Genomic DNA, 55,876 nt, shown 5'->3' with positions numbered 1-55,876 from the left:
AACGGTGCTCGTGCGGGCCGGAGCCGGAGGCGCCGGGTCAGATGCGCTCCGCCGCGGCCACGCGGTGAGCCTGCAGGTAGCGAAGGTGCGTCACCATGGCGTTCTGGGCCGCGTCCTCGTCGCCCGCCTCGATCGCCTTCACGATCTGCAGGTGCTGGAGCACGGTCTCGGCGCCGACCTGCTCGGAGAGATCGAGGAACCGCACGGGCATCGTCTGCTCGTGCAGGGCCTGGACGAAGGAGCCCAGCACTCGGTTGCCGGAAGCGCGGGCGACAGCGGAATGGAAGTCGACGTCGAGCTGGGGCACGGACGGGTCCGTCACGCGGACCGACTTCTGACGCTCGATGATCTTGTGCATCTGGGCGAGGTCCTCCGCGTTGCGGTGGCCGGCGGCGAGCCGGACCGCGGGGACCTCAAGGTATTCGCGCACCGACTGCACCTCGTCGGCCCCGATGCTGCCGAGGCTGAGCAGGTTCTTCATGGACTCCGACAGCATCTCGCTGAGTGCCTCGTGGTCCACGGCCCGGACGAAGCTGCCGCCCCCCGCTCCGGGGACCTTCTCGATGAAGTTCTGCGTCGACAGCGAGCGCAGCGCCTCGCGCACCGTCGTCCTGCTCACCTCGAACTGACGTGCGAGCTCGGTCTCGGAGGGGAGACGCTCGCCGCGCTTGAGCTCGCCGTCGAGGATCGCCCGACGGATGCGGTCCTCCACCTGCTGGCGCGGGCGCACGACCGCCTGCCCAAGAGCACGGGGCTCACCAAAGGTCTCCAATGTGGGCCTCTCGTTTCCGGGGGGTTGACAAGTGTCCTACATCAGTCAACCGCCGAACCAGAAGTCTACTGGCTTCCCAGGGCGGCAGTATGTCGTAGCTACTACCGGATGGTACTTGCCTATGTGATGAATGTTCGACATTATGCGTACTCGGCACCGCTTCGCGGACATGGTCGACTCGTTCCCGAGAGAGGGCGGCAAAGACGCCCCCGCGCGATGAGGAGCAACAGCATGTCGGGTTTCCCGGATCTGGCCGGACGAAGGGCCGTCGTCACGGGTGCCAGCAGGGGGATAGGCCGGGCGATCGCGCGAGCGCTGGCAGCGGCCGGCGCGACGGTCGCGATCGGCGGCCGGGACTCCGCGGCACTGAGCGCGGTGGCCGACGAGATCGCCGCCCAGGGGGGCAACGCCCACCCACGCGTCGTCGACGTCTCCGATCACGACTCCATTGAACGCTTCGTCGCGGAGGCGGTGGACGGCCTCGGCGGGCTGGATCTCCTGGTCAACTGCGCGGGGGTGCTCGCCTCGGGCTCTCTCCTGGACGCCGGTGACGAGCCGTGGGACGCGGTGTGGAAAACGAACGTCCTCGGCACGGTGCGGGTGACACGCGCCGCGGGGGCCTTCCTCACCGCCCAGGGCTCAGGGCGGGTCGTGAACGTCGCCTCGAACTACGCGTTCAAAGGGGTGAGCGGGCACGCCGCCTACTGCGCGTCGAAGGCGGCCGTCGTCTCGTTCACACGTAGCATGGCGGTCGAGTGGGCGCGCCACGGCGTCCAGGTCAACGCCATCGCCCCCGGGTTCATCGCGACAGACCTCAACGCGAGCATCCGCGCGGACCCCGAACAGAGCGCCCGTGTGACGAGGGCCGTGCCCGCGCGCCGGTTCGGGACGGTCGACGACGTCGTGGCCGCGATGGGACCACTGTGCGACCCCCGCAGCACGTTTCTCACCGGAGCCGTGCTGACCGTCGACGGAGGAGAGACCGCGCGCTGAGCGGTCGAGCAACACCAACCAATGAGGAGCGCATCGTGAGTTCGCAGAACACACCCGCCGCGGGCGAGCACCCGGGCATCCGCCCGGACAGCAGGCTGACCCGGGATCTCGCGACCACCTACGAGTCCAGCGGCCAGTGGACCTCACAGACGCTGACCTCCCTGCTCGCCGACGCGGCCGTCGCACACCCGGAGCTGACCGCGGCGGTCGACTCCGCAGGCCCGGGGGGAAGCCGCCGCGCGATGACCTACGCCGAGCTCGACGCCTACGTCACCGATCTCGCCGTGGGCCTGCGGGCCCGGGGAGTCTCCGAGGGTGACTCCGTCGTGGTCATGCTGCCGAACTGCATCGAGTTCGCCGCACTCATCTTCGCCATCAACCGCGCCGGCGCCGTCTACACCGGTATCCCGGTCGCCTACGGCACCAAGGAGGTCAGCCACATCCTCGCCTCGACCGGCGCGAAGGTGGTGGTGACGCAGGAACGGGTCGCGAGCGCCACCCCGCTGGAGGTCGTGCGAGCCTCGTACGGAGAGGTGGCGCCGCTGGTCGTCGTGCGTGGCGACTCGGGCAGGGGCGAGGGCGAGATCGCGCTCGGGGATCTGGCCGCCCCGTCCGCCGCCGGCGCGCGACTCCCCGCCGTGGACCCTCGTGCCCTGTGCCACATCGGTTTCACCTCCGGTACGACGGGCGCTCCCAAGGGGGTGATGAACACCAACCAGACCCTGATCGCGGTGCTCAGGAACTGGCTGGCCTACTTCGGGGCGGAGAACCTCGGCGCCCCGGTGGTGAACGCCGTGGTCTCACCCGTCGGCCACCACAGCGGCTTCCTGTGGGGAGTCCTGATGACCGCCTACCTCAGGGGGACGGCCGTCTACCTGGAGAAGTGGAGCCCGGCGACGGCCGCGACCTTCCTGCGCGAGGAAGGGGCCACGGTGTTCTTCGGTGCCCCGACGTTCCTCCAGGACCTGCTCACCACAGATCTCGTCGGTGACCCGCGCTGCGCGCTGCGCGCCGTCATCACGACGGGATCGCCGGTCCCGCGTGCGCTCCCCGGTGCCGGGCGCAGTGCCTTCGGCTGCTGGGTGGGCTCCGCATGGGGAATGACCGAGATCGGGATCGGGGTTTCCTGCCGACCCGGTATGTCCGACCCTGAGCTCGCGAGCGACGGCCGGGCGGTGCCCGGCGTCGGAGTCCGCATCGTCGGGACGGACGGCGAGCCCGTGGCCGCCAACACGCCGGGACGGATGCAGGTTCGCAGCGCGGGACTCTTCCTGGGTTACCAGGGCCTGCCCGACAGGACCCGCGAGGAGATCGACGCGGAGGGCTGGTTCGACACCGGCGACACCGCCCGCATCGACGAGAACCAGCTGGTCTACCTCGAAGGGCGCAGCAAGGACATCGTCATCCGCGGTGGGGAGAACATCCCCGTGGTCGCGGTGGAAAGCGTGCTCTACACCCACCCCGATGTCGTCGACGTGGCCGTCGTCGGCGTTCCCGACGAGCGTCTCGGCGAGCGGGCCTGCGCCGTGGTGCACTCCCGCACCGATGATCTGACCCTCGACGAGCTCAACCGGCACCTGCTCGACAACGGCGTGTCCAGGCACTTCCTGCCGGAGCGCCTGGTGCTGGTGCCGAGCCTGCCCAAGACGCCCAGCGGGAAGATCCGCAAGGTCGAGCTCCGTCAGCGGCTGGCACTGGTGGAGACGGCGCCCCAATGACAGGGACCTGGGATCCCGCTCCGGTGCTCGCCCGGCTCACCGCGCTGCGTGAGCGCCAGGAGTCGTGGCGGACCCGCGAGATCATCGAGCCCGCCGACGCGCTCGGCCACGCCCGCCTCTGCGACGTTCCGGCCGGCCGATCCGTTTTCGGTGACCGCGAAAAGGAAGCGGTGGCCGGCGGCACCCCGCCGCCGGACGGCCCCGACGTCGGCGACCACGGCGGGGAAGGCCTCGCCGATGTCGGCGACCACGACGGGGAGGACCGCGCCGATGTCGGTGACCGTGGCAGGGAAGATCTCACCGGCGGCATTCGGGAGGTGCCGCCCGGCCTGTCCGTCGCTCTCACGATGCGCGCCGTACTCGGCGTACTGCACGATCACCGCCTCGACCTGCCGTTCGACCACAACGTCCACGCGGCGCAGGCCCTGACGTGGCACGCGCCCATCACGGTGGGCGCCTCGATCGAGACCCGAGCCTGGATCGGCCGTATCAAGGAGGGCGCGCGTGCCGTCTTCTTCGATGTGGAGACCGAGTCCTTCACCGAAGACGGCCGGATGTGCCTGCGCGGCACCAGCACCCAGGCTCTGCGTCATGGGTGAGGCCTCCGTGCCCGTGGGTGAGGTCCCCGTACCCGCCCCTCTCGTGTGGGAGCCGGCCGCCGACGTACCTCGCGACTACGCGCGGGTCTCCAGGGACCACAGTGCCGTGCACCTCGACGAGGCGGTGGCGAGCCGCGTCGGCCTGCCCGGTGTGATCCTGCACGGCATGTACGTCTACGGATACGTGGCCACCTATCTCGGGCGCCACGCGGACGGTCACGGAGGCCGCCTCGCCTCGTTCGAGTGCCGGTTCCAGGCGCCGATGCTGCCCGGAGCGCCCATCCGGGTGCGGTTCGAGCGTGGCGACACCCGGGAGTCCGTACGCGTCGAGGCCCGCCAGTCGGACCGTCCGGTCCTGTCCGGGGTCGCCGTCCTGGCGTCGGCTCTGGTGTCGGACCTGGTGTCGGCCGGACCGTCCGACACCTCCTGAGCTCGATGAGGACAAAGCAGACGGTGTTGACCAATCGGTAAATGTCCAACATTATTAGTAGGTGATTTCATTGGACACCAGCAGTGGGCCTGTGGACGAGCCGTCGGGGCCTCTCGACGGCGTGCGCGTGGTCGACATGACCACCTCCTACGCCGGCCCCACCGCCGCGATGTACCTCGCCGACCTCGGCGCGACAGTGATCAAGGTGGAACGCCCCGGCAGCGGGGACGACGCCAGGTCCTGGGGCCCGCCGTTCGTCGACGGGGTCTCGGCGTGGTTCGCCTCCGCCAATCGCAACAAGCGGTCGGTCGTCCTCAACCTCAGCGCGCCCGAGGGCCGCGAGGTGCTCCTGCGGCTGCTCGACACCGCGGACGTCTTCCTGCAGAACATGAACCCCGCGAAGCTCAGCCGCATCGGGATCGACGGTGAGACCCTCCGGCGCCGCAACCCCCGGTTGGTGTACTGCGCCATGTCCGGGTTCGGCCTCACTGGTCCCGACAGCGACCTGCCCGGATACGACCTCGTCGCCCAGGCGCGGTCCGGGCTGATGTCGGTCACCGGGGAGAAGGGCGGGGCACCCCAGCGCGTCTCGACCGCGCTCTCCGACGTGGCGACGGGGATGGCCGCGGCGATCGCCGTCAACGCGGCACTGGTCCGTCAGTGCCGTACCGGACAGGGCGATGCCATCGACGTGTCCCTGCTCGACACCGACCTCGCCCTGATGGCGCCGCGTGTCGCCGCGTTCCTCGCCGGCGAGCCGGAGCCGGCGCCCAGCGGCGGCACCGATTCGGTCCTCGCCATGTACCAGCCCTTCGAGGCCGCCGACCGGACCATCGTGATCGCGATCGGCAACGACTCCATGTGGCAGCGGTTCTGCGGTGCCATCGAGCTTCCCGAGCTGGGTGCCGATCCGGGGCTGTCGGACAACGCGAGCCGTCGTGCCGACCGCTCACGAATCACCGAACTGGTCGCGCGACGACTCGCCACGCGGCCCGCCGCGGAGTGGCTCCGGCTCCTCGCCGACGTCGAGGTGCCGGCCGCGCTGGTGCAGACCCTCTCCGAGGTCACGAAGGACCCCCAGGTCGTGGCGCGTGGCGCGATCCTTCCCGTCCCGGGGGGCCACGACGACCTCGTCAGCGTTCGCAGCCCGTTCCGCCTCGCCTCGCAGGAGAAACCGCGCAACGAGCGGTTCCCCGCGCTGGGGGCGGACACCCGGACGACCCTGCTGGATCTGGGATACACACAGGAGCAGATCGACGAGCTCGCGGCAGCGCGCGTCATCGGTCTGGAGACAGCGGAGGTCGCGTCATGACCCCGTCCGAGACCGTCCTCGTCGAGCGGACCGGCCCGGTCACGATCGTGACCATCAACCGGCCGGAGGCGTACAACGCGCTCAACGCCGAGGTCCTGTCCCGGCTGCGTGCCGCGGTCCTCGACGCCGACGCCGACCCTGCGGTCCGCGCCGTCGTCGTCACCGGGAGCGGAGATAAGGCGTTCTGCGCCGGCGCCGACCTCAAGGAACTCGCCGGGATGAGCGCGGACCGCGCCCACGAGACGCTCCGCACCGGACAGCGGGTCCTGCGGGACATCGAACGGGCGACCGTACCCGTGATCGCGGCGGTCAACGGCGTCGCGCTCGGCGGCGGCTTCGAGTTCGTGCTCGCCTCGACGTTCCCGGTCCTGTCGACCGGGGCCTCCCTCGGGCTGCCCGAGTCCGGGCTCGGTCTGACCCCCGGTTACGGCGGCACACAGCGGCTGCCCCGCGTGATCGGCGCCCCCGCGGCCGCGCATCTCATGCTCACCGGGGCGCGGCTGGACGCGCAACGCGCCCACCAGCTGGGGCTCACCCCGATCCCTCCCGTCGCCCCCGCCGACCTCATGGCCACCGCGACGGCACTCGCGGAGAAGATCGCCGCCCAGGGGCCGATCGCGGTCCGCTCCATCCTCACCGCCCTCGAATGCGGCCGGGACGCCGGGCTCGACGCCGGACTCCAGATGGAGACCGGTTTGGCGGCACTCGCCGTCGCCGGCGCCGAGTCCGACGAGGGGATCACCGCCTTCCTGGAGCGGCGCCCGCCCCGGTTCACCGGCCCCGCGTCCCCACCAGGGGAGTCCGCGTGAGCCCGGAACGACTGGAACGACTCGACCTCGACACCGACCCGAAGGCGTACCTGGCCCTTCACGAGCGGCTCGACGAACCCGTCGTCGACGCCGCGCTGAGCGGCAGGGAGCTGGAGGTGCGCGCCCTCACCCGAGACGTCGTCTCCCGCGAGGTGGCGCCGCGAGCCCACGACGTCGACCGCACCCACGCCTTCGCCCACGACAGCGTCCAGGCGCTCGCCCGGGCGGGCCTGATGGGTCTGATCTTCCCGGAGAGCCTGGGGGGAACCGGAGACACCAACGTCGCCTACGCCGTCGCGATGGAGGAGATCACCGCGGGCTGCGCCGCCACGTCCCTGGTGTTCATGACGCAGACCCACGCGGCGTACCCCATCATGATCGCCGGAAGCGACGACCTGGCACGGCGTTACGTTCCCGGCCTGCTCGACGGATCGGCGTACGGGGCGCTCGGCATCACCGAGCCGAACGCCGGCAGCGACGTGTCCGGCCTGCGCACCACCGCTCAGCCCGTCGGGGACGGCTACCGGCTCAACGGTTCCAAGACCTTCATCACCACCGGTGACAGGGCCGGCGTGATCGTCTGCTTCGCGACCACCGACAAGTCCCTCGGCCGCGACGGCGTCAGCGCCTTCGTCGTCGACGGCGGCTGGGACGGCGTCCGTCCCGGCCGGCCGTTCGACAAGATGGGCATGCACGGCTCAAGCACCGCCGAACTCTTCTTCGACGACGTGCGCGTCCCGGCCGACCACCGCCTGGGCGCGGAAGGCGAAGGCTGGCGGGTGGTCATGAACTCGGTCGTGAAGTCACGGATCAGCGCGGCGGCGCAGGGCGTCGGGCTGGCCCGAGCCGCCTACGCGCGCACGCTCGCCATCCTGACCAGGACGCACGGGACGCGCCTGCCGGACGAGCACGTCTTCGCGCTGGCCGACCTGCGCGGACGTATCCTGCAGGGCAGGCTGCTCCTGCACGCGGTGGCCCGCCAAGCGGACGCCGCCGGCGACATCTCGACCGGGCAGATCGGGATGATGAAGCAGTCGTGCACCGACCTGGGCTTCGCCGCGGCGGTCGAGGCCACCCGGATCCTGGGTCCCTACGGCGACCTCGCGGTCCTGGGCGTCGAACGCTGCCTGCGCGACGCCAAGGTGACCCAGATCTACGACGGCACGAACGAGATCCAGCGGATCCTGATCGGCCGCGAGATCACCCGCTCGATGAAGGGAGTGACATGAGCGACCTGCAGGGCAAGGTCGCGATCGTCACGGGAGCCGGTCGCGGGCTCGGCCGCTCGATGGCGGCGGCGCTCGTCGACGCCGGAGCCTCGGTGACGGTCGCGGCACGCACCGCCGCGGAGCTCGACACGTTCGTCGAGGAGGCCGGTGACGCCGGAGGCCGGGCGCTCGCCTGCCCGACCGACATCACCGACGAGGCGGCGGTGGAACGCATGGTCGCGGCGACCGTGGAGACCTTCGGGCGCGTCGACGTGCTCGTCAACAACTCCGGGATCGTCGCGTCCACGCCGTTGCTCGACCAGTCGGCCGCCGAGTGGGACCGCGTCGTGGCGACCAACCTGCGCGGCACCTTCCTCGCCACCCGGGCGGCCGGCCGGCACATGGTGGCCCAGGGGGCGGGCAAGGTCATCAACATCGCCTCCAACTTCGCGCTCCAGGGCGTCGCCGACCACGCCGCCTACTCGGCCTCCAAGGCGGCCGTGATCGGGTTCACCCGCTCGATGGCGATCGAGTGGGCGCGCTCGGGAGTGCAGGTCAACGCGATCGCGCCGGGATACTTCGCCACCCCGCTCAACGCGGGGATGCGCGAGGACGCCGACGTCCTGGCGAAGGTCGTGCGAACCATCCCGGCACGTCGCATCGGCGAGCCGGACGAGCTCAGGCCGTGGCTGCTGCTGCTCGCCGGTAGCGCCTCGGACTTCATGACCGGAGAGGTCATCGTCATCGACGGCGGCCAGAGTGTCCGATGACCGGCCACAGCCACAGCCACAGCGAGGAGGAGACCCCGTGAGGAACGAGAGCAAGACCGTCGCCGTGCTCGGCGCCGGCACCATGGGCTCCGGCATAGCCATCGTGATGGCGCGAGCCGGGCACCGGACCATCCTCTTCGACGTCGACGAGAACAACCTCAAACGCGGCATCGAGACCGTGCACGGCTTCTTCGACAAGGGCGTCCGGCTCGGCAAGATGGACGCCGGAGCGGCGCAGAAGGCGAAGGACGCCCTCGTGGGCAGCACCGACCTCACCGACCTGGCGCCCTGCGACGTGGTGGTCGAGGCGGTCTTCGAGGACCTGCGGGTGAAGAAGGAGATGTTCGGCCGCCTCGACGAGATCGTGTCGGACTCGACGCTGTTCCACACCAACACCTCGACGCTCTCGGTCACCGGCATCGCGTCCGGGTCGCGCCTGCCGGAACGGGTCGTCGGCACCCACTACTGCAACCCCGCGCCGCTGATGAAACTCGTCGAGGTGGCCGACGGACGGCACACCGCCGGCTGGGCGCACAAGGCGACCGAGGAGTTCCTCGGCTCCCTCGGCAAGGTGAGCGTCGTCACCAAGGACAGCCCCGGGTTCATCGTGAACAGGTTCCTCATCCCGTGGGAGAACTCGTGCATCCGGGCGCTTGAGGCGGGCGTGGCCACCAAGGAGGACATCGACGCCGCGGTGCTCGGTGCCGTCGGCCACCCCATGGGCCCCTTCCGGCTGCTCGACATCGTCGGCCTCGACATCCACCAGCAGGTCGCGACGCGGCTGTACGAGCAACTGCGCGACCCGCGCTTCTTCCCGCCGCCGATGGTCGAGCGGATGGTCGCGGCCGGCGACCTCGGCCGCAAGACCGGTCGCGGCTTCTACGAGTACGACGACACCCGGCTCTTCGGATCCTGAAGGAGGCAGACGATGAACCAGTTCCACAGAATCGGAGTGGTCGGCCTGGGAACCATGGGCGGCGGCATCGCCCAGGTGTTCGCCATGTCCGGCCGCGACGTCGTCGCCGTGGAGGCCGACCGGACACGAGCCGAAGCGGGCGTCGCCGCGATCGGCGCCTTCCTCGACGGTGGCGTGGCCCGCGGCAAGGTGAGCGACGAGGAGAAACGGGCCACGCTCGCCCGCATCACCACCGTCACGTCACCGGGCGACCTGACCGGCGTGGACCTCGTCATCGAGTCGGTGACCGAGAACCTTGAGGTCAAGCGCGAGGTCCTCGCCGCCGCCGCCCTCGCCGTCGGCGACGAGACCCCGATCCTGACCAACACCTCGGCGCTGTCGGTGACCGAGCTCGCGGCCCTGCTGCCCAACCCCGCGCGGGTCGCCGGGCTGCACTTCTTCAACCCGGCACCGGTGATGCGCACCGTCGAGGTGGTTCGCGCCCTGCAGACCGACCAGGGCCTCATCGACCGGCTCGTCACGCTCGTGAACAGCCTGGAGGGCAAGCAGCCCGTCGTCGTGAAGGACCGCCCCGGGTTCCTGATCAACGCGCTGCTCCTTCCGTACCTCAACGACGTCATCCAGGAGTACGACGAGGGGCTCGCCACCGCCGAGGACATCGACCTGGCGCTCAAGCTGGGGCTGGGCTACAGGTCGGGCCCGCTGGAGATGCTCGACATGATCGGCCTCGACGTGCACCTGCACGCCACGGAGAACGCGTACGCCGCCACCTCCGACGACCGCTACGCGCCGCCTCCGCTGCTGCGGCAGATGGTCGCCGCCGGCCGTCTCGGCACCAAGAACGGCAAGGGTTTCCGCGCCGGAGAGAAGAGGACCCGATGAAACCGTCGCACTACGAGGACATCCTCATCGACCTCGAAGGCCCGGTCGTCACGATCACGATCAACCGGCCTGAGGCGGGGAACAAGTTCCGCCACCGGACCTGCCTGGAGCTGTTCGACGCGCTCCAGCGCTTCCGCCTCGACCCCGCCCTGCGCGCCGCGGTCCTCACCGGGGCGGGAGAGAAGTTCTTCTGCATCGGAGGCGAGCACGACCCGGTCACCTCGCTGGACCAGTCGCAGGTCCTGCCGATCGTCGACGTCTACCAGGCGCTCGACACCGTCCCCAAGCCCGTGGTCGCCGCCGTGAACGGGTTCGCCGTCGGCGGCGGCAACGTGCTCCACACGGTGTGCGACCTCACGATCGCCTCGGAGAACGCGGTCTTCCGGCAGGTCGGACCCATGGTGGGCAGCTTCGACGCCGGTTACGGATCCTGGTATCTGGAGGACACCATCGGCCGCAAGCGCGCCAAGGAGATGTGGTACCTCAACCAGAAGTACTCCGCCGAGGAAGCGCTGGCGATGGGGCTGGTCAACGAGGTCGTGCCCGCCGACCGGCTGCGTGAGCGGGTCACCGAGGTGACCCGCGCACTCACCTCCCGCGGTCCGATGGCGATCGCCGGGATGAAGGCCGCGTTCTCGGCTCGCCACAACGGCGTTTCCGGCCAGGCGCGGATGGCCCACGACCAGCAGCTGTCCTTCTACCTGCAGACCCGTGAGGCCCACGAGCTGAGCGACTCGTTCGGCGAGCGTCGCGCGCCCAACCCGGAAAGCTTCTGGTCGTGATGTCGTCTCCGCACCTCACGGCGGGGATCTCCACGCGGAAAGGAACACGATGAGCCGGCTCGGCCCTGCCCTCGACGAGGAGCAGCGCGACCTGGTGGCGATGCTGGACGCCTTCGTCGCCGATCACGACGTGGTGTTGTCCGACGACGCGGACGTCGTCGGCGGGCTCGCGGCCGAGCTCGCCGAACTGGGCGTCTGGACCATCGGTACCGACGAGCGGCACGGCGGCGGCGGAGCCGGCCGTCTCACCACCGCCGTGGCGATGGAGCGGCTGGGACGTGCCTGGCCGGCCCTCGGCTGGGCGGCCACCCAGGCGCACGCGGCGGTCGACGTCCTCGGCGGCGACGACCGGTTCTCCGACGTGGTCGCCGCCGTGCACACGGCCGCCGCGGCGATCGCCGTCGTGGACGCGATGTCGCCGCAGGTACGGCTGGACTGGTCCGCGGAGACGCTCAGCGGTTCCGTGGACCGGATCGATCCGGCCGCCGAGGCCCCCTACCTGCTGCTGCTCGGCGACGACGACACCGCGGTGCTGGTCGGGCCGGAGGCGATGACCGCCCGGCCGCTGGAGCGGACCGGGCTGGGCGGCGCCCTGACACGATCGGTGCGGCTCAAGGACAACGTTCCCGTGGGCGCGGTTCACCGGATGGGGAACGTCGACGTCGCCGCGGCACGGACACGACTGCGCCAGGGCGCCGCGGCGGTCGCCGCGGGGATCGCCGGGGCCGCCGCCGACGCCGCGGCCGCCTACGCCGCGGAGCGTCACCAGTTCGGCGGACCCCTCACCGATCTGCCGACCGTGCGGCAGTCGCTGCTCGACCAGGCGATGCGGACCTCGGTGGCGCTGGCGGTGGCGTTCGCCGCGGACGAGGGCGTCGGGGGCGACCGAGGAGGCAAGGGCGGCGGGGACGTCGAGGGCTCGGTGCGGACACTCGCCGCCGTGCGCCACGCCTGCGACGCCGCGATCGAGGTGGCCGCCGCGGCCCTGCAGTCCCACGGCGGCTACGGCTACCTGACCGAGTACCCCGTCGAACGCCACCTGCGCGACGCGGTCTCGCTGCGCGCGGCGACGGACACCCAGGCCGCCACCGCTCTCACCGCCCGTACCCTCGTCGGTCTGGGGCCGCTCCGTGAGGCCGAGGCGTCATGACATCCCCCGTACCGACCTCGCGGCCTCGGCTCCCCCTGCACGGAGTGAAGGTCCTGGACCTCTCCACCCTGCTGCCAGGACCCCTCGCGACCCTGATGCTGGCCGACGCGGGCGCCGATGTCGTCAAGCTCGAACGGCCGGGCCGCGGGGACGAGATGCGCACCTACCAGCCGCGCTTCGGCGAGGCGAGTGCGAACTACGCGGTACTCAACCGTGGGAAACGGGCATACGCCGCGGACTTCAAGGACCCCGTCCAGCGGGACCGCGTGCTCGAACTCGCCGCCGAGGCCGACGTCGTGGTCGAGCAGTTTCGGCCGGGCGTCGCCGACCGGCTCGGCCTGGGGTACGAGCACGTGCGCGCCGTCAACCCCGACGTCGTCTACTGCTCCATCAGCGGGTACGGCCCGACGGGTCCACGAGCCACCCGCGCGGGCCACGACCTGAACTATCTCGCCGAGTCCGCCCTGCTCGGGGTGAGCGTCGACGGCGCCGGATCACCCGGCCTGCCCGTGACCGTGCTCGCCGACATCGCCGGCGGCACCTACCCCGCTGTCGTCAACATCCTGCTCGCCCTGCGACAGCGGGACGTCACCGGCGACCCGGTCCACCTGCAGATCTCGATCACCCACAACCTGCAGGTCCTCGCGTACGGCTACCTCGCCACCCACCAGGCGGGCGGAGGCTGGCCTCGCCCCGGCGCCGAACTCCTCACCGGCGGCAGCCCGCGCTACCAGGTGTACGAGACCGCGGACGGCCGTCACGTCGCCTGCGCGGCGTTGGAGCAGAAGTTCTGGGACCGGCTGGTCGAGCTGGTGGGACTCGACCCGAGGTTCCACGACGACCACGGGCAGGAGCAGGCCGTGATCGACGCGCTGGCCGGACGGTTCGCCTCCGAGCCCGCCGACCACTGGCGGTCCGTACTCGACGGTGAGGACGTGTGCACCGTCGTCGTCGCGACGTGGGACGAGGCGGTCCTGGCGAACCTCGTCGACATCGACGCGCCCGAGCGGGTGTCCGCACCCGGGACGCGGGACTCGTTCGCGACCCTCCCCAGCCCCATCTCGCCGACGCTACGTCAAGGACCCGGCACCGTGCCCTACCCCGCACTCGCCGATCTGGGCGAAGAGTCGCCCTGGTCCTGACGCCCGACCAACCGAAGGAGACATCCATGCGCGCTGCACTCGTCAAGGAGTTCGGCCCCCCGACCAGCCTCGTCGTCGAAGACGTGCCCGACCCGGTGCCCGGTCCGGGCGAGGTCGTGATCGAGGTCGGTGCGGTCAGCGTCAACTTCCCCGACATTCTCGTCGTCGAGGGCAAATACCAGAACCTGCCGGAACGACCCTTCAGCCCCGGCAAGGAGGCGGCGGGGCGCGTCAAGGCGGTCGGTGAGGGCGTCGAACGGCTCCGGGTCGGCCAGCGTGTCCTGGCGCTGGTCGAGTTCGGTGGCTACGCCGAGCAGCTGCGCGTCCCCGAGGAACTGGTCATGGAGTTGCCCGACGCGATGTCCTACGAGTCGGCGGCCGCCTCCGGCCTCGTCTACTCCACCGCCTACTTCGGGCTGCTGCGCCGAGGCCGGATGAAGGCGGGGGAGACCGTTCTGGTCACCGGTGCGGGCGGAGGCGTCGGTTCCGCCGGCGTCCAGCTCGCCAAGGCGTACGGCGCGCGGGTGATCGCGCTGGCTCAGGACGACGCGAAGGCGGAGCTGGCCCGCCGGCAGGGCGCGGACGTCGTGCTCACCTCCACCCCGGAGACGCTGCGCGACGACCTGCTCGCGGCCACCGACGGCAGGGGCGTCGACGTGGTCCTTGAGATGCTCGGCGGTGACTTCCTCACCCAGATCATCCGGGCGACCGCCTGGGAGGGGCGCATCGTGATCGTCGGATTCGCCTCGGGCGGCCAGAACCCCATCAAGCCGGGACACATCCTGGTGAAGAGCATCAGCATCGTGGGACTCCAGAGCAGCGACTACCGCGACCGGATGCCGGAGCTGATGCGCTCGACCATGGCCGAGGTGTTCCGGTTGTTCGTCGACGGGAAGGTCGACGCGGCGGTCGACACGACGTTCCCGCTCCAGAAGGCCGGCGACGCCCTGCAGTACGTCAAGGAGGGCCGGGTCAAGGGCAAGGTCGTGTTGACGACGGGCCTGGGCTGAGCCTCCCCACGATCAGGCCGCCACGATCAGGCCGCCACGATCAGGCCGCGCCGATCCGCGTGCCCGGCGCCGCGCACCGGGCCGGTGACCAGGCCCGCATCGGGCCCGCCACAGGCCCGCACCGGGCTCGCACCGGGCCCGCCGCAGGCCCGCACCGGGCCGGAAACCGGGCCGGAACCGAGCCCGCACCACGTTCGCACCATGAAGGAAGGACTCCACGGGTGACCGCCTCGTTTCTCTACGCCGCCGTCCGTACGCCGTTCGGCCGTTTCGGCGGCGCCCTCGCCGAGGTACGTCCCGACGACCTGGCCGCGGCCGCGCTCACGGGGGTGCTCGACACGGTGCCGGCGCTGGACCCCGCACTCATCGACGATGTGATCTACGGCAACGCCAACGGCGCCGGCGAGGACAACCGCAACGTCGCGCGCATGGCGGTGTTGCTCGCCGGGCTGCCCACCTCGGTGCCGGGCTCGACGGTGAACCGGCTCTGCGGCTCGTCGCTGGACGCGGCGATGACGGCGTCCCGGATGATCGAGGCGCGTGACGCCGAGGTCGTCGTGGCCGGCGGTGCCGAGTCGATGACGCGGGCGCCATGGGTGCTCCCCAAGCCCAGGCGCGGCTATCCCGCGGGTGACCTCAGCGCGGTCTCCACGACGCTGGGCTGGCGGCTGGTCAACGCGCGTATGCCGAAGGAGTGGACGGTCTCCCTGGGCGAGTGCAACGAGCAGCTGGCCGACAGGTACGGCATCACCCGCGAGCGGCAGGACGAGTTCGCGGCGCGCTCGCACCGGCTCGCCCACGCCGCCTGGGAAGACGGGTTCTACGACGGTCTGGTCGTTCCGGTGGAGCACACCGGACTGCACAGGGACGAAGGCATCAGACCCGACTCGTCCCCCGAGACGCTGGCCGGGCTGAAGCCCTCGTTCCGGCCGGACGGGTCCATCACGGCGGGCAACGCGTCCCCGCTCAGCGACGGGGCGGCTGCCCTGGTCATCGGGTCGGAGGAAGCCGGATCGCTCATCGGTTCCGACCCGGTGGCCCGCTTCGCGGGCCGGGGAGTCCACGCGCTGGATCCTCAGGACTTCGGATTCGCACCGGTCGAGGCGGCCAGGGTCGCCCTGGCGAGGGCGGGGATCGGCTGGTCCGACGTCGGCGCGGTCGAGCTCAACGAGGCCTTCGCCGCGCAGTCACTCGCCTGCGTCGACGCCTGGAAGATCGACCCCGACATCGTCAACACCAAGGGCGGCGCGATCGCGATCGGGCACCCGCTCGGCGCCTCGGGCGCGCGCGTCCTCGGCACGCTCGCCCGGCGCCTCGCCTCGGAAGGGGAGCGCTGGGGCGTCGCGGCCATCTGTATCGGCGTGGGACAGGCCCTCGCCGTCGTACTGGAAAACGTCACCGAAGCAGGGAAGTGATCATGATGCGGTCCAACAGCGCTCCGTCGAAGGTGGGGGTGTACGGCGGCGGGCGTATGGGCGCGGGCATCGCGCACGCGTTCCTGCTGGCCGGGGCCGACGTGCGGATCGTCGAAACCTCGGACGACACCGTACGGGCCGCCCGCGAGCGCGTGGAGGGCAGCGTGGCGAACGCCGAGCGGAGGGGGAAACTCCCCGCGCCCGCGACCGAGCTCCTCTCACGGCTGGTCGTCACCACCGACCACACCCTGCTGGGGGCGTGCGCCCTGGTGATCGAGGCGGTCCCCGAGGATCCCGACCTCAAGCGGCGAGTGCTGCGCGACGTGGAGGAGGTCGCGACGGACGCCGTGCTCGCCACCAACACCTCCAGCCTGTCGATCGACGACCTGGCCCGGAACCTGGCCCGGCCGGAACGCTTCGTCGGCCTGCACTTCTTCAACCCCGTACCGGCCAGCGAACTGGTGGAGGTCGTCGTCGGCACCAAGACCTCACGGGATCTCGTCGCGGACGCGCAGACCTGGGTGACCGCCCTCGGCAAGACCGCGATCACGGTGAGGGACTCGCCGGGGTTCGCGAGCAGCCGGCTGGGGGTGGCCATCGCCCTGGAGGCGATGCGGATGCTGGAGGAGGGGGTCGCGTCGGCGGAAGACATCGACACGGCGATGACGCTCGGCTACAAGCACCCCCTGGGCCCCTTGAGAACGACCGACGTCGTCGGACTCGACGTCCGGCTCGCCATCGCCGAACATCTCGCCCGCGAACTGGGAGCGCGCTTCGAACCTCCCCGCATCCTGCGCGAGCTGGTCGCCGCAGGACACCTCGGGCGCAAGACGGGCAAGGGCTTCTACGACTGGTGAGCCCCGTCCCCGTACGGGGCTAGCCCATCCACATGCCGCCGTTGACGTCGATCACCGCCCCGGTGACCGAGGCGGCGGAGGAGGAGCACAACCACTCGACCGTGCCGGCGATCTCCTCGGGGCGGGTCACCCGGCCGAGGGGGATCTGGCGTCGCAGGGCGTCCATCTCCTCCTCGGACAGGCGGGTCAGCATCGGGGTCGCCACCGGGCCGGGGGCCACCGCGTTCACCCGGATCCCCCTCGCCGCCTGGTCCTTGGCCAGGTGGCGGGTGAGGCCGATCAGCCCGGCCTTCGCGGTGGCGTAGGCGGGTCCTGACAGGCGGTTGCCGCCGTGGCGGCCGTTGACCGAGCTGAACAGGACGACCGAGCCGCCCTCGCCCATCAGGGGGAGCGCCGCCTGGGTGACGACGAGGGCGGAGGTCAGGTTGTCGTCGAGCACCCGGCGCCACTGGGCCAGGTCGAGGTCCTCGATGCCGCCCTCGCCGACGGAGCCGGCGGCGTGGACGACGTTGTCCAGGATCGGGGTGTCACCGAGTGCCTCACGTACCGAGGAGGGGTCGCTCGCGTCGTGGCCGAGGGCTCTGTCGATGACGATCAGGTCGTGACCGAGGGCGCGCAGGCGGTCGGCGCAGGCACGGCCGATGCCACCCGCACCCCCCACCACCAGGGAAGTCTTCGCCATCCGGACATTTGTATCAGGGATGGGTGAGGCCGGACGAGTCGGGGGCGGGCTATGCTCTGAGCTTGTGCGGGCGGAGGAGAGTACGGCGAACGGGACCCCTGCCGACGACGGGCAGACCAGCAGCGGTGTCGAGAGGGCACTGCAGGTGATCTTCGCCGTCGCGGCGGCGAAGGAGCCCGACATCGGCGTCTCCGAGCTGGCCAGGTCGCTCGGGCTGAGCAAGGCGGTGGTCCACCGGGTGGTCCGCACCCTCGTGGCGGCCGACTTCTTCTCCTTCGACGAGCGCACCCGGCGTTACCGCCTGGGGCCCGGCGCGGTGAGCGTGGGCCTGGCGGCGATGGCGCAGATGGAGGTGCCGAGGATCGCCCAGCCCTACCTCGAACGGCTGGTCGCCCACACCAAGGAGACCGCGACCCTCTCGGTGCGGTACGGCACTCAGCGCATGTATCTCACCCAGGTGCTCTCACCGCAGGAGATCCGCATGTCGGTGCAGCTCGGGCGGCTCTACCCGCTCCACGCCGGCGGGTCGTCGAAGGCGATCCTGGCCGCGATGGAGGCTGAGGAGATCCGTGGTTACCTGTCCTCGCAGCAGCTTGAGGCGCTGACCGGGATCACGATCCAGGACCCGGCCAGGCTCGCCGACGAGCTGGAGACCATCCGGCAGCGCGGTTACGCCGTGAGCCTCGGTGAGCGCCAGCAGGGGGCGGCGTCGGTCGCGGCGGCCGTCCACGAGGCGACCGGCCGGGTTTACGGCTCCATCTCGGTCTGCGGACCGGTGAGCCGGCTCAGCGTCGGCAACATCGAGGAGTACGGCCGCCTCGTCCACGAGGCCGCCACCGAGGTCTCCCGCCAGCTCGGTTACCGTTCCTCCTGACTCCGGCGTCTTCCCGGTTCCGCCGTCTCCCCGGTTCCGCCGTCTCCCTGGTTCCGCCGTCTCCCTGGCTCCGCTGCCTTCCCGGCTTCGCCACCCGGTTTCCTGAGCGGAACGCGGTCGATCCTCGGGGCCGGCCGACTGCGGGGCCGGCTCGCCGTTCATGGTCGGCCGCCCCTGAGTGCCCACTGACCGAAACCCTGGACAAGCGCCCGTCGCCGACGCGACGGGCGTCTCTTTTACCTGCTGTTATCACTCTGTGTAGCGATTGATTGTGCACCGGTCACCCTCAGATATGGTGATAAAAGCGTCAAATCGCCCATGCGTGTTACAAACTCGAAAAACCGCGATGGATCCCTTGACCTGCTTTTGGTGCCGCACCTAGCATCACGGTATCCGGTACGGCGTTCCGCCCAGCGATACACCGGGAGCCTGGAGGACAGCACATGTCGACCTCAGTCCGCACTTCAGAGGAGATGCGGCCCCGCGTGCCTCGACGTAAGTGGACCGACACTTCGTTGATGCTGTGGATCACCACCCCTCTGCTGCTTCTGGTCTTCATCGGGGTGTGGAAGGCCTACACCGTGCTGTTCGGCGTCGGGGAGCTGATGCTTCCTCCGCCCGAGACGGTCGGCGCGGCCCTGGTCGAGCTGATGCAGGGCTCGCTCATCTACGAGGCAATCAAGATCACCCTCTACGAGACGCTGGTCGGGTTCGCCCTCGCCGCCGTCGTCGGGGTGGCCCTGGGCATCATCCTCGGCAAGGCCCGCAAACTGGAACGGGTCCTGTCGCCGTTCCTCATCGCCACCCAGGTCGTACCGAAGGTGGCCATCGTCCCGCTGTTCCTTCTGTGGTTCGGCTTCGGGACCACATCCAAGATCTTTATGGCGGCGATCATCGCGTTCTTCGTGATGATGCAGAACACGATCCTCGGGATCCGGTCGATCGAACCCGGTCACCGCGATCTCATGCGCGTCATCCAGGCACCCTGGTGGAAGCGTGTGATCTCCCTGGACATCCCGTCCTCGCTGCCCTACGTGCTCACCGGCGTGGAGCTGGGCATCGTCTTCGCCATCACCGGCGCCGTCGTCGGCGAATACCTCGGTGGCGACGAGGGCCTCGGCGCCCTCGCGACGATGATGCTGGCCGGTCTCCGCACCGACATGCTCTTCGCGGTCGTGATCGTGATGACGGTGCTCGGTTTCCTCCTCTATGCCGTCACCGCGGCCATCCGGAGGTTCGCGATCCCCTGGCACGAGTCGTCCGGCCGTCCCACGTCTCTCTAGAACAGGAACACTTACATGGACCGCCGCAACTTCCTCCGTGGGGCCGGGCTGCTCGTCGCCACCGCCGCCGGAAGCCAGTTTCTCATCGGGTGCTCGTCGGGTGAGTCCGGCGGGGACGCCGCTGCCACCACCGGTCCTTCGGGCGAGCAGCTGCGCAACCTCGTCTACATGACCCCGTTCCAGCACATCATCTCCCACGCCGACGTGTACGTCGCCCAGGCACAGGGGTTCTTCGCCGAGGAGGGCCTGCTGATCACGTCGATCGGCGGTACCGGCACGGCGAGCTCCGTCTCCCAGGTGGCGGGCAAGCAGGCCATGTTCGGCAAGGCCGCCTCCGTCATCACCTGCCCGCTCATCGCCGACCAGGACACCCCGATCGTCACGATCGGCCAGAAGGACCAGATCAGCCAGTACAGCGTCGCGTCCCTGCCGGACAAGCCGCTGACCAGCCCCGAGCAGTGGCAGGGCAAGACCATCGGCGTCATCTCCAAGGGCGGCACCACCGAGTTGCTGCTCGACGCGATGTCGGTCGCCGCGGGGCTCGACCCCACGAAGGTGAAGAAGGTCGTCACCGGCGCCGACGTCGGCTCGCTGGAGTTCCTCAACCGGGGAGAGGTGGATGGCTTCATCACCTTCATCGGTTCCGAGACGGCCTTGAAGCAGCGCAACATCGAGCTGAACTACCTGAACACCGACCTGTTCGCGCCGCTCCCCGGTGACTCCTACTTCGTCACCAGGGAGACCGCGAAGGCCGAGGGCGAGGCGATCACCAGCTTCCTGCGGGCCTGCCGCAAGGCCTGGAAGTTCATGGCGGAGCCCGCCAACACCGACAAGGTGCTGGAGGCCGTGGGCGTGCTCAACGAGATCGAGGTCTCCGACAAGGCGCTCGCCACCGCGAAGGTCGCCGGGGAGGTCAGGGTCAGCACCCCCCCGAACGGTGGTGACTTCCTGTCGATGGACACCGCCGTCTGGGAGAAGGGGATCGAACTGATGCGCAAGTCCGGGATGATCAAGGACACCGCGCGGCCGGTCACCGACTTCATCGACACCTCGTTCATCGACTCCGTGTGAAAGGCCGCTCCTGATGCAGTGCACCACGACCACCGACCTCGTGGTGGTCGGCGCCGGCACCGCCGGACTGCCGGCCGCGATCGAGGCCGCGGCCCACGGGCTGCGGGTCACGGTCGTCGAGAAGGGCGACCGGCCGGGCGGCACCCTGTGGCGGTCCTGGGCACAGCTCTCGGCGGGCGGCACGGCCCTCCAGCGTGCCAAGGGCATCCGTGACAGCCCCGACCTGCACTTCGACGACGTGATGCGGATCAGCAGGAACACCGCCGATCCGGAGCTGGTCCGGCTCGCGGTGAACCACGCGCCCGCGACGATCGAATGGCTGATGGCCTCGGGCTTCGACATGGATCCCGACGCCCCGGCGGTGCTGCACTTCCACGAGCCCTACCTGCTGCCGCGCACCTACTGGGGGCGCGACGCGGGGCGGTCGGTGCTGGAGGTGCTGCTCCCGGCGTTCGAGAAGGCGTGCGCGGCGGGATCGGTGACGCTGGAACTCGGTACCGAACTGGTCGCGTTCCGGACGGCGGAGCGCGGCAGGGTGGCCGGGGTGACGGTCCGGAACCCCGATGGAACGTTCCGGGAGATCGACGCGGCGAACGTGATCCTCACCAGCGGCGGCTACGCGGGCAACCCCGAGCTGTTCCCCCGGCTCACGTCGGGGGCGCCGCTCGCCGGCCCCGCCTCGCCGGGCGCCGAGGGTTCCGGCCTCCTCGCCGCCGTCGACGCCGGTGGCCGGGTGCGCGGTCAGGACCGCTTCCTTCCCACGTACGGTGGGGTGCTGCGGTCCGGCAGCACCTGGGAGACGGTGGGGCTGGACGACTATCCGGCTCTCACCCCGCAGGCGCGGGCCCCGTGGGAGATCCACGTGAACACCCGCGGCGAGCGGTTCGTCGCCGAGGACGCCCCGAGCGTCGACGACCGGGAGAACGCCCTGCTCGCCCAGCCCGAGCTGAAGTTCTGGGTGGTGTACGACGCCGCGATCCGCCGATCGGCCCCGGCGTTGTTCCCCACCTGGGACGAGGCGGAGCTCGACCGGTCCTTCGACGGTCACCCGTCGTTCGTCACCGCGCTCGACCTCACGACACTGGCGCGGGCCACCGGGATGGACCCCGGCGTCCTGGCCGACACCGTGGCCGCCTACAACACGGCCGTCGCCTCGGGCGACGACCCCTTCGGCCGGGCCCATCTGCCCGCGCCGATCGCAGAACCGCCGTACTACGCCGTCCTGAACCACGGCACCACGCTGAAGAGCCCGGCTGGGCTCGCCGTCGACAGCCGGCTGCGTGTCATCGGGCCCGACGGCCCGTTCGCGAACCTGTGGGCCGCGGGCGAGGTCATCGGCGGCAGCACCTTGTCCGGCAAGTCGTTCGTGAGCGGGATGAGCGTCACTCCCGCACTCGGGTTCGGCCGGATGCTCGGACGCCGGGCGGCCGGCGCCACCACCGATCCAGGGAGCATGTGATGTGGAACAGGCCTGATGTCGACTTCGTCCAGACCCAGGACGTGCCGTGGCAGCCCGTCCAGGACGGGGCGTTCGGCGCGGCGCAGGGCGGGCGCAAGCGGTTGCTGAGCCGCGACGCCGGCACGGGCGCGGAGACCGCGATCCACCGGCTGACCGGCCGTCACCAGGGTGTGCTGTCCGCCGGGGTGGACCTGTTCGTGGTCGCGGGGGAGGGGTTGCTCGACGGAGAGCCGCTCCGCACCGGCGACTACGTCTACGCCCGGGCGGGCAGCGCGATCGACCTGGTGGCGTCGGTGCGCGGTCTCACCGTCTACGCCGGCTTCTGGGGTGAGCCTGGCTTCGCCGCCGGCACCGGCTCGGGTGAACCGCTCCTGCGGATCACCCCCGAGCGGGAACCGTGGATCCCGGCCGGGTGGAGCGGTGAGGTGGAGCTCGAAGTCGGGGCGATGTCGAAGACGCTGCGCTCCGACGGCGAGGTCTTCGTCTACCTCGCCGCGATGATGCCGGGCTGGAAGTCGCCCATGGCCGAGGCCCACCCGGTCTACGAGGAGTCGTTCAAGATCTACGGCGACGTGCTGATGGGGCCGCTCGGTGTGATCCGCGAGGGCGGCTACTTCTTCCGCTCCCCGGGGGTCTTCCACGGCCCGCTCTACTCACGCGGCGGGACGATGTCGTTCATCCGTTCCGACGCGGCGCCGACCACCGAGTACCGCGTTCCCGAGCCCGGCAACACCTGGGACGAACTGTCGGAGCGTGCGTATGTCCGCTGACCGGATGCTTGACGGAGGCGCGGCGATCTCGATCAAGGGCGTCGGTAAGCAGTACACCACCGACGCCGGGCCGGTCCGGGCCCTCATCCCGACCGACCTGGAGATCAAGCCGCGCGAGTTCGTCGTGCTGCTCGGCCCCTCGGGGTGCGGCAAGACGACGCTCCTGCGGATGCTCGGCGGGCTCATCCCGCCGACCGAGGGCACCATCGTCATCGGCGACAAGCTCCTGTACTCGGAGGGTGACGACCGTCCTTCGCGGGAGGCGCTCGGCTCGCTCGGCTTCGTCTTCCAGCAGGCGACGCTGATGCCGTGGCGGAAGATCTGGAAGAACATCGCCCTGCCGCTGGAGGGCAAGGGCGTCAACCGCAAGGAGCGCCGCCGCAGGGCCGAGGAACTCGCCGGGATGATGGGCCTGGAGGACTTCCTCGAACACTTCCCGCGCGCTCTGTCGGGCGGTATGCAGCAGCGGGTCGCCATCGCGCGGGCGTTGATCCACCGGCCGTCGATCCTGCTCATGGACGAACCCTTCGGCGCCCTCGACGCGATGACGCGTGACCGGATGAACTCCATGCTCCAGCAACTGTGGATGGACACGGGGAAGACGACCGTGCTGGTCACCCACTCGATCTCCGAGGCGGTCTTCCTGGCCGACCGGGTGGTGCTGCTCTCGCAGCGCCCCGGACGCATCCAGGACATCGTCGAGATCGACTTCCCCCGGCCGAGGTCGCTCGACATCGTCAAGTCGCCCAAGTTCGGGGAGATCGTCCAGCGTCTCCGCTCCCAGCTCGGCGAGGTCTGATGGGCAGGCCGATCGACGGGACGACGCGTGGGGCGACCCGCGCGCTGGCCCGCTTCGCCGCGGAGCTGACCTTCGACGACCTGCCGGAACCGGTGGTCGCCAAGGCACGCCACCTGCTGCTCGACTTCTTCGGGGCGGCACTGGCGGGCGGCCGGGTCCCTGAGGCGGCCACCATCACCGAGCTGATCCGGGCCAGGGGTGGGAACCCCCAGGCGACCGTGCTCGGAGCCGGTTTCTCCACCACCCTGGCGGACGCCGCCTACGCGAACGGATGCGCGGCCGACGTACTGGAACACCAGGACGGGTACCGGTTCGGTGGATTCCACCCCTCCCACGCCCTTCCCGCGCTGCTCGCCGTGGCCGAGTCCCGCGACGCCGACCTGCGCGCACTGCTGACGGCGGTGGTGGCGGCGTACGAGGTGGCGAACAGGATCGGCCGGGTCATGCATCCCGGCGCGACCGTCGCCGGGTGGTTCCCGGTGGCCGCCGGATACGGTGCCGCCGCCGGGTGCGCGAAGCTGCTCGGCCTCGACGAGGACGGGATCGTGTCGGCCGTCGGCGCCGCCGGATTCTTCGTGCCCGCCGTCATGATCGAGGAGATCTTCGCCGGATTCACCGTGAAGCCCGCGTTCGCCGGGCAGATCGCCCGCGCGGGGGTGGAGGGCGCCCTGCACGCCCAGGCCGGTCTCACCGGCTGGGACGAGGTCGTCGAGCACCCGAGAGGGCTGGTCTCCCTGTTCCGCGGTGACCCCGGAGATTCCCGCCTCACCGACGGTCTGGGCGAGGAGTGGACGATCCTGGAGGTTCACCAGAAGCGTTTCGCCGGGTGCCGCCACACTCACGGCGCCGCCCAGGCGTGTGCCGAGCTCGCGGCCGAACACGACCTCGACGTGGCCGAGGTGACCGCCGTCGACGTCGAGACCTACGACGTCGCCAAGGTCCTGGTCGACCGTCCCGCGGGTGGCTCGGTGGTGCCGTGCACGTTGAGCCTGCCGTACGTGGCGGCCGTCGCCCTCGCCGACCGCGACGTCACCGCCGCCCAGTACGCCCCTGAGCGCACCTCGGATCCGCTCGTCCACCGGGTGGCCGCCTCGGTCCGTATCCGGGTCGCCCCCGACCTCGACGCGCGCTACCCGGAGTACACCGCGACCCGCGTCACCGTCACGACAGGAAAGGGCGTGCACACGCGCCAGGTCGACCTGCCCGTGGGCGACAGCCGCAACCCGCTGACCAGCGAGGAGCTGGTCGGCAAGTATCGAGGCTCCGCTGTCCCCGTCGCCGGGGAGAAGGCCGCCGACCGCGCCGCCGAGCTGCTCCTGACAGCGAAGGACACGCCCGTACGCACCCTGCTCACGATCACGACAGGAGGACAGTCATGCTGAGCCCGGACAGTCCGCAGCACGTCATCACCCCGCAGCCGCTCACGGCCGAGGACTTCGCCCCCTACGGCGAGGTGATGTCGCTGGAGGCCACCCCCCGGTTGCCGATCGACTTCTACTCCGGCAAGAACGCCGTGCACGGGCCGGTCCGGCTCGACTCAGACACCCCGCCGGAGTTCCTGGTGTTCCGTGTCGGCATGCGGGGCGACAACCTGCGCTTCCTGGAGCGTCACGTCGAGATGACCCAGACGATGATCCCGCTCGGCGGCAAGCCCTACGTCGCCGTCGTCGCGCCGCCGGACGTGCCGATGGAGAACGGTTTCCCCCCGCTCGACCAGGTCAAGGCGTTCGTGATCCCCGGTGACGTGTCGATCAACCTCTACCGGGGCACCTGGCACGAGCCGCCGTTCCCCTCGGTCGACGGTCAGCTCTTCCTGATCACCAGCCACGAACGGCTGACTCGGGGGCTGCAGAGCCGCCTCGACGAGAACGGTGAGCTCGACGAGTTCGACGTCGAGAAGCGCAGTCCCTTCTACCGCACCGGCCAGCGGGTCAGGGTCCGGCTGCCGTGACGGCGATCGGCACCTCGGTCCGTAAGGCGGACGGCGAGGTCCTGCTGACCGGGCGGGGCCGGTTCGTGGACGACTACGTCCTGCCCGGCATGCTGCACGCCGCGATCGTCCGCAGCGACGTCGCGCACGCGCGCATCACCGGGATCGACACCTCGGAAGCCGAGCGTGCCCCGGGTGTCGAGCTGGTGCTGACCGGGGAGGGGGCGGCTCGGCACAGCGGGCCGATCCCGCACTTCATCGACCCGGCCGCCCGGGGCGGACGCCGCGCCGAGGTGCGCTGCCTGGCCGTGGACAAGGTGGTCCACGCCGGTCAGGCCGTCGTCGCCGTGGTCGCCCGCACCCGCCGCGAGGCCGAGGCGGCGGCCGGGCTGGTCAGGGTCGGCTACGACCGCCTGCCCCACGTGCTCGACGCCGACGCCGCGCTGCGGCCCGACGCGCCCCGGTTGTACGACGACTGGCCCGACAACGTCATCCTGCACAACCACTACGGCACCGGTGACGTCGACGCCGCCCTCGAAGCGGCCGACCTCGTCGTCACCGAGACGATCCGCATCGGCCGTACCACCACCGCGCCCATCGAGCCGCGCGGCTACCTGGCCTCCTGGGACCGCTTCGACGAGTCGCTGACCGTACACGGTTCCGTCCAGAACCCCCACCAGCTTCGCTGGATGCTGGCCCGCAGCCTCGGCCTCGACGAGACCAGGATCAGGGTCGTCACCGCGAGGGTCGGCGGCAGTTTCGGGCTGAAGATGCAGGGCCACCCGGAGGAGACCCTGATCTGCCTGCTCAGCAGGCTCACCGGCGCGCCGGTGAAGTGGATCGAGGACCGCCGCGAGTGTTTCCTGTCGGGGGCCCGCGAACAGGTGCACCGTGTCACCGTCGGCGCGATGCGCGACGGGCGCATCGTCGCGGTGAGGGACCGGATCGTCGCCAACGCGGGCGCGGTGACGGCCCAGCCGGGCTGGGCGATGCCCAACATGTCGGCGACCACGCTCGCCTCCGGCTACCTCGTACCGAACGTCGAGGCCGAACTGCACGTGGTGGCGACCAACAAGCCGCCGCTGAACGCCGCGAGGGGTTTCGGCAAGGACGGCGCCCACTTCGTGATGGAACGGGTCGTCGACCTGGTGGCCCGCGGGCTCGGAGCCGATCCGGCGCGGGTGCGGCGGGTCAACTTCGTGCCGCCTGACCAGTTCCCCTTCCGTACCGCGACCGGTCTGAACATCGACAGCGGTGACTTCCCCGGCCTGCTCGACAAGGCGCTCAAAGCGCTGGACTACGACGCCCTGCGCGACCGCCAGCGTGAGCTGCGTTCCCGGGGGCGGCACCTCGGGATCGGGCTCGCCTTCGAGCTCACGCCGGAGTCGGCCGACGGTCCCGGCACCTTCGTCTCCGGGTTCGACGTGACGACGGTCCGGATGAACATGAGCGGCGGCGTCACCGTGCTGACCGGGGTGACCAGCCCCGGCGGCGGCAACGACACCGCGATCGCGCAGATCGTCTGTGACGAGCTCGGGGTGCCGCTGAGCTGGATCCAGGTCGTCCAGGGTGACACCGACCGGTGCCCGAGCGGGTTCGGCAACTTCAGCGGGCGCGGCATGGTCGTCGGCGGCGGGTCCGCCGCGCTGGCCGCCCGCGACGTACGGGCCAAGATCGCCACGGTCGGTGCCCGCATGCTGGGCGTCTCCCACGACGAGGTCGAGGTGACCGGCGGCGTGGTGCGGGTCTCCGGCGACCCTGACCGGTCGGTGCCGGTGCCCGACGTCGCCGCGGCCGTGCTCACCCGCGCGTTCGCCGTGGCCTCTGAGGTCGAGCCGGTCCTGGAGGCCACCCGCGCCTTCAAGCCGGGCAACATCAACCACGTCCCGGACGAACGCGGACGTATCCAGCCCTACCCCACCTACTCCAACTGCCTGCACGCCGCCGTCGTCGAGGTCGACGCCGACACCGGCCTCACCGAACTGGTCGACTTCGTGATGGCCCACGACTGCGGGGTCGTCATCAACCCCGCCCTCGTCGAGGGCCAGGCCCACGGCGCGATCGTGATGGGCCTCGGCGCGGCGCTCACCGAGGAACTCGTCTACGACGACGAGGGCCGCCTGCTCAGCGACCGCTTCAAGTCCTATCTGCTGCCTCGCGCCGGTGACCTGCCGAAGGTCCGCCTCGAACACCAGGTCACCCCGAGCCCTTTCACCATGTACGGCAACAAGGGCGCGGGCGAGGCCGGGGTCGGCGGCGCGCAGGCGGCGGTGGCCAACGCGATCGAGGACGCCCTCGCGCCCTTCGGCGTCACCGTGACACAGGTGCCGCTGCCGGCGCCGGTCGTGCTCGACCTCATCGAACGGGCCCGCTCGAAATGATCACCCAGAACTTCGCCTACCACGCGCCCACCGACCTCGAAGGGGTGGTGGCCGCGCTCGCCGGACACGACGCCGTGATCGTGGGCGGCGGCACGATGGTCGTCCCCGACCTCACCCACGGCCGGACCTCGGCGGACGTCGTCGTCGACCTGTCACGGGCCGGACTGTCCGGGATCACCCGGGCCGGCGACGCCGTGGTCGTGGGCGCGACGACCACGTACACCCATCTTCTGCGCGACGGCGGCGAGCAGGTGCCACCGCTGCGGCGGATCGCGGGCGGAATCACCGGCGGCCCGCAGATCCGCAACCGGGGCACCGTCGGCGGGTCGGCCTGCTACGCCAACCCGTCCTCCGAGGTCCCGGCCGTGCTGGTCGCCCTTGGGGCGGAGCTGCGGCTGGTCTCGGCCGCCGGGGTCCGCGAGGTCGCGGCGGCCGACTTCTTCACCGGCGCCTTCACCACCGCGCGGCGGCCCGACGAGGTGCTGGCGGCGCTCGTGCTGCCCGGCCCGGCCGGGCCCTTCGGCTACCACAAGCTCAAGCTCGCCGAGAGCAGCTGGCCCATCGCGACGGCGGCCTGCGTGCGTCTGCCCGGAGGAGGGCTGCGGCTCGCCCTCGGCGGGGTCGCGGCCACGCCGCTGCTGGTGCACCTCGAATCAGACGATCCCGGGCACGTGCGCGCGGAGGTCGGGCGGGTGCTCACCGAACCGTGGAGCGACGTGCTCGCGGACGGCGACTACCGCCGCCGGGTCGCGCCGGTGGCCGCACTGCGCGCCATCGGGGAACTACGGGCCATCGAGGAACCGCACTCCGTCCAGGAAGGAGAACCGCGATGACCAAGGTCAACCTGACCGTGAACGGCCGGGCGCGGGAGATCGACGTCGAGACGTCGAAGCTGCTCGTCCACGCCATCCGCGAGGACCTCGGACTGACCGGCACCCACGTCGGCTGCCTCACCGGGGACTGCGGCGCCTGCACCGTGCGCATCGACGGCGCCACCGTCAAGTCGTGCTCGGTGCTCGCGGTCGGCGCGGAGGGCGCCGACCTCACCACGATCGAGGGCCTCGCGGGCGACGACGGGTTGCACCCGGTGCAGCGGGCGTTCTGGGACGAGTTCGGCTTCCAGTGCGGCTACTGCCTGCCCGGCATGCTGCTCACCGCCTGTGAGCTGCTCGAAGACGACCCCGACCCCGACGACGACGCGATCGTCGAGGCCATCAACGGCAACCTGTGCCGCTGCACCGGCTACGCCGCCATCACGCGCTCGATCCGCTGCGCCGCCGACCGGATGAAGGACACCCCATGAGCACCACCGACGCGGCCATCGCGATCGTCGAGGATTTCCTGGCCGCGGTCGGCCGGGGAGATCTGGAGTCGGCAGGGACCCACCTCGCCCCCGACGCCGTGATGATCTTCCCGGGCGACCGCCTTTACACCACCCTGCGCGACCTGGCCGACGCCTCCGCCACCCGCTACCGGCACGTCGACAAGCACCGCACCGAGTACGAGGCGTTCACCGAATCCTCGGGGGACGTCGTCGTCTGGTCGATGGGCACCCTGTACGGCGAGAACAACCAGGGCGTCAAATACGACGGCGTGCGCTACGTGGACCGGTTCCGGTTGAGCGCGGGCCGGATCGTCGAACAGCGGGTCTGGAACGACCTGGAGATCAGCGGTGTGCTCCGGGCGCGTACCGCGGAGGAGCTCGACCCGCGCTGGCGCACGGCCGCGGCGACGGCGACGGCGACCGCGCCGACGACGACCGCGACGGTACGCCGCGTCGCCACCGCCGCCTGGGACGGCGCGCTGCGCGGGGGAGCGGGTCGCCTCGCCCTCGCCTCCGGCGCCACCGATCCGCTGCCGATCTCCCTGGAGAGCAGGAAGAACAGCGCCGCGCCCGCGACCTCGCCCGAGGAACTGCTCGCCGCCGCGCACGCCGCCTGCTTCGCGATGGCCCTGCGAGGCGTCCTCGACACCGTCGCCCCCGGCACCCCCGAGCAGGCCGTCGAGGTCACCGGCACGTGCGTGCTGCGCATCGACGCGGCGGGTTGGACCATCGACGCCATCCGTCTCGACGTGACCACCCGGGGCGTGCCGCGAGACGCGCTGGAGACCGCGATCCCCGTCGCCGAACGCCGTTGCGCGATCTCCAACGTCGTGAAGGGCAACGCCGCCGTCACGGTCACCGTGCAGGAGCAGCGGGATGACTGAGCGTTACCCGCACGTCTTCTCACCCCTGCGCCTGGGCGGCCTGACCCTGCGCAACCGGGTCTTCGTGTCGGCCCACACCACCAACTTCGGCGTGGACTTCCTGCCGACCGCCCGCCACGTCGCCTACCACAGGGAACGGGCGAGAGGCGGGGCCGGGCTGATCATCACCGAGCCGCTGCGCGTGCACGACACGAGCCTGGGCCGCGTGGGCGGGCTGAGCGCCTCCCGGGCCTCCCTCCCGGGCCTGGCCGACATCGTCACCGCCGTACGCGACGAGGGCGCCGCGGTCTTCACCCAGATCACCCACACCGGGCGCCACAGCGACAACGTGTTCCGGCGGACCGCGTCGTGGGGGCCGAGCGCCGTGCCCTGGCACACCACCGGCCAGGTCCCGCACGTGATGACCGCCGCCGACATGAAAGAGGTGCGGCGGGCCTACGTCGAGGCGGCGCTGCTCGCGGTGGAGGCGGGATTCCAGGGGGTCGAGGTGCACTTCGGGCACGGGCACCTGTTGCACCAGTTCATCTCACCGGCCGTGAACGTGCGGACCGACGCCTACGGCGGCACCGAGGAGAACCGGCTGCGGTTCCCGCTGGAGGTGCTCGACGACGTGCTGGACGCGGTCGGGTCGTCGGCGCTGGTGGGGGTGCGGATGAGCGCCGACGAGCTGCTGCCCGGCGGGCAGGACCTCGCCGCGGGGCGGCGCATCGCGGAACTCCTGGCCCGGACCCGGCCGATCGCTTTCCTCAACGTGTCGGTCGCCTCCTACACGGTGCCGTCCATCGGCCACCACGTCGCCGACATGAGCGAGGGCCGGGCGCCCTACCTGCCGGAGGCGCTCGCGATCGCCGAGGTCGCGGGTGACGTGCCGGTCTTCGCGGCCTGCCGGTTCGTCAGCGTCGACGACGCCGAACGGGCCCTCGCAGGAGGCGAGATCGCGGCCGTCGCGATGACCCGCGCTCACATCGCCGACCCCCATCTGCTCGCCAAGACGGCCGAGGGCCGCGAGGGCGAGGTACGGCCCTGCGTGTCGTGCAACTTCTGCATCGGCGAGATCGCCGGGCACCGCGCCATCACCTGCATGATGAACCCCGCCGTGGGACGCGAGGCCGAGTGGCCGGTTCTCCCCGCACCCGCGACCCCGGCCAGGACGGTGCTCGTCATCGGCGGCGGCCCGGCGGGAATGGAGACCGCGAGGGTCGCCGCCGAACGCGGCCACCGGGTGCGTCTGTGGGAGCAGGGCGACGAGCTCGGCGGCCAGGTGCGGGTCGGACGGCGGGGGATCGGGCGGCACGAACTCGACCTGCTGCGGACCTACGAGGAACACGAACTGGAAAGGCTCGGGGTGACCGTCAGGACCGGGGCGGGGGTGGTGACCGCCGAGGAGGTGGTCGCGGCGGCTCCCGACGTCGTGGTGATCGCCACCGGATCGGCCCGCCGCCGCCCCCTCGCCGCCTTCGAACGTCGTTCCTGGGAAGGGCGGACCGTTGTCGTGGTCGACCGGGAGGGCGCCTGGACCTGCGCGTCCGTCGCGGAGACCATCGCCGGGGCCGGCGGGACGGTGCACGTGGTCACCCCGGCGACGTCCCCGCTGTGGGGGGTGACCGAGTACAGCCGGATGACCGCGCTCGAACGGCTCAGAAACCGCGGCGTCGACATCTGGACCGGCGCCGTCGCCGAGTTCGGTGAGGGACGGGCCGTGGTGCGTTCCTCCCTCGTCTCGGCCGAGACCGTGATCGACGGGGTCACCGACGTGATCGAACTCGACTCTCCCGACGCCCTCGACACCCTTGCCACCGACCTCGCGGGAAACGGGCTGACCGTGCACGTCATCGGCGACGCGGTGGCGCCCCGATCCCTGCTCGAAGCCATGTACGAGGGCCACGCCCTCGCCCGTGCCCTGTGAACCCGTGAACCCGCGCCCCTGTGGGAACGACGCCTCGCGGCTCGGTGCACCCGACAACCCATACCTCGTAAAACCGACAAAGAACAAAGGAGACGCCGCCATGGCGCGCAAACTGGTACTGCTCACCTACGACATCCGGCCCGGATCGGACCTGAACGAGTACATCGAGTTCACCCGCTCGGTGGACTACCCCGCATTCCGCCAGAACCCCCGCATCCAGGACTACGCGAACTACGTGGTGAAGAGGAACGTCCGGGGCGAGGAGAGCTTCCGGCACTTCGACCTCATGTTCGTCGACGACCTCGACGCCTTCCACGCCGACGGGAAACTGCACTTCGGCGACCCGGTCATCCTCGACCACGCCGCTCGCTGGCGAGCCAAGTGGGGGCAGGACGAGGCCACCGGCTGGCGTGCGAACGTGAACATCAGCTACGCGGACGAAATCTAGGGGTGAGCGACTCCCCGACGTCGCGTCGGGCGGTCGTCCTGGCCGTGCTGCTCGGCATGACCTATATGTATCCCGCCTACCTGGTGGGCACCCTGGGCGTGGCGATCCGGCACGACATCGGCCTCGACAGTGCGGGCCTCGGCCTCACCGTCAGCGTCTTCTACGTGGTCGGTGCGGTCGCCATGTCCCCGGGCGGCCGGATCGCCGACCGCGTGGGCCCGCGCAGGGCCCTGCGGTTGTCGGCGATCATGACCGGCCTCTGCCTCGTCGGGGTGGCCGTGTTCGGCGGGTCATGGGCCGGTCTGCTCGCCGCACTCGCCGTGGGCGGGATCGGCTCGGCGGTCGGCGCCTCGATCGGCACCGTGCTGATCGTCGAAAACGTGCGGGCGTCGCGGCGGCCGATGGCGTTCGGCCTCGAACGTTCGTCGATCCCGGCCTCGACGCTGGTCGCCGGGCTGTCGCTGCCGCTGCTCGCCACCGTGATGCACTGGCGGCTGGTCTTCCTCGTGGGTGGTGTCGCGGTCGCCGCGCTGCTGCTGATGCGGGTGCCCGGCACGGTGGCTCCGGCCTCGGCGGGACGCCCCGCGCGGGTGAAGCTGAAGCCGCTGATGCCCCTGCTGCTGGTCACCGGCGCGTTCCTGCTGGGTTCGGCCGCCGCGACCGCGCTGAGCAGTTTCTTCGTGGACTACAGCGTCACGCTCGGCCTGTCCCCGTCCTTCGCGGGCATCGCGCTCGCCGTGAGCAGCGCGGTCATCATCGCCGTGCGGCTGACCCTGGGCCGTACCAGGTACGGCCGTCTCACGGTCGCCGCGATGATGGCGCTCGGCGGGGTCGGGTTCCTGCTGTTCATTCCCGGCGAACGGGGGCTGTTCCTGGTCGGCACGCTGGTGGCCTGCGGCGCCGGCTGGGGCTGGACCGGCCTGGTCGCCCTTACCGTCGCAGAGACCTACGCCACCATGCCGGGCGCCGCGTCCGGCGTCGTGCAGTCGGGCGGCGCGGCCGGGGGCATTCTCGGGCCGCTGCTCGTGGGAGCAGTGGCGCAATATCACTCGTACGCCGCCGGCTGGTTGCTGGCGGCGGCGTTCTGCGGGCTGGCCGCACTCCTCGTGCTGGTCAACCGGGCCGCATGGGAGGCGACCTGATGAACTTCACCACCCTCGATCATCCGCCGGCGTCGTGTGACGTGCTGGTCGTCGGCAGCGGCGCGGCCGGGCTGACCGCCGCCTGCAGGGCCGCCGACGCCGGACACCACGTCGTCGTCGTCGAACGGGCCTCCGTGCTCGGTGGCACCACCGCCGTGTCGGGCGGTGTGATCTGGGCGCCGGGCAACCACCTCGCCGACGCCGACGGTGTCGACGGCGCCCTGCGCCACCTCGTCGCGGTCACCCGGAATACCGTGCCGCGCGCCCGCCTTGAGTGGTTCCTGCGCCAGATCGGGGAGGCCGTACGCTATCTGTGCGACGAGACCCACGTGGACCTGTTCGCGCTGGAACGCCCTGATTACCGGGCCGACCTGCCCGGTGCCAGGCTCGGGGGCCGGGCCCTCGACAACCGGCCGTTCGACGTCACCGCGTACCCGGGACTGGAGAGTCTGCTCCGGCCACCCACCTATCTGCCCTGGCTCACCATGGCGGAACGGGAGCAGGACACCGGCGCCGACCTCGCCGCGCTCGACCGCGAGCGCCGTGAACGGGGGGTGCGCACGGTGGGCGGGGCGCTCGCCGGTTCGCTCGCCGTCTCGGCCCGCGCTCGTGGCGTGGAGTTCCTGCTCGGCGCCCGTGCCGTCGGCCTGGAGCGGTCGGGCCGGTCGTGGGACCTCACCTTCGAAGACTCCGGTCACATCACCGCACGCCGGGCGGTCGTGCTGGCCGGTGGCGGCTTCGAATGGGATCCGGCGCTCCAGCAGGCGTTCCTGCCCGCCCGGCTCACCCCGATCGGGGCGCCGGGCAACGAGGGGGACGGCCTGCTCATGGCGCTGCGCGCCGGGGCGGCGGTCGCCGACATGACCGCCTCGTGGGGGGTGCCCATATTCCGTGACCCCGAGGTCAGCTACGACGGGCTGCCCACCGGACGGCTCGCCACCGCGGAACTGACCCGGCCTGGCTCGATCATGGTCAATGGCTCGGGGCGACGGTTCGCCGACGAGACGGGGAGCTACTACGACCTGACGAAGGTGTTCCGCGAGACCGATCCCGTCACCGGCGCGCCCCGGCATCTTCCCGCCTGGTTCGTGTACGACGCCGCCCACCGCGCCCGGTACCCGGTCGCGGGCATGCCTGCGGGAGAGACGCCCTCCTGGGCGGTCACCGGTTCGACGCCGCACGAACTCGCCCATGCCTGCGGGATCGACGCGTCGGTACTGGCCGAGACGATCGCGGAGTTCAACGCCGACGCCCTCGCGGGCGCCGACCGGCGGTTCGGACGTGATTCGGCGTCCCTCGCGCCGCTGGCCGAAGGACCGTTCACCGCGGTGCCGGTCATTCCCGGCACCTTCGGCACCTGCGGCGGCGTGGTCACCGACGACCACGGACAGGTCATCACCCCCGGTGGCACCCCCGTGGACGGCCTGTTCGCCGCGGGGAACGTCTCCGCGAGCGTTTTCGGTGACCACTACCCGGGCGGCGGCACCTCGCTGGCCGCGGGGGTGGCCCGTGCGTACGCCATCGGGACGGCGCTCGGAGGGGGAGGACGTTGACCGCACCAACCGGCCTGACATACTCTCTGAGCGGACCGGCGTTCGCTATAGCGGAACAAGGAGTGATGGTGGAAGACGGACCTCTGACAGGTCTGCGGGTGATCGACGCGTCGACCATCCTCGCCGGACCACTGTGCTGCCAGATCCTCGGAGACCAAGGTGCCGAGGTCGTGAAGGTCGAGCACCCGGTCGCCGGGGACGGTATGCGCGGCCACGGTCCTTCCAAGGACGGCGTCCCGCTCTGGTGGAAAGAGATCTCGCGCAACAAGCGCACGATCGGACTGAGCCTTTCCGTTCCGGAAGGCGCACAGCTGTTCCTGGAATTGGCGAAGACGGCCGACGTCGTCGTGGAGAACTTCCGGCCGGGCACCCTCGAACGCTGGGGCGTCGGGCCCGAGACGCTCCACGAGATCAACCCCCGCCTGGTGATCGTCCGGATCACCGGCTTCGGGCAGGAGGGCCCCTACGCGGCCCGCCCCGGGTTCGGTACCCTCGCCGAGGCGATGAGCGGCTTCGCCCACCTCACGGGCGAGGCCGACGGCCCCCCGACCCTCCCGGCGTTCGGGCTCGCCGACAGCATCTGCGGCATCGCGGCCAGCTCGGCGACGATGATGGCGCTCTGGGCCCGGGAGCGGACCGGCCGGGGCGAGGTCGTCGACATCAACCTCCTCGAACCGATCATGACCGCGGTCGGTCCCCACGCCACCGTCTACGACCAGCTCGGCGTGATCGGCCGCCGCCAGGGCAACCGGTCGGGCAACAACTCCCCGCGCAACACCTACCGCTGCAAGGACGGCAGCTGGGTCGCCATCTCCACCAGCGCCCAGAGCATCGCCGAACGGGTGATGACGCTGGTCGGCCACCCCGAGGTGATCGCCGAACCGTGGTTCGCCTCCGGGCGGCAGCGGGCGGCCCACGCCGACCTGCTCGACGCCCACGTCGGAGGCTGGATCGCCGAACGCACCCGCGAGGAGGTCATGGCCGAGTTCGAACGGGTCGGCGCCGCCGCCGCACCCGTGTACGACGCCCGCGACCTCGCCGAGGACCCCCACGTGACCGGCACAGGCATGCTCACCCGCGTTCCCGACGAGGACCTGGGCTCGGTGCTGATGCACAACGTGATGTGGCGGATGCCCGGCGCCCCCGGGCGGGTCCGCTTCACCGGCCGGCCCCTGGGCGCCGACACCGACGAGATCCTGCGGGAGCTCGGGGTCGACGCCGCCACGACCGCCGACCTGCGCGTACGCAAGGTGATCGCATGACAGGCGCCGGAACCACCGGCGTGAGGACCGGAAACCACACGACAGACGCCGGAACCACCGGCGCGAGCACCGGAAACGGAAGGCCAGGCGACGTGAGCGGCACCGCTACCACCGACCCGCTGCTACAGGCGGTCCGCGACGGGGTCGGCATCTACGACCTGGGCCGTCCGCTGACCATCGGAATGCCGCAGTCACCGAACCACCCTCCCTTCTGGCACACGCTGCCCCGCCGCCACGGCGACATGGTCCGTGCCGACGGCGGCTCCGCCGCCAACGACATGATCAGCATGGGTACCCACGTCGGCACCCACATCGACGCCTTCGCCCACGTCTCCCATGACGGCCGCCTCATCGACGGCTCCGACGCCCTCGAGGCGAGCCGCGGCGGCCGGTTCGCCGAGCTCGGGGCGCACACGATCGCCCCGATGGTGCGGCGCGGCGTGCTGCTCGACGTGCCCGCCGCCCTCGGTATCCCGGAGGGCTGCGAGGCCGGTTACGAGATCACCCCCGACGACCTGGAGAGGACGGTCGCGAGACAGGGCACCCCCCTGGCCTCCGGAGACGTGGTGCTGGTGCGCAGCGGCTGGGGCCGCCTCTTCGGCGACCCCGACCGGAACGTCTACATCGGCCGCGACTCGGGCGTGCCGGGTGTCGGCGAGGCGGGCGCGACCTGGCTCGCCGACCAGGGCGCCCACGCGGCGGGCGCCGACACGATCGCCTTCGAATGCCTCAAACCCGGCAGCGGCCACAGCGTGCTCCCCGCCCACCGGGTGCTCCTGGTCGAACGCGGCGTCTACATCATCGAGACCCTCGACCTGGAGGAACTCGCCGCCGCGGGGGTGCACGAGTTCACGTTCGTGCTCGCCCCGCTGCCCATCTTCGGCGCCACCGGCTCGCCGGTCCGCCCGCTGGCGGTGGTGAGCCGTGGGTGAGCCGATCCTCGCGGCCGAACTCGCCAGGTTCGCCGCCGCCACCCTGAGCGGCCAACCGCCCGCCGACGTGATCGCCAGCGTACGGCAGCGGGTGCTCGACGTGCTCGGGCTGTGCGTGGCCGCCTACCGGCTGCCGACCAGCGTGGCCGCCTCCGGCTACGTCGCGGACCAGGGCGGGCGGCCCGAGGCGTACGCCGTCGGGGTCACCCAGGCGCTGCCCGCCGCGCAGGCCGCGTTCGCGAACGGCGTGCTGGCGCACTCGCTCGACTACGACGACACCCACCTGCCCTCGGTGCTGCACCCGAGCGCCGGGGTGATCCCGGCCGCGCTCGCCGCCGCGCAGGCCTCGGGGGCCTCGGGCGCCGACACGGTCGCGGCGATCGCGGCCGGACTGGAGATCACGGTCCGGCTCGGCATGGCCGGCTACGACACCACGCTCGGCAACTCGGTCTTCTTCGAACACGGCCAGCACGCCACCTCCATCTGCGGCACGATGGGCGGCGCCGCCGCGGCGGCCCTGCTCATGGGCCTGGGCGAGGACGGCGTACGCGACGCGCTGGGCGTCGCCGCCTCGTTCGCCTCGGGCATCATCGAGGCCAACCGCACCGGCGGCACCGTGAAGCGGCTGCACTGCGGGTGGGCCGCCCACTCGGCCGTCACCGCCGCGTCGCTGGTCGGGCGGGGTTTCACCGGTCCGCCGACCGTGCTGGAGGGCCGGTTCGGCTTCTTCGAGGCGTTCATCCGCGACGACAAGACCGACCTGTCGCAGGTGCTCGACGGACTCGGCGACCGCTGGGCGGTGCCGGGCGTCTTCTTCAAGCCCTATCCGGCCAACCACTTCACCCACACCGCCATCGACGCCGGGCTCGCACTGCGCGCGCGGGGCCTGCCGCTCGACCGGATCGAGCACATCGAACTCCGGGTGCCCTACGCGGTGATCCGCACGATCGGCCAGCCGATCAGCGGCAAGCGCGCCCCCGAGACCGGCTACCAGGCCCAGTTCAGCGGCCCCTACGCGGTGGTCGCCGGGCTCGTCGGAGGCTCCGGCCTCGGTGTGGGACTGGACGACTTCACCGACGACCTCGCCAGGGACCCGTGGAGACGGGCACTGATGGCGAAGGTCGACGTCGTCGCCGACGAGCGGTGCGACGAGATCTACCCCCACCAGTTCCCGGCCGTGGTCCGGGTGCGCACCGACGACGGTCGCGAGTGGACCGAGGAGGTGCTCGCCAACCGGGGCGGTCCGGCCAGGCCGCTCTCGGACGCCGAGCTGTCACGCAAGTTCCGTGAGAACGTCTCGGGCCGCCTGCCGGACGAGGCCGCGGAGACCGTCCGCGACCAGGTGCTCGCACTCGACCGGCTGCCCGGCGTCGCCGACGTGCTGCGCCCGCTCACCCACCTTGAAGGAGTCTCCCTGTGACCTCGTTTGACCTGATCATCAAGAACGTCCGGGTCGTCCACCACGACCACGCCGAGCCGACGGACGCCGACATCGCGGTGCTCGACGGGCGCATCGCCCGCGTCGCGCCCGGCATCGACCCTGCCGAGGGTCGCTCGGTGATCGACGGCGGCGGAAGGCTCGCCTTCCCCGGCGTCGTGGACGCCCACCAGCACTGGGGCATCTACAACCCGCTCTCCGTGGACACCGAGACCGAGAGCCGCGCCTGCGCGCAGGGCGGCGTTACCTCCGCCCTGACGTACATGCGCACCGGGCAGTACTACCTCAACAAGGGCGGCGAGTACGCCGAGGTCTTCCCCGAGGTGCTCGCCGCCTCCGACGGCAGGGCCTTCGTCGACTACGCCTTCCACCTGGCCCCGATGATGCGCCGCCACATCGAGGAGATCCCGTCGCTGGTCCGCGACCACGGCGTCACCTCGTTCAAGGTGTTCATGTTCTACGGCAGCCACGGCCTGCACGGCCGCTCGGCCGACCAGAACTCCTTCCTGATGATCCCGAAGGACGAGCGGTACGACGTCGCCCACTTCGAGTTCGTCATGCGCGGCATCCAGGCCGCCCGGCAGCAGTTCCCCGACCTCGCCGACGAGATCTCACTCTCGCTGCACTGCGAGACGGCCGAGATCATGACGGCGTACACGAAGATGGTCGAGGAGGAGGGCACCCTCACCGGTCTCGCCGCCTACAGTGCCTCCCGCCCGCCCCACTCCGAGGGCCTCGCCGTCAGCATCGCCTCCTACCTCGCGCACGAGACCGGCCTGCCGACGATCAACCTGCTGCACCTGTCGTCGGCGAAGGCGATGGACGCCGCCCTGCGCATGGCCGAGGCGTTCCCGCACATCGACTTCCGCCGCGAGGTCACCATCGGCCACCTGCTGGCCGACATCACCACCGCGAGCGGCATCGGCGGCAAGGTCAACCCGCCGCTGCGCCCCCGCGAGGACGTCGAGGCCCTGTGGGGCCACGTGCTCGACGGCAAGGTCGACTGGGTCGTGAGCGACCACGCCTGCTGCCGCGACGAGCAGAAGTTCGGCGACCCCCGCGAGGACGTCTTCGTCGCCAAGTCGGGCTTCGGCGGCGCCGAGTACCTGCTGCCCGGCCTGGTCACCGAGGGCTCCAGGCGCGGTCTCGGCTACGGCGAGATCGCCCGCCTGCTGTCCTGGAACCCCGCCAGGCGGTTCGGCCTGCGCACCAAGGGTGCCGTCGCCGAGGGCCTGGACGCCGACTTCTGCCTGGTCGACCCCGACTCCACCTGGACGGTGCGCGCGGCCGACTCCGAGTCGACGCAGGAGTACACCCCGTTCGAGGGCTTCGAGCTCAACGCCCGGGTCACCGACACGTTCCTGCGCGGCCACCGGGTGCTCGCCGACGGCAAGGTCACCGGCAGCCCGCAGGGCCGCTACCTGGCCAGGCCGACCGGCGCATGACCCCGCGCAGCTACCTCTACGTCCCCGCGGACCAGGAGGACAGGCTCGCCAAGGCCGCGGGTCGCGGGGCCGACGCGCTCATCCTCGACCTGGAGGACGCGGTCGCGCCCGGAGCGAAGGCCGCCGCCAGGAAGAACGCCGCCGCCGCGATCCCGGAACTGCCCGGCGAGGTCTGGGTACGCGTCAACGCCGACACCCCGGAGGCGGACATCGCGGCGGTGGCCGTACCGGGGCTGAAGGGGATCGTGGTCCCGAAGGCCGAACCCGCGCTGCTGGAGCTCGCCGACGCCCTGCTCACCGAGGCCGAGACGGTCCGCGACCTCGCGCCGGGCACGTTCGCCCTGCTCGCGCTGATCGAGTCGGCCTCCGGGGTCGTGCAGGCCGAACGTGTCGCGGCGTCGCCCCGGGTGGTACGGCTCGGCGTGGGAGAGGCCGACCTCGCCGGTGAGCTGGGGTTGCGCCCGGGTCCCGAGCGTGAGGAACTCTGGCCGATCCGGTCACGGATCGTCGTCGCGTCGGCGGCGGCCGGGATCCTGCCGCCGGTCGGCCCGGTCGAGACCGCCGTCCGTGACACGGAGGCGCTGCTGGCGGGCACCCGCACCCTGCTGCGGCAGGGGTTCCGTGCCCGCACCGCGCTGTCGCCCCGCCAGCTCCCGCTGATCAACGAGGTCTTCACCCCGTCGCCCGAGGAACTGGAGGAGGCCCGCGACCTGGTCCGCCGCCTGGCCGAGACGGGCGGCGTCGCACTCGACGCCAGGGGCCGGTTCATCGACGCGGCGGTCGCCAGGAGCGCCCACGAGGTGATCGGACGCGCGGAAGGGGCCGCTCCCCCCTGAACGACCGGTGCGGTCACACGGCGGTGGGAGCCTGAGTCTCAAACCATTCGAGAACCCCGCCGACGACGGAGCGGGCGCACGGGCCTCCGCGCGGCGGCCGGGCTTCCCCCCGTGTGGGGGCTCAGGGCTTCGTCAGGTAGTCGGCGAGGGCGCCACGGCTACGCTGAAGGTCGTCGATACGCTCGTCCATCGCCGCCAGTTCCCCGTTCAGGATGTCCCACAGGTCCGCGCACCAGTCGAACTCCGGGCGCTCGCCCCGCGCGCACGGCAGCACGGAACGGATCACCTCGGTGGACAGGCCCGCCTTCAGCAGAGCGCGCACCTGCCGCACGACGACCACGGAGTCCTCGCCGTAGTGGCGATAGCCGTTCGGACCACGGTTGACGTCGAGCAACCCCTGCGCCTCGTAGTAGCGCAGCAACCTCGGGGTCACCCCGGTACGTCGGGACAGCTCTCCGATCAGCATGTGACCTCCCCGGCCGGGGTTGACCTTTCCATCGATGTGAACCTCTAACGTCGCCTCGTGAACGGACATTCCGGCCCGGGTGTCCGCGTGATCGTCAGTGCTCCCCTTCTGACCTGTCCCGTTGGAGTGACGCATGTCCGCTTTTGTTGTGCACCGTGACGGCCGCGCGGTGAGTGCCGAGGAGTTGGCGCCGCTCGCCTTCGCGGGCTACGCCCATTTCACCGCCGCGCAGGTGCGTGGCGGCCGGATACGGGGCCTCGACCTCCACCTGGAGCGACTGCGGTCCGCCTCCACGGAGCTGTTCGGCCGGGCGCTGCCCGACGATCGGGTGCTGACCCGCATGCGGGCGGCACTGCGGTCCGGTCCTGCCGACCTCTCGCTGACGGTCACCGTGTACTCCCCGGCGGGGGAGTTCACCGTGGCAGGGCCCGACGTGGAGCCCGAACTGCTGGTACGCACCGGACCGGCCACGTCCGGCCCGCGCGGCCCGCTCGCGCTGGCGGCGGTCGAGCACGAACGGTTCCTCCCCGCAGTGAAACACGTCGGAGAGGTGGCGAAGACGTACCTTCTCCGTCAGGCCGTCGGCGAAGGCTTCGACGACGCCGCCTTCGTCGACCGCCGGGCACGGCTCAGCGAGGGGTCGATCTGGAACCTGGCCTTCTGGGACGGCGCCGAGGTGGTGTGGCCCGAGGCCGAGATGCTGCACGGCACGACGATGAACATCGTCCGCCGACAGCTGGACCGCCTCGGTGTGCCCCAGCGCGTCCTGGAGGTGAGGATCGCCGACCTGCCGACGCTGGCCGGGGCCGTGGTCATGAACTCGTGGACGCCGGGTGTGACGGTGCGTCGGATCGGCTCGGTGTCCCTGCCGGAAGCGCCGTCCTTTGTGTCGCTACTGCACCGGGCCTATCAGGCGGAACCCCTCACCGCGCCGTAGGCTCGATGCCTTCCCTGCCCTTACCGAACGACGACCACATCTGAGGCTCATGGGCAGGAGGCGGACGGAGTCGCTCTGACCAGTGCTTCTTCCCGAGCGTGTTGTCCTGCCGTCCGGTATTGGGGTGGAGAAATGTCGCTTGTGCCGCACCGCGTCCATCCATGACCAGGGAGACCCGCACGCTGCCCGCCCTCGCGGCGGGGCCGGTCGACGCCCACGGTCGCCGCCGGCGTGCCTCCCGTCGCCGCCTCGTCGTCGTGACGCTGGTGGCGCTCGTCGTCACCGGGTTCGCCGTGACCTTGATGGCCGGGCAGACGTTCTACCCGCCCCGCGACGTGGTGTGGGTCATCCTCGGCGAGCAGGTTCCGGGTGCGTCCTTCACGGTCGGACGGCTCCGGTTGCCGAGGGCCGTCCTCGCCGTGGTCGTGGTCGCGAGCTTCGGCTTCGGCCTGGCCGGTGTCACCTTTCAGACGATGCTCCGCAACCCGCTGGCCAGCCCCGACGTCATCGGCATCAGCTCGGCGGCGAGCACCGCGGCGGCCATCGCGATCGTGTCGCTGTCCTTGAGCGGGACGCAGGTGTCGGTCCTCGCCATCGTCTCCGCCCTCGCCGTCGCGCTGCTGATCTACTCCCTGGCGTTCCGGGACGGCGTCGTCGGCACGCGGCTCATCCTGATCGGCATCGGGATCGCCGCGATCCTCGAAAGCGGAACGGCCGGTGGTCAGGCTCGGCGCTGGGCGTCTTCGAGATAGCGCAGGACGGCGGTGACGCGCCGGTCCGCCCGGTCCGCGGGCGCCAGGTCGAGCTTGGCGAAGATGCTGCGGATGTGCTTGTGGACGGCGCCGTCGGTGACGAAGAGCCTCTCGGCGATGGCGGTGTTGCCCAGTCCTTCGGCCATCAGGGCGAGGACGTCGCGTTCGCGGGGACTGAGGCGGTCCAGCCGGTCGTCGGACCGGGTGCGGGCGAAGAGCTGCGCGACGACCTCGGGGTCGATCGCCGTGCCTCCCCCCGCCACCCGGTGCAGCGCGTTCAGGAACTCGTCGACGCGTCCGACCCGCTCCTTGAGGAGGTATCCGAGGTGGGCGCTGCCCTGGGCGAGCAGCTCGGTGGCGAAGGCCTGTTCGACGTACGCGGACAGCACGAGCACGGCCAGGCCGGGTCTGCGGCGCCTGGCCTCGACGGCCGCGACGATCCCCTCGTCGGTGTGGGTCGGTGGCATCCGGACGTCGACGATGGCGACATCCGGCTCGTGGGCGTCGACGGCGGCGAGGAACCCGTCGGGCTCGGCGGCGGTGGCCACGACGTCGAGCGACTCCGCGCGCAGCAGCAGCGCGAGCCCTTCGCGCAGGAGCGGGTCGTCCTCGGCGATCACGATCCGCATGGCAGGCTCACCTCAAGGACGGTGGGCCCGCCGGGGGGACTGGTCAGCATGAGCGTCCCATCATGTGCTTCGGTACGGCGGCGGATGCCGACGAGTCCGGACCCGCCGTGCTCGTCGGCTCCTCCGCGGCCGTCGTCGGTGATCTGAAGGTGCAGCCGGTCGTCGCGGCGGCGGACCATGACGGTCGCGTGACCGGCGTGGCTGTGCCTGGCGATGTTGGTGAGCGCCTCGGCCACCACGAAGTAGGCGGTGGCCTCGACGGAGGCGGCGCAGCGGCTGGGAAGGTCTGCGTCGAGCCGGCAGGGCACCGGGCAGGTGGTGACCAGCCCGGTCAGTGCGTCGACGAGGCTCCGGTCGGTCAGCACCGGAGGCAGGATGCCGCGGGCGACCGCGCGAAGCTCGACGAGCGCCTGCTCGGCGGCGTCCTGGGCGCGGTCGAGGATGGCCTCGGCGCCGGACGGGTCGCGCGCCAGCGCACGACGGGCCGCGCCGAGCAGGATGGTGACGGCGACGATCCGGTTCTGGGTCCCGTCGTGCAGCGACCGTTCGATCCGCCGCAGCTCGGCGGCGTGCGCGTCCAGCGCCGCCGCGCGGGTCGCGGTGAGCTGCGCGACCCGCAGCGCGAGGTCGGCGCCCGGGTCGGTCGTCAGGAGCCGCCGGCCGGGCCATGCCTGCAGTCGCGCCATCCCCGGTATGAGGAGCACGGCGAGGACGATCCATCCCAGGCCGAGCAGGCTCACCCCGAGGGCGCCTGGCAGGTCCCGCACGGTCCAGAGCCCCATGGCGGAGGTGGCCGCCTCCTCCGGAGGCAGCAGCCGCCACCACAGCGGGAAGGTGGTGTCGGTCACCGCGCTGAAGAAGATCGTGAGACCGGCCAGGCCGAGGAACAGACCGAGGGTCGAGTGGACGACCACCCAGCCCAGCTCCCGGCGCGTGGCCGGATCGGCGAGGGCGGCACGCAGGCCGGACGGCACCGGCCCCGGGCCGATGATCTCCGGCCCCCAGCGGGAGAGCCTCGCGCGCTCCCGGTCGGCGACGGCACGCAGCCCGCGCAGCGCGGTGGGTGCCAGAAACACGCCCACGCCGACGAGGCAGGCGAGCGCGGTGGCGGCGAGCAGCAGGAGAGCGACGAGGGCGAGGACCGTGGTGCCCAGCCCGCCGACGAGGTGTTCGAACGCGTCCAGGACGGTACGGGCACGGGCGAACACCGCCGGCTTGCGGCCGGCAGGGGACTCGTGGATCGACATTCACACCTCCTCGGCCAGACGATAGGGCACCGTCCGGGCGCCGTCAGGTCGCGGGCCGAGAAGTACAGCCTGCTGTACCTCGCCTGTCTCGTCGGCGGGATCGCCGGGGGCGGCGGCGGTTCGTAGCGTCGGAGCATGACGAACGGTTCGACCAAGGAGCACGCCGTGACCGACCCTTCCCACCGCGTTTCCAACACCTTCGAGACGCCGCCTTCGACGCGGCCCGCCGACGCCCGGAGCGGCATGGTGCGTCCCGTGCTGTGGACTCTGCTGATGGTCGGTGTGGTCTGCAACATCGTGACCTCCACCTCCGACCTCAACGTTTTCATCGGAATCGGGTTCGGGATGATCGTCCTGGCGTGTGCCGCCGCGCTCGTCACCCACCACTACCTGCACCGGCGCTGATGGGCGCCGGGAACGAGGGGGCGAACACCGCGCCGTTCGCCTCCTGCCCAGGAGGCACGCCGTCTCAGGGACGCCGCCTCGGTGGCAGGTCTCCGATGCCTCCGCCTCAGGGGGAACCGGGACGCCCGGCGCTCGCCGCCTCTCCGGTCCGGACGGTGACGCCGTCGCGGTAGACGCTCGGGCTCACGCCCAGGACGCGCTTGAACGCCGAACTGAAGCCGAACGCGTCGGAGTAGCCCACCCTGCGCGCCACCGTGGCGACCGTCGCGGCGGGTTCGGCCAGCATGTCGGCGGCGAGCGCCATCCGCCACTCTGTCAGGTACGTCATCGGCGGCTCGCCCACGAGTCCGGTGAACCGCCTGGCCAGGGTGGTGCGCGAGACGCTCGCGGCGGTGGCGAGGGAGGCGAGCGTCCACGGCCTGGACGGGGCCTCATGGATGGCGCGCAGGGCCGGGCCGACCACGTCGTCGTTCAGGGCGGTGTACCAGCCGGGACTCACCGCTTCTGGCCGGTCGAACCAGTCGCGTAGCGTGCACACCAGCAACCAGTCGAGCAGCCGGTCCAGCACGATCTGGTGCCCCGGGCGACCGGAGAGGAGCTGCGCCTCCAGGTAGGCGCCCATACTGCTGCAATCATGATCGTCCGGTACGACGAGCACGGGGGGCAGCACCCGGACCAGGCGGCGGGCCACCTCGCCGTTCACCCGGTACGACCCCGCCAGCAGGATGGTCCGGCCGGTCAGGTCTCCGGCGACGGCCCCTTCGGGGGGAACCTCCCCGGCAGGGCGCGGTGCGCCGGTCCCCGCGAAAACGGAAGGCCGCGGTGTGCCGGTGTCCGCGACGAGTGGGCTGGGTGCGTGGGCGTCCGCGAGGACGAGTGGCCGCGGTGCGCCGGTGTCCGCGACGACGAAGGGCTCCGGCCCGCGCACGATCGCCGCCTCGCCAAGTCGCACCTGCCGGGCGTCGTCTCCCCGGACGATCCACCCCTCGCCGCGCAGGGGGACGAGGAGCGTCAGGGAGGGACCGTCGGCGAACCTGAGCGCCCACGGCGGCGACAGCACCGACGCGCCGAAGACGGCCCCCTCGCCGCGCACCCCCCGCAACAGGTCGTCGTACGGGTCCATGGCGCCCACGATAACCGGACGATCGCACGGGTGCGGCCTGCGCCCGGGGCATCGCGACAACGGGACGATCGGACCAGGATGGCCTGCGTCCAGGGTGCCGCGACAGTGGGACGATCGGACAGGCGCGGCGTACGTCCGGCCATGTGCGGGCGGCTCCCCGCGCGGTTGGCTCTGTGACATGAGAGAGATCCTGATTCTGGGCGCGACGGGCAAGACCGGCCGCCGGGTGGTGCGGCGACTGCGCGCGGAGGGGGAGCGGGTGCGGCCCGCCTCCCGTTCCAGCGAGGTTCGCTTCGACTGGTCCGAGCCCACCACCTGGGAGAACGCGCTGCGAGGCGCCGAGGCGGTATACCTGGTGGCGCCCGACGACCCCACCCCGATCCGCGGCTTCGTCGAGAGCGCCACGGACGTCAAGCGTTTCGTGGTGCTGTCCGGCCGGGGCATGGACCTGGTCGGCGAGGACTTCGGCCAGGGCATGGCCGCCGCGGAGCGGGCCGTACGCGACTCGGGGGCGGAGTGGACGATCCTGCGGGCGAACAACTTCAACCAGAACTTCGACGAGGACCTGTGGCACGCGCCGCTGCGGGCGGGGAGGCTGGCGTTGCCGATCGGCGAGGTGCCCGAGCCGTTCATCGACGCCGACGACGTCGCCGCGGTCGCCGTGGCCGCGCTGACGAGGGACGGGCACGCGGGGCTGACGTACGACCTGTCGGGGCCGCGCGGGGTGACCTTCGGCGCGGCCGTCGAGATCATCGCGCGGGCGGCGGGCCGGTCCATCGAGTACGTCGAGCTGACCCCGGAGGCCTACCGGGCCGAGCTGCTCGCGGAGGGATATCCGGAGGTCGCGGCCGACGCGCTGAACGCCCTGTTCGCCCTGCACCGCGCCGGTCACACGGCCGAGCCCGTCGACGGGGTCGAGCGGGTGCTCGGCCGTCCTCCGGTCGCGTTCGAGGACTACGCGGCCCGGGTCGCCGCCACCGGCGCCTGGTCGTGACCTCCCGTCAAGATCGTGGTGTTGGGTGGCCGGTGCGGTGGGGGCGCGCACCGCGTGTCCCCACCGCGCGCCGCCGGATGCGCGGTGGGGACTTCCACCGCGTATCCGGCGGTGGGTGAAACGGCGCGGTGCCGGGGCGGTGCGAACCGGTGAGAACGCTTACCGCCCCGGCGGTGTCCCGCGGGTGGTCAGCCTCGCCGCCACTTCTGGTTGGCGCCGCCGTTGCACTCCCACTGCTGCAGCGGGGTGCCGCTGCCGCCGAAGCCGGTGACGTCCACGCACTTGTTGGCCTGCGGGTTGACCAGGTCACCCGCGCCGCTGAGGACGAACTGCTGCGCCGGGTTTCCGCTGCAGGTGGCGAGCTGGATGGCGGCGCCGTTGGCGGTGGAGCCCCAGGCCACGTCCATGCAGAGGCCGAAGGCGCGGACGGTGCCGTCGCCGGGGAACGTCCAGTTCTGCGCGGCGGTGCCGTTGCAGTCCCACAGTTGCAGGCGCTGCCCGTCGGCGGCGTTGCTGCCGGGCACGTCGATGCACTTGTCCTGCCAGCCGATGAGCCGTCCGCCGCCCCCGCCGGTGGTGGTCAGGGTGAGGCCGTACGCGCCGAGGATCTCGTTGACCGGCTGATAGAAGGTGTTGCCGCCGGTCGAGCAGTTGCCGGAGCCGCCGGAGGTGACGCCCTGGGCCTGGTCGCCGGTGATCCAGGCGCCGCCCGAGTCGCCGCCCTCCGCGCAGGCGGTGGTCTGGGTGAGCCCGTGGACCAGGGATCCGGAGTAGTTGACGGTCACGTTCTTGGCCTGGATGGTGCCGCAGCGCCAGCCGGTGGTGCGCCCGGACCGGCAGATCGAGGAGCCCACCACGGCTTCCCGGGAGCCCGCCACGGCGACGTTGCCGCCGCCGTAGTTGTTGACCCACGGGCGGGGTGTCCAGTTTCCGTTGGTACGGACCCAGGCGTAGTCGTTGTCGGGGAACGACGAGCCGGCGAAGGTGCCTTGGCTGACGTTGTTGTGGCCGAGGGTGGGGCTGCCGGTGCGGCCGCAGTGCCCGGCGGTGACGAAGCCGCCGTTGTTGACCGCGAAGCCCACCGAGCAGAGCGTGTTGCCGTTGATGACGTACTGGTCGCCGCCACGGATGTCGTACAGGGGTTTGGGCGCCTCGCCGACGGAGATCCGCACCTCGGCGGCGTCGACGGCGCCCGCCCTGACGAAACGTTCGGCGGCGGCGCGGTCGGCCGCCGACACCGCCACGGTGTTCGCGGCGACGTCCACGTACCAGCTGTGGATTTCCTTGCCCGCGGAGCCCGCGACTCGGTCGAGCGCGGCCTTCGTGGTGGCCAGTTGCTTCTCGCTGCGAGGCACGGACACCGGCAGCGCGCCCGCCGCGCGGACGAGGTCGGCGTCCTCGCGGTTCAGGACGCCGACGCTCAGCCGCCCCTCGCCGGGGGTGAACCACGCGCCGGCGAACCGGTCGGCGAGACGGGTGCGAAGCTGCCGCTCCACCACGGCCGCCCCGGCCTCGTGGGCCTGGCGGACGCGGGCCTGCGTGGGGGTGAGGCCGAGGTCTCGCCGCAGTGCCTGTTCGGCTGTGGCCGCCTTGGAGGGGTCGGGACTGGGGTCGGGTACTGCGGCGGCCTGCGCGGTCGGGGACGGGACGACGAGCGCGGCGGCGAGTACCGCCACGCTGGTCAGCATGGTGAATCTCACGGCTGGTCCTTGAGGGGTGGGGGGAGGAGGACGAGGCGTGAGAGCGCTCTCTCGAAAGAAACTTTACATTTAAGACAATGTAAGTCAATACAAGATCTGACCTGATCTGACTGAGCTTGACAGGGAAGCGTGGCGTCTCGGCACGGCCCGGCGCCGGATGCGGACGGGGCGCGTGGGGATCAGGGAGCGCTGTGGTGCGGGGAGGGCCGCAGGGCGTTCAGCAGCGCCTCGGGGGTGTCGGTGAAGAAGCGGATCGTGGTGGCCTCGGCACGGCCGCCGAGGGGACGGACCACGGTGACCGGCTCGGCCGGCTCGACGACCACGTTGGTCTGGGAGGACACCACCACGCTGAGCCGCAGGTCCGCCACGGTGATCATGCCGCTCTCGTTGTAGTCGCGCGACAGCCGCACCGAGGAGATCAGATGACGGGGGACGCGGAGGTCGAAGTACATGCCGTAGCGGACACGCAGTTCCTCGGCGGTCACCACGTGGGGCCGGGTGACGCAGGCCGCGATGATCATCAGCACGTAGAGGACCCCGTAGACGTCGGCGCAGGGGCTCGGGGAGAAGACCCAGGTGGTGGTAGTGGCGCACGGTCCGGGTGGACACCCCGACCAGCGCGGCGAGCTCGCCGATCCGCATGCCCTCATTGGAAACGTTGACGCTACGGCAAGGTCAAACCCACGATTAATACTTAAGTAGATGCTTGACTGTTCGCCTTTCGTCTCCAATACTTAAGTACATGCTTAACCAAGGTGGTTCGCTGGATCGGGTGTTCCAGGCGCTCGCGGACGCGACGCGACGCGAGATGGTCGAGCGGCTGGTTCGCGGGCCCTCATCGGTGAGTGAGCTGGCCCGGCCTCTGGAGATGTCGCTGCCGGCGGTGATGCAGCACCTGCAGGTGCTTGAGGCGTGCGGTCTGGTCCGGACCGAGAAGGTCGGAAGGGTCCGCACCTGTCACATCGAGCCGGACGTGCTGCGGACGGCCGAGAGCTGGCTCGTCGGGCAGCGCACCACCTGGGAGCACCGGCTCGACCGGCTCGGCGACCTGCTGAACGAGTGAGCCGGGATATCGAAACCCGGAACGACCGGAACAAGGAGAAGATCATGGCCGATGGTTCTGTCACGCATGCCACGTTCACCCTGGAGCGGGTGTACGACGTTTCCCCCTCCCGGGTGTTCGCCGCGTGGGCCGATCCGGTGGCGAAGGCCCGGTGGTTCGCCGCCCCCGACGGGAAGCACGACCTCGACTTCCGGGTCGGCGGCAAGGAGGTCAACCGAGGCGGACCGGAGCACGGTCCTGGCACGACGTTCGAGTCCTCGTACCAGGACATCGTCCCGGACGAGCGGATCGTCTACACCTCCACCCTCTCCGTTGGGGATGATCTGGCCACGGTCTCGTTCACCACGGTGGAGTTCGTCCCCGAGGGCGCGGGCACCCGGCTGGTCCTCACCGAGCACGACGCCTTCCTCGACGGCCACGAGAAGCCGGAATGGAGGGAACGCGGCACCGGCGGATGGCTCGACGCGCTGGAGGGGGAACTGCGGCGGCAGGGCTCGTGACCATGGGCACGGCCGGTAACGCGAGCGGCCGGCGTTCGGCGCGGCCTCGGCGGTCGCGCGCGACGCCTTCACCGCCGGGCTCGACATCACCGCCGTCGTCGCCGGAGTGCCGGTGACGGGCATCGCCGTACTCGCCGTCACCGCGCTGCGGCACATGGCCCCCACAGGTCGCACCGCCGACGAGGGTGAGCCCCGCGATGGCTCACCCTCGTCGGCGGCCGCCGTCTCTAGAGCTCGCCGCTCTCGATCGCCTGCTTCATCGCCGCCTGGGTCGCCTCGTGGGAGGTGACGCCGTTCTCCAGGACGAAGTCGATCAGCGTGCTGTCCGCGTCGAAGGTGAGGTACTCGGTGACCTTGGTCTTCCCTCCGGAGAGCGCCTCGAAGACGATCTTCTGGTGCGTGACGACGTTGGGCATCGTCCAGCTGTCGGTCTCGTAGTAGAGGGCGGCGTGGTTGATGCGCTGCTGCGCGTGCGTGTTGATGACGACGGTCGAACCCTCGTACGGGAGCTCCTCGACCGCGGTGAAGTTGATGTGGCGCTTGCTGCCCTGCCACGAGTCCTCGTGGGTGACGACCCGCTTCAGGAACGAGTGCATGCCGAGGTGGTTGTTGATGTTCGAGTACGCGGGGAACACCTGGTTGACGGGGGCGTCGATGGTGATGGAGATGCTGTCCTGTGCCCGGCTCCGTCCCGATCCCGGGAGGGGCGGCGTGTTCTTGTAGAACTTGTAGGTGTCCCACGCGGTCTGCCACTCGGCGGCGAGCTGGGGGTCGCTCTCCGGAGTGCTCGCGTGGGCAGGGGCCGAGAGGGCGGTGAGGACAAGGGTAGCGGCGAGCAGCTGGGCCGCGAGGAGTCGAAGGCGCTTCTTCACGTATACCCCAAAGGGGAGACAGTAGGTGCAAGTGATCTTTTATCGCATGTTGTAGTGATCTGTGTACTTTTGAGACGAAGAAGCGAAAAAAACTTTTTGTGATGTTGTGTGCGGATGAGGGGTGACGGGCGTACCTCGACGGTGAGGACTCGTGACCTCCCGACCCGTGCGGCGGGGGAGAGTCCGACGTGGCTCCTCCACGTCGATCAGGGGTCGATCAGGCCGGTCAGGGCCGGTCAGGTACGTTCCTGCCGGGGCAGGACCACCTCCCGCAGGATGAGCAGGACGGCCGCGGCTATCGGGATGCCGAGCAGCGCGCCCACCACGCCGAGCAGCGCGCCCCCCAGCAGAGCACCGACGATCGTGGCGAGCGGCGGCACGTCGACCGAGCTCTTCATCACGGTCGGGGCGATCCAGTAGTTCTCGATCTGCTGGTAGATCGTGAAGAAGACGATGCAGACGATCCCGACGGTCGGGGAGACGAAGAATCCCACCAGGGAGGCGATGCCCGCGCCGATGAAGGCGCCGACCAGCGGGATGAGGTCGGTGATCGCGACGATCAGGGAGAGCGCCAGGGCGTACGGGACCTGCATGATGCTCAGGAAGATGAAGGTCGTCACACCGGCGATGAGCGAGATGATCAGGTTCCCGGCGACGTATCCGCCGATGCTGTCGATGATCTGGTCACCGAGCAGGGTCGTGCGGACCCTGCGGCTCCGGGGGACGAGGCGGTAGGCCAGCTTCTTGAGCGACTTCAACGAGCCCAGGAGATAGAGCGTCAGCACCAGCACCGTGAGCGAGTTGAAGACCGCCCCGATGAGGACCGACCCGATGCCGAGCACACCGCCGAACATCTGGGTGCCGAAGTCGCCGCTCGTCACGTACGTCTGAAGCTTCTCCAGCAGCTGGAAGCGCTGGTCCAGGTCGCGGATGACCGGATTGTTCTGCAGCTCCTGGACGTACTGCGGGAGCTGCTCGACGAACTGGGTGGACTGCGTGGTCAGCGGGGGGACCACGGCCAGGCCGAAGACGACGAAGACGAGGATGACGCCCAGGAAGACGAGGGTGATGGCCCACACCCGGGGGACGTTGCGCCGCTGGAGGACCTCGACGGCCGGGTTCAGGCCGATGGCGAGGAAGAGCGAGACGACGATGAGGACCAGCACCGAGCTCGCGGTCGCGATGGCCTGCACCAGCCACCAGGCGGTGAGCACCCCCAGGGCGGCGGTGAAGCCGAACACGAACGGGTTGTTGCTCATCGAGCGTCCAGGACGGCCGAACGGGAGGTTCGGCGTGATCCCCGAGGACGGCGCCGCATCGGGGGACGCGGCCGCGCCGGGGGACACGGTGACCGTGCTCGCGGAGCCGCCGGGAGCGGGGCCGCCGGGAGCAGGAGCGCCGGGAGCAGGAGCGCCGGGAGCAGGGCCGTCGAGATCCGCGGGCGGGGCGACGGGCAGGACCAGAGGGCCCGCGGAGGTCAGGATCGGCTCGGGCGAGGCGGATTCGCCGGCTCCGGCCGATGACGCCGGTACGCCTCCCACGCCCGTCTCCGTCGACGGAGCGCGGGGGGCGGGCGGGGATGGTTCCGGCGCTGTGGCGCGGTCAGCGGAGGTGGGCTCGGACACCCGCTGCCACTGCCCGTTTCCAGGAAGGTTAGTCGGTCCGCGACCACCATATTTTCCCTGGTCGCCGTACGGTTTCGAGCACGGCGGGACACCGGGGGCCGCAGGGGCCCAGGAGGTGTCGTCAGGTCATGTTGACGTACTGGCGGGGGCGCAGGGCGTGGTTGCGGAGGGCGGCGAGAGCGGCGGAGCGGCCGGCGGGGGTGAGGTGGCCGTCAACGCGCAGGCCGAAGGCGTCCAGGCGCCTGCCCAGCTCGGCGAGCGAGGCGTCGACCTCCAGGGTCTGCCGCTCCGTGCAGTCGATCACGGCGGTGATGTGGTCACGGTCGGCGGGGGCGCCGTCGGCGAGCAGCATCAGCGCCACCTCCCTGGCCGAGGCACGGAAGCCGTTCTCCCCCGGCGAGGGGGCGAGCAGGGCGGCGGCCGCGGTCTCCCAGAGCAGGTCGGTGTCGCCGAGCAGGCGCTCGCCCATCGAGGTGGTCACCAGGCGCCTGCCGGTCTGGCGTAGCGCGCCCATCTGGTCCTGGGCCACCTCGCGGACGGCCGCGAGCTCCGCGCCGCTCCAGGTGCTCTCCGCGAGCACGGAACGGGCGAGGTTGTGCCGCTGGGTCAGCGGGATGCCGCCCGGCCGGAGCCCCACGGTCAGCAGCCAGCGCAGCGCCCCCAGATGGGCCTCGTCCGGTGCGGGGATGGGCGCGTGTAAGCGCACCTCGAAGGGCTGGGCGAGCTCGCGCCAGGCGGTGCCCCGGCCGAGGACCCAGCGATTGAGCCGCTCGCCCTGGACCCGGTGCAGCCAGTTGTCGCCGCCCAGCTCGGGGCGAGGCGTGGTGAGCCAGCGGCTGGTGAGCTTCCGCCGCTCGGCCGGGTGGGGGGCGAGCTCACCGGAGACGATCGCCAGCTCCAGCGCGGCCGAGCAGGCGCCGTGCGCGCCCAGCTCCTCCGGTCCCATGATCGAGCTCCACCGCAGCTCGGGCACGTCGGGCGGGAGCACACCCGTCGCGTCCAGGGCCGACTGGTAGGCGGCCATCCCCGCGTCCTCGCCCAGACGGGCGTAGGTGCGCAGGATCTGGGTGGTCGTGGACGACGAGCAGAGGGCGGCGTAGCGCTCAAGGCCACCCAGCCGCAGCAGCAGGCCCAGCGCGCGGGCGATCGCAGGGCGGTCGCCGGTGACCTTCGAGGGCAGGGTGTACCAGAGAAACTCGCACACGTTGAGCTCGCTGATCGTCTCCAGCGGCTCGCCGCCGGTCAGCCAGTCGATCGCGCTGCGGGCATGCTCGGCGGAGGCGGGCTCGGAACGCTCCAGCTCCGACAGGAGGGCGGCCACGTCCGGTGCAGGCATGCTTCGCAGTCTGCCGTATGCGGGCCTGCTCTGACGATGAACGTGACGTAATGGATCCTGCACGGTGCCTACCCTAGGAAATGTCTTCTAAGTGGCTCATACGCGGACGCTCAGATCCAGCCCTTCTTGAAAAGCATCCGTGAACTCCACTCGGCGTACGGGATGATCTCGGCGGTGAGCACCGGATAGAGCCACCAGAAGTTGACGAGCGCCAGCAGGGTGAAGGCCCCCACGACCGCGGCGCCGACGGTCCGGCGTCCCTGCGGGGCGCTCGCCGGGCCGAGGATCAGCCCGGCCACGAGCACGATCGCCAGGATCATGAAGGGGACCATGGGGATCGCGTAGAACAGGAACATGGTCCGGTTGTCGGCGATGGCGTAGTAGAACCAGGGGAGCCAGCCGGCGGCGTAGCCGACGAGCACGGCTCCGGCCCGCCAGTCGCGGGTGGCGACGTACCAGGCGACCATGGCGATGAGGGCCGCGAGCCCTCCGTACCAGATGACCGGCGTGCCGACCCCGAGGACGGCCTGCGAGCAGGTGTCGGTTCCACAGCCGCCCTGGGGACTCTCGTAGAAGAACGCCACGGGGCGTAGCAGCAGCGGCCAGGTCCAGGGGTCGGACTGGTAGTTGTGCGGGGTCGCCAGGCCGGTGTGGAAGCCGAGCACCTGGAAGTGGTAGCTCAGCCATGATCGCAGCGAGTCGAAGACGAAGAAGACCGGCCCCTGCGAGGTCGCCTGCGCCCAGTTGCGCCCCCAACCGCCGGCGGAGGCGAACCAGCCCGCCCACGAGACGACGTAGACGGCGGCGGGGAGCAGGGCGGTGGTGAGCACGGCGCCGGTGAGGTCTTTGCCGAGGGTGCCGGCGTACGGTCTGCGCAGGCCGATGGCTCTGCGGGCTCCGGCGTCCCACAGCAGTGACATCACCGCGAAGGCGACGAGGAAGAAGACCCCCGACCATTTGACGGCGCAGGCCGCGCCCAGGCACAGGCCGGCCGCGATGCGCCAGGGCCTGGCTCCCAGGCCGGGGCCGTGGTCGCTGAGGGG

The 55,876-nt window shown here is 71.1% G+C and carries 55 protein-coding genes and 1 pseudogene; 43 read left to right on the top strand and 13 right to left on the bottom strand.

The window, feature by feature from the left end; translation table 11 throughout:
- Positions 1-37: 37 nt before the first annotated feature.
- A complete protein-coding gene (locus ABZ664_RS29460; protein ID WP_362516717.1) occupies positions 38-730 on the bottom strand; it encodes a FadR/GntR family transcriptional regulator in 693 nt (230 codons plus the stop codon).
- A gap of 273 nt (positions 731-1,003) precedes the next feature.
- On the opposite strand from ABZ664_RS29460, the gene ABZ664_RS29455 reads away from it, so the two are divergent.
- The 14 genes from ABZ664_RS29455 to ABZ664_RS29390 all read left to right on the top strand — a co-directional run bounded on the left by ABZ664_RS29455 (position 1,004) and on the right by ABZ664_RS29390 (position 14,493).
- The gene (locus ABZ664_RS29455) at positions 1,004-1,765 is read left to right on the top strand and encodes an SDR family oxidoreductase (RefSeq protein ID WP_362516714.1); all 762 of its coding nucleotides are present in this window, start codon (positions 1,004-1,006) and stop codon (positions 1,763-1,765) included.
- Positions 1,766-1,800: 35 nt separating this feature from the next.
- A complete protein-coding gene (locus ABZ664_RS29450; RefSeq protein ID WP_362516712.1) occupies positions 1,801-3,483 on the top strand; it encodes an AMP-binding protein in 1,683 nt (560 codons plus the stop codon).
- Positions 3,480-4,082: a hypothetical protein gene (locus tag ABZ664_RS29445; protein WP_362516710.1), complete on the top strand. Its 603-nt coding sequence runs from the start codon at positions 3,480-3,482 to the stop codon at positions 4,080-4,082. The genes ABZ664_RS29450 and ABZ664_RS29445 overlap by 4 nt, the downstream gene beginning before the upstream one ends.
- A complete protein-coding gene (locus tag ABZ664_RS29440; protein ID WP_362516708.1) occupies positions 4,075-4,512 on the top strand; it encodes a MaoC family dehydratase in 438 nt (145 codons plus the stop codon). Before ABZ664_RS29445 ends, ABZ664_RS29440 begins: the two co-directional genes overlap by 8 nt.
- Before the next feature lie 61 nt (positions 4,513-4,573).
- A complete protein-coding gene (locus tag ABZ664_RS29435; RefSeq protein ID WP_362516706.1) occupies positions 4,574-5,824 on the top strand; it encodes a CoA transferase in 1,251 nt (416 codons plus the stop codon).
- Positions 5,821-6,633, top strand: a complete 813-nt coding sequence (locus ABZ664_RS29430; RefSeq protein ID WP_362516704.1) for an enoyl-CoA hydratase-related protein — start codon at positions 5,821-5,823, stop codon at positions 6,631-6,633. The genes ABZ664_RS29435 and ABZ664_RS29430 overlap by 4 nt, the downstream gene beginning before the upstream one ends.
- Positions 6,630-7,862 carry an acyl-CoA dehydrogenase family protein gene (locus tag ABZ664_RS29425; RefSeq protein WP_362516701.1) on the top strand — a complete coding sequence of 411 codons (1,233 nt, stop codon included), beginning with the start codon at positions 6,630-6,632 and terminating at the stop codon, positions 7,860-7,862. Before ABZ664_RS29430 ends, ABZ664_RS29425 begins: the two co-directional genes overlap by 4 nt.
- Positions 7,859-8,611: a glucose 1-dehydrogenase gene (locus ABZ664_RS29420; protein ID WP_362516699.1), complete on the top strand. Its 753-nt coding sequence runs from the start codon at positions 7,859-7,861 to the stop codon at positions 8,609-8,611. Before ABZ664_RS29425 ends, ABZ664_RS29420 begins: the two co-directional genes overlap by 4 nt.
- 37 nt (positions 8,612-8,648) lie before the next feature.
- Positions 8,649-9,527 carry a 3-hydroxyacyl-CoA dehydrogenase family protein gene (locus tag ABZ664_RS29415; protein WP_362516697.1) on the top strand — a complete coding sequence of 293 codons (879 nt, stop codon included), beginning with the start codon at positions 8,649-8,651 and terminating at the stop codon, positions 9,525-9,527.
- A gap of 12 nt (positions 9,528-9,539) precedes the next feature.
- Complete coding sequence (locus tag ABZ664_RS29410; protein ID WP_362516695.1) at positions 9,540-10,409, top strand: 3-hydroxyacyl-CoA dehydrogenase family protein; 870 nt, start codon at positions 9,540-9,542, stop codon at positions 10,407-10,409.
- Positions 10,406-11,191, top strand: a complete 786-nt coding sequence (locus ABZ664_RS29405) for an enoyl-CoA hydratase-related protein (protein WP_362516692.1) — start codon at positions 10,406-10,408, stop codon at positions 11,189-11,191. The genes ABZ664_RS29410 and ABZ664_RS29405 overlap by 4 nt, the downstream gene beginning before the upstream one ends.
- A gap of 49 nt (positions 11,192-11,240) precedes the next feature.
- Positions 11,241-12,341: an acyl-CoA dehydrogenase family protein gene (locus tag ABZ664_RS29400; RefSeq protein ID WP_362516690.1), complete on the top strand. Its 1,101-nt coding sequence runs from the start codon at positions 11,241-11,243 to the stop codon at positions 12,339-12,341.
- Positions 12,338-13,483 (top strand): CaiB/BaiF CoA-transferase family protein, encoded by a 1,146-nt coding sequence (locus ABZ664_RS29395; protein ID WP_362516688.1) that lies wholly within the window; start codon positions 12,338-12,340, stop codon positions 13,481-13,483. The genes ABZ664_RS29400 and ABZ664_RS29395 overlap by 4 nt, the downstream gene beginning before the upstream one ends.
- Before the next feature lie 26 nt (positions 13,484-13,509).
- Positions 13,510-14,493, top strand: a complete 984-nt coding sequence (locus tag ABZ664_RS29390) for an NADPH:quinone oxidoreductase family protein (protein ID WP_362516686.1) — start codon at positions 13,510-13,512, stop codon at positions 14,491-14,493.
- A gap of 26 nt (positions 14,494-14,519) precedes the next feature.
- Here the strand turns inward: ABZ664_RS29390 and ABZ664_RS29385 are convergent, their stop codons facing one another.
- Positions 14,520-14,696 (bottom strand): hypothetical protein, encoded by a 177-nt coding sequence (locus ABZ664_RS29385; protein ID WP_362516684.1) that lies wholly within the window; start codon positions 14,694-14,696, stop codon positions 14,520-14,522.
- Between the two features lie 18 nt (positions 14,697-14,714).
- On the opposite strand from ABZ664_RS29385, the gene ABZ664_RS29380 reads away from it, so the two are divergent.
- The gene (locus ABZ664_RS29380) at positions 14,715-15,908 is read left to right on the top strand and encodes a thiolase family protein (RefSeq protein WP_362516682.1); all 1,194 of its coding nucleotides are present in this window, start codon (positions 14,715-14,717) and stop codon (positions 15,906-15,908) included.
- 2 nt (positions 15,909-15,910) lie between these two features.
- Positions 15,911-16,765: a 3-hydroxyacyl-CoA dehydrogenase family protein gene (locus ABZ664_RS29375; RefSeq protein WP_362516680.1), complete on the top strand. Its 855-nt coding sequence runs from the start codon at positions 15,911-15,913 to the stop codon at positions 16,763-16,765.
- Between the two features lie 19 nt (positions 16,766-16,784).
- Here the strand turns inward: ABZ664_RS29375 and ABZ664_RS29370 are convergent, their stop codons facing one another.
- Complete coding sequence (locus tag ABZ664_RS29370; protein ID WP_362516677.1) at positions 16,785-17,447, bottom strand: SDR family NAD(P)-dependent oxidoreductase; 663 nt, start codon at positions 17,445-17,447, stop codon at positions 16,785-16,787.
- Between the two features lie 64 nt (positions 17,448-17,511).
- On the opposite strand from ABZ664_RS29370, the gene ABZ664_RS29365 reads away from it, so the two are divergent.
- From ABZ664_RS29365 to ABZ664_RS29265, 21 genes are all read left to right on the top strand, one after another.
- Complete coding sequence (locus ABZ664_RS29365; protein ID WP_362516675.1) at positions 17,512-18,321, top strand: IclR family transcriptional regulator; 810 nt, start codon at positions 17,512-17,514, stop codon at positions 18,319-18,321.
- Positions 18,322-18,806: 485 nt separating this feature from the next.
- Complete coding sequence (locus ABZ664_RS29360) at positions 18,807-19,604, top strand: ABC transporter permease (protein WP_362516672.1); 798 nt, start codon at positions 18,807-18,809, stop codon at positions 19,602-19,604.
- Positions 19,605-19,619: 15 nt separating this feature from the next.
- Positions 19,620-20,675, top strand: coding sequence for an ABC transporter substrate-binding protein (locus ABZ664_RS29355; RefSeq protein ID WP_362516670.1), 1,056 nt, complete (start codon positions 19,620-19,622; stop codon positions 20,673-20,675).
- 13 nt (positions 20,676-20,688) lie between these two features.
- Entirely contained in the window at positions 20,689-22,134 is a 1,446-nt protein-coding gene (locus ABZ664_RS29350) for an FAD-dependent oxidoreductase (protein ID WP_362516667.1), read from the top strand.
- Entirely contained in the window at positions 22,134-22,904 is a 771-nt protein-coding gene (locus tag ABZ664_RS29345) for a hypothetical protein (RefSeq protein WP_362516665.1), read from the top strand. The genes ABZ664_RS29350 and ABZ664_RS29345 overlap by 1 nt, the downstream gene beginning before the upstream one ends.
- A gap of 4 nt (positions 22,905-22,908) precedes the next feature.
- Entirely contained in the window at positions 22,909-23,703 is a 795-nt protein-coding gene (locus ABZ664_RS29340; RefSeq protein ID WP_362516663.1) for an ABC transporter ATP-binding protein, read from the top strand.
- Positions 23,703-25,085: an MmgE/PrpD family protein gene (locus ABZ664_RS29335; RefSeq protein ID WP_362516661.1), complete on the top strand. Its 1,383-nt coding sequence runs from the start codon at positions 23,703-23,705 to the stop codon at positions 25,083-25,085. Before ABZ664_RS29340 ends, ABZ664_RS29335 begins: the two co-directional genes overlap by 1 nt.
- Positions 25,079-25,654, top strand: a complete 576-nt coding sequence (locus tag ABZ664_RS29330) for an ureidoglycolate lyase (protein ID WP_362516659.1) — start codon at positions 25,079-25,081, stop codon at positions 25,652-25,654. Before ABZ664_RS29335 ends, ABZ664_RS29330 begins: the two co-directional genes overlap by 7 nt.
- On the top strand, positions 25,651-28,014 hold the full coding sequence (locus ABZ664_RS29325) for a xanthine dehydrogenase family protein molybdopterin-binding subunit (RefSeq protein ID WP_362516657.1): 2,364 nt from the start codon (positions 25,651-25,653) through the stop codon (positions 28,012-28,014). The genes ABZ664_RS29330 and ABZ664_RS29325 overlap by 4 nt, the downstream gene beginning before the upstream one ends.
- Positions 28,011-28,847 (top strand): FAD binding domain-containing protein, encoded by an 837-nt coding sequence (locus tag ABZ664_RS29320; protein WP_362516655.1) that lies wholly within the window; start codon positions 28,011-28,013, stop codon positions 28,845-28,847. The genes ABZ664_RS29325 and ABZ664_RS29320 overlap by 4 nt, the downstream gene beginning before the upstream one ends.
- Positions 28,844-29,317, top strand: coding sequence for a (2Fe-2S)-binding protein (locus ABZ664_RS29315; RefSeq protein ID WP_362516652.1), 474 nt, complete (start codon positions 28,844-28,846; stop codon positions 29,315-29,317). The genes ABZ664_RS29320 and ABZ664_RS29315 overlap by 4 nt, the downstream gene beginning before the upstream one ends.
- The gene (locus ABZ664_RS29310; protein ID WP_362516650.1) at positions 29,314-30,222 is read left to right on the top strand and encodes an OsmC family peroxiredoxin; all 909 of its coding nucleotides are present in this window, start codon (positions 29,314-29,316) and stop codon (positions 30,220-30,222) included. Before ABZ664_RS29315 ends, ABZ664_RS29310 begins: the two co-directional genes overlap by 4 nt.
- Positions 30,215-32,128 carry an FAD-dependent oxidoreductase gene (locus tag ABZ664_RS29305; RefSeq protein WP_362516647.1) on the top strand — a complete coding sequence of 638 codons (1,914 nt, stop codon included), beginning with the start codon at positions 30,215-30,217 and terminating at the stop codon, positions 32,126-32,128. The genes ABZ664_RS29310 and ABZ664_RS29305 overlap by 8 nt, the downstream gene beginning before the upstream one ends.
- Before the next feature lie 100 nt (positions 32,129-32,228).
- A complete protein-coding gene (locus ABZ664_RS29300) occupies positions 32,229-32,576 on the top strand; it encodes a hypothetical protein (RefSeq protein WP_362516645.1) in 348 nt (115 codons plus the stop codon).
- 2 nt (positions 32,577-32,578) lie between these two features.
- Positions 32,579-33,718, top strand: a complete 1,140-nt coding sequence (locus tag ABZ664_RS29295) for an MFS transporter (RefSeq protein ID WP_362516643.1) — start codon at positions 32,579-32,581, stop codon at positions 33,716-33,718.
- Positions 33,718-35,271 carry an FAD-dependent oxidoreductase gene (locus ABZ664_RS29290; protein WP_362516641.1) on the top strand — a complete coding sequence of 518 codons (1,554 nt, stop codon included), beginning with the start codon at positions 33,718-33,720 and terminating at the stop codon, positions 35,269-35,271. Before ABZ664_RS29295 ends, ABZ664_RS29290 begins: the two co-directional genes overlap by 1 nt.
- Before the next feature lie 68 nt (positions 35,272-35,339).
- Positions 35,340-36,533, top strand: coding sequence for a CoA transferase (locus ABZ664_RS29285; protein WP_362516640.1), 1,194 nt, complete (start codon positions 35,340-35,342; stop codon positions 36,531-36,533).
- Between the two features lie 92 nt (positions 36,534-36,625).
- Positions 36,626-37,465 carry a cyclase family protein gene (locus ABZ664_RS29280; protein WP_362516637.1) on the top strand — a complete coding sequence of 280 codons (840 nt, stop codon included), beginning with the start codon at positions 36,626-36,628 and terminating at the stop codon, positions 37,463-37,465.
- The gene (locus ABZ664_RS29275; protein WP_362516635.1) at positions 37,458-38,885 is read left to right on the top strand and encodes an MmgE/PrpD family protein; all 1,428 of its coding nucleotides are present in this window, start codon (positions 37,458-37,460) and stop codon (positions 38,883-38,885) included. Before ABZ664_RS29280 ends, ABZ664_RS29275 begins: the two co-directional genes overlap by 8 nt.
- Entirely contained in the window at positions 38,882-40,348 is a 1,467-nt protein-coding gene (locus tag ABZ664_RS29270; protein WP_362516633.1) for a dihydroorotase family protein, read from the top strand. The genes ABZ664_RS29275 and ABZ664_RS29270 overlap by 4 nt, the downstream gene beginning before the upstream one ends.
- Complete coding sequence (locus ABZ664_RS29265; protein WP_362516630.1) at positions 40,345-41,184, top strand: aldolase/citrate lyase family protein; 840 nt, start codon at positions 40,345-40,347, stop codon at positions 41,182-41,184. The genes ABZ664_RS29270 and ABZ664_RS29265 overlap by 4 nt, the downstream gene beginning before the upstream one ends.
- A 121-nt stretch (positions 41,185-41,305) precedes the next feature.
- Here ABZ664_RS29265 and ABZ664_RS29260 read toward each other — a convergent pair whose 3' ends face one another.
- The gene (locus ABZ664_RS29260; RefSeq protein WP_362516628.1) at positions 41,306-41,650 is read right to left on the bottom strand and encodes a MerR family transcriptional regulator; all 345 of its coding nucleotides are present in this window, start codon (positions 41,648-41,650) and stop codon (positions 41,306-41,308) included.
- A gap of 133 nt (positions 41,651-41,783) precedes the next feature.
- On the opposite strand from ABZ664_RS29260, the gene ABZ664_RS29255 reads away from it, so the two are divergent.
- Positions 41,784-42,587 (top strand): aminotransferase class IV family protein, encoded by an 804-nt coding sequence (locus tag ABZ664_RS29255; protein WP_362516626.1) that lies wholly within the window; start codon positions 41,784-41,786, stop codon positions 42,585-42,587.
- Between the two features lie 161 nt (positions 42,588-42,748).
- The gene (locus ABZ664_RS29250; protein ID WP_362516624.1) at positions 42,749-43,339 is read left to right on the top strand and encodes an iron chelate uptake ABC transporter family permease subunit; all 591 of its coding nucleotides are present in this window, start codon (positions 42,749-42,751) and stop codon (positions 43,337-43,339) included.
- Here the strand turns inward: ABZ664_RS29250 and ABZ664_RS29245 are convergent.
- Both ABZ664_RS29245 and ABZ664_RS29240 read right to left on the bottom strand, forming a co-directional pair.
- On the bottom strand, positions 43,309-43,968 hold the full coding sequence (locus ABZ664_RS29245) for a response regulator transcription factor (RefSeq protein ID WP_362516622.1): 660 nt from the start codon (positions 43,966-43,968) through the stop codon (positions 43,309-43,311). The two genes, ABZ664_RS29250 and ABZ664_RS29245, sit on opposite strands and share 31 nt — an antisense overlap.
- Positions 43,956-45,215: a sensor domain-containing protein gene (locus ABZ664_RS29240; protein WP_362516620.1), complete on the bottom strand. Its 1,260-nt coding sequence runs from the start codon at positions 45,213-45,215 to the stop codon at positions 43,956-43,958. Before ABZ664_RS29240 ends, ABZ664_RS29245 begins: the two co-directional genes overlap by 13 nt.
- A 135-nt stretch (positions 45,216-45,350) precedes the next feature.
- Between ABZ664_RS29240 and ABZ664_RS29235 the strand changes: the two genes are divergently transcribed.
- Positions 45,351-45,620, top strand: coding sequence for a hypothetical protein (locus tag ABZ664_RS29235; RefSeq protein ID WP_362516618.1), 270 nt, complete (start codon positions 45,351-45,353; stop codon positions 45,618-45,620).
- A 106-nt stretch (positions 45,621-45,726) separates the two neighbouring features.
- Here the strand turns inward: ABZ664_RS29235 and ABZ664_RS29230 are convergent, their stop codons facing one another.
- Positions 45,727-46,743: an AraC family transcriptional regulator gene (locus tag ABZ664_RS29230; protein ID WP_362516616.1), complete on the bottom strand. Its 1,017-nt coding sequence runs from the start codon at positions 46,741-46,743 to the stop codon at positions 45,727-45,729.
- 178 nt (positions 46,744-46,921) lie between these two features.
- Here ABZ664_RS29230 and ABZ664_RS29225 point away from each other — a divergent pair, with 178 nt between their 5' ends.
- Positions 46,922-47,737 (top strand): NAD(P)H-binding protein, encoded by an 816-nt coding sequence (locus tag ABZ664_RS29225; protein ID WP_362516614.1) that lies wholly within the window; start codon positions 46,922-46,924, stop codon positions 47,735-47,737.
- A gap of 188 nt (positions 47,738-47,925) precedes the next feature.
- On the opposite strand, the gene ABZ664_RS29220 is transcribed toward ABZ664_RS29225, so the two are convergent.
- Both ABZ664_RS29220 and ABZ664_RS29215 read right to left on the bottom strand, forming a co-directional pair.
- Complete coding sequence (locus tag ABZ664_RS29220) at positions 47,926-49,437, bottom strand: ricin-type beta-trefoil lectin domain protein (protein WP_362516611.1); 1,512 nt, start codon at positions 49,435-49,437, stop codon at positions 47,926-47,928.
- A gap of 84 nt (positions 49,438-49,521) precedes the next feature.
- A complete protein-coding gene (locus tag ABZ664_RS29215) occupies positions 49,522-50,079 on the bottom strand; it encodes a MerR family transcriptional regulator (RefSeq protein WP_362516903.1) in 558 nt (185 codons plus the stop codon).
- Between the two features lie 100 nt (positions 50,080-50,179).
- On the opposite strand from ABZ664_RS29215, the gene ABZ664_RS29210 reads away from it, so the two are divergent.
- Both ABZ664_RS29210 and ABZ664_RS29205 read left to right on the top strand, forming a co-directional pair.
- Positions 50,180-50,500, top strand: coding sequence for a metalloregulator ArsR/SmtB family transcription factor (locus ABZ664_RS29210; protein ID WP_362516609.1), 321 nt, complete (start codon positions 50,180-50,182; stop codon positions 50,498-50,500).
- Between the two features lie 44 nt (positions 50,501-50,544).
- A complete protein-coding gene (locus ABZ664_RS29205; RefSeq protein ID WP_362516607.1) occupies positions 50,545-51,000 on the top strand; it encodes an SRPBCC family protein in 456 nt (151 codons plus the stop codon).
- 227 nt (positions 51,001-51,227) lie between these two features.
- Here the strand turns inward: ABZ664_RS29205 and ABZ664_RS29200 are convergent, their stop codons facing one another.
- The 4 genes and pseudogenes from ABZ664_RS29200 to ABZ664_RS29185 form a co-directional block, all read right to left on the bottom strand.
- The gene (locus ABZ664_RS29200; protein WP_362516605.1) at positions 51,228-51,872 is read right to left on the bottom strand and encodes an SRPBCC family protein; all 645 of its coding nucleotides are present in this window, start codon (positions 51,870-51,872) and stop codon (positions 51,228-51,230) included.
- A gap of 236 nt (positions 51,873-52,108) precedes the next feature.
- Positions 52,109-53,413: an AI-2E family transporter gene (locus ABZ664_RS29195; RefSeq protein WP_362516603.1), complete on the bottom strand. Its 1,305-nt coding sequence runs from the start codon at positions 53,411-53,413 to the stop codon at positions 52,109-52,111.
- Positions 53,414-53,618: 205 nt separating this feature from the next.
- A complete protein-coding gene (locus ABZ664_RS29190) occupies positions 53,619-54,833 on the bottom strand; it encodes a hypothetical protein (protein WP_362516601.1) in 1,215 nt (404 codons plus the stop codon).
- A 110-nt stretch (positions 54,834-54,943) separates the two neighbouring features.
- Positions 54,944-55,876: pseudogene (locus ABZ664_RS29185) on the bottom strand (phospholipid carrier-dependent glycosyltransferase); the annotation flags it as partial.

Origin of the sequence: Streptosporangium sp. NPDC006930, from assembly GCF_040635605.1 — a bacterium.
Classification (GTDB): Bacteria; Actinomycetota; Actinomycetes; order Streptosporangiales; family Streptosporangiaceae; genus Streptosporangium.
The sequence above is the reverse complement of the archived record's forward strand: the minus strand, read 5'-3'. Positions and strand labels throughout refer to the sequence as shown.

What these genes read in the sequence shown, in the direction of transcription:
- ABZ664_RS29455 (WP_362516714.1), top strand. Translation starts at nt 1,004, where the DNA reads ATGTCGGGTTTCCCGGATCTGGCCGGACGAAGGGCCGTCGTCACGGGT.
- ABZ664_RS29445 (WP_362516710.1), top strand. Translation starts at nt 3,480, where the DNA reads ATGACAGGGACCTGGGATCCCGCTCCGGTGCTCGCCCGGCTCACCGCG.
- ABZ664_RS29440 (WP_362516708.1), top strand. Translation starts at nt 4,075, where the DNA reads ATGGGTGAGGCCTCCGTGCCCGTGGGTGAGGTCCCCGTACCCGCCCCT.
- ABZ664_RS29430 (WP_362516704.1), top strand. Translation starts at nt 5,821, where the DNA reads ATGACCCCGTCCGAGACCGTCCTCGTCGAGCGGACCGGCCCGGTCACG.
- ABZ664_RS29420 (WP_362516699.1), top strand. Translation starts at nt 7,859, where the DNA reads ATGAGCGACCTGCAGGGCAAGGTCGCGATCGTCACGGGAGCCGGTCGC.
- ABZ664_RS29410 (WP_362516695.1), top strand. Translation starts at nt 9,540, where the DNA reads ATGAACCAGTTCCACAGAATCGGAGTGGTCGGCCTGGGAACCATGGGC.
- ABZ664_RS29405 (WP_362516692.1), top strand. Translation starts at nt 10,406, where the DNA reads ATGAAACCGTCGCACTACGAGGACATCCTCATCGACCTCGAAGGCCCG.
- ABZ664_RS29400 (WP_362516690.1), top strand. Translation starts at nt 11,241, where the DNA reads ATGAGCCGGCTCGGCCCTGCCCTCGACGAGGAGCAGCGCGACCTGGTG.
- ABZ664_RS29395 (WP_362516688.1), top strand. Translation starts at nt 12,338, where the DNA reads ATGACATCCCCCGTACCGACCTCGCGGCCTCGGCTCCCCCTGCACGGA.
- ABZ664_RS29390 (WP_362516686.1), top strand. Translation starts at nt 13,510, where the DNA reads ATGCGCGCTGCACTCGTCAAGGAGTTCGGCCCCCCGACCAGCCTCGTC.
- ABZ664_RS29385 (WP_362516684.1), bottom strand. Translation starts at nt 14,696, where the DNA reads ATGGTGCGAACGTGGTGCGGGCTCGGTTCCGGCCCGGTTTCCGGCCCG.
- ABZ664_RS29375 (WP_362516680.1), top strand. Translation starts at nt 15,911, where the DNA reads ATGATGCGGTCCAACAGCGCTCCGTCGAAGGTGGGGGTGTACGGCGGC.
- ABZ664_RS29370 (WP_362516677.1), bottom strand. Translation starts at nt 17,447, where the DNA reads ATGGCGAAGACTTCCCTGGTGGTGGGGGGTGCGGGTGGCATCGGCCGT.
- ABZ664_RS29355 (WP_362516670.1), top strand. Translation starts at nt 19,620, where the DNA reads ATGGACCGCCGCAACTTCCTCCGTGGGGCCGGGCTGCTCGTCGCCACC.
- ABZ664_RS29350 (WP_362516667.1), top strand. Translation starts at nt 20,689, where the DNA reads ATGCAGTGCACCACGACCACCGACCTCGTGGTGGTCGGCGCCGGCACC.
- ABZ664_RS29345 (WP_362516665.1), top strand. Translation starts at nt 22,134, where the DNA reads ATGTGGAACAGGCCTGATGTCGACTTCGTCCAGACCCAGGACGTGCCG.
- ABZ664_RS29340 (WP_362516663.1), top strand. Translation starts at nt 22,909, where the DNA reads ATGCTTGACGGAGGCGCGGCGATCTCGATCAAGGGCGTCGGTAAGCAG.
- ABZ664_RS29335 (WP_362516661.1), top strand. Translation starts at nt 23,703, where the DNA reads ATGGGCAGGCCGATCGACGGGACGACGCGTGGGGCGACCCGCGCGCTG.
- ABZ664_RS29330 (WP_362516659.1), top strand. Translation starts at nt 25,079, where the DNA reads ATGCTGAGCCCGGACAGTCCGCAGCACGTCATCACCCCGCAGCCGCTC.
- ABZ664_RS29320 (WP_362516655.1), top strand. Translation starts at nt 28,011, where the DNA reads ATGATCACCCAGAACTTCGCCTACCACGCGCCCACCGACCTCGAAGGG.
- ABZ664_RS29315 (WP_362516652.1), top strand. Translation starts at nt 28,844, where the DNA reads ATGACCAAGGTCAACCTGACCGTGAACGGCCGGGCGCGGGAGATCGAC.
- ABZ664_RS29310 (WP_362516650.1), top strand. Translation starts at nt 29,314, where the DNA reads ATGAGCACCACCGACGCGGCCATCGCGATCGTCGAGGATTTCCTGGCC.
- ABZ664_RS29305 (WP_362516647.1), top strand. Translation starts at nt 30,215, where the DNA reads ATGACTGAGCGTTACCCGCACGTCTTCTCACCCCTGCGCCTGGGCGGC.
- ABZ664_RS29300 (WP_362516645.1), top strand. Translation starts at nt 32,229, where the DNA reads ATGGCGCGCAAACTGGTACTGCTCACCTACGACATCCGGCCCGGATCG.
- ABZ664_RS29290 (WP_362516641.1), top strand. Translation starts at nt 33,718, where the DNA reads ATGAACTTCACCACCCTCGATCATCCGCCGGCGTCGTGTGACGTGCTG.
- ABZ664_RS29265 (WP_362516630.1), top strand. Translation starts at nt 40,345, where the DNA reads ATGACCCCGCGCAGCTACCTCTACGTCCCCGCGGACCAGGAGGACAGG.
- ABZ664_RS29260 (WP_362516628.1), bottom strand. Translation starts at nt 41,650, where the DNA reads ATGCTGATCGGAGAGCTGTCCCGACGTACCGGGGTGACCCCGAGGTTG.
- ABZ664_RS29255 (WP_362516626.1), top strand. Translation starts at nt 41,784, where the DNA reads ATGTCCGCTTTTGTTGTGCACCGTGACGGCCGCGCGGTGAGTGCCGAG.
- ABZ664_RS29250 (WP_362516624.1), top strand. Translation starts at nt 42,749, where the DNA reads ATGACCAGGGAGACCCGCACGCTGCCCGCCCTCGCGGCGGGGCCGGTC.
- ABZ664_RS29245 (WP_362516622.1), bottom strand. Translation starts at nt 43,968, where the DNA reads ATGCGGATCGTGATCGCCGAGGACGACCCGCTCCTGCGCGAAGGGCTC.
- ABZ664_RS29240 (WP_362516620.1), bottom strand. Translation starts at nt 45,215, where the DNA reads ATGTCGATCCACGAGTCCCCTGCCGGCCGCAAGCCGGCGGTGTTCGCC.
- ABZ664_RS29235 (WP_362516618.1), top strand. Translation starts at nt 45,351, where the DNA reads ATGACGAACGGTTCGACCAAGGAGCACGCCGTGACCGACCCTTCCCAC.
- ABZ664_RS29230 (WP_362516616.1), bottom strand. Translation starts at nt 46,743, where the DNA reads ATGGACCCGTACGACGACCTGTTGCGGGGGGTGCGCGGCGAGGGGGCC.
- ABZ664_RS29225 (WP_362516614.1), top strand. Translation starts at nt 46,922, where the DNA reads ATGAGAGAGATCCTGATTCTGGGCGCGACGGGCAAGACCGGCCGCCGG.
- ABZ664_RS29215 (WP_362516903.1), bottom strand. Translation starts at nt 50,079, where the DNA reads ATGCGGATCGGCGAGCTCGCCGCGCTGGTCGGGGTGTCCACCCGGACC.
- ABZ664_RS29210 (WP_362516609.1), top strand. Translation starts at nt 50,180, where the DNA reads ATGCTTAACCAAGGTGGTTCGCTGGATCGGGTGTTCCAGGCGCTCGCG.
- ABZ664_RS29205 (WP_362516607.1), top strand. Translation starts at nt 50,545, where the DNA reads ATGGCCGATGGTTCTGTCACGCATGCCACGTTCACCCTGGAGCGGGTG.
- ABZ664_RS29190 (WP_362516601.1), bottom strand. Translation starts at nt 54,833, where the DNA reads ATGCCTGCACCGGACGTGGCCGCCCTCCTGTCGGAGCTGGAGCGTTCC.